The sequence below is a fragment of the Streptomyces sp. NPDC013317 genome, assembly GCF_055563155.1.
Genome location: NZ_JBVHDX010000018.1, coordinates 60,440 through 116,838 on the forward strand (window position 1 = coordinate 60,440; position 56,399 = coordinate 116,838).

The 56,399-nt window shown below is 72.5% G+C and carries 54 protein-coding genes (2 of these 54 running past the window's edge); 40 read left to right on the plus strand and 14 right to left on the minus strand.

Going from position 1 to position 56,399, the window contains the following annotated elements; genetic code table 11:
* From pafA to ACZ3IJ_RS32695, 13 genes are all read left to right on the plus strand, one after another.
* A protein-coding gene (gene pafA / locus ACZ3IJ_RS32635) for a Pup--protein ligase (protein ID WP_137990376.1) crosses the window boundary here: on the plus strand, positions 1-859 show its 3' portion. 503 nt of this gene lie to the left of the window's left edge; only the last 859 of its 1,362 coding nucleotides appear in the window; the start codon falls outside the window, past its left edge; it ends in the stop codon at positions 857-859.
* 118 nt (positions 860-977) lie between these two features.
* Complete coding sequence (locus ACZ3IJ_RS32640; protein WP_391799626.1) at positions 978-1,916, plus strand: FKBP-type peptidyl-prolyl cis-trans isomerase; 939 nt, start codon at positions 978-980, stop codon at positions 1,914-1,916.
* Positions 1,917-1,976: 60 nt separating this feature from the next.
* Positions 1,977-2,357, plus strand: a complete 381-nt coding sequence (locus ACZ3IJ_RS32645) for an FKBP-type peptidyl-prolyl cis-trans isomerase (RefSeq protein ID WP_467474191.1) — start codon at positions 1,977-1,979, stop codon at positions 2,355-2,357.
* A gap of 126 nt (positions 2,358-2,483) precedes the next feature.
* A complete protein-coding gene (locus ACZ3IJ_RS32650; protein ID WP_383224741.1) occupies positions 2,484-3,440 on the plus strand; it encodes a helix-turn-helix transcriptional regulator in 957 nt (318 codons plus the stop codon).
* 17 nt (positions 3,441-3,457) lie between these two features.
* Positions 3,458-4,414 carry a helix-turn-helix transcriptional regulator gene (locus ACZ3IJ_RS32655; protein ID WP_467474194.1) on the plus strand — a complete coding sequence of 319 codons (957 nt, stop codon included), beginning with the start codon at positions 3,458-3,460 and terminating at the stop codon, positions 4,412-4,414.
* Positions 4,415-4,568: 154 nt separating this feature from the next.
* Positions 4,569-4,808 (plus strand): hypothetical protein, encoded by a 240-nt coding sequence (locus ACZ3IJ_RS32660; RefSeq protein WP_391799629.1) that lies wholly within the window; start codon positions 4,569-4,571, stop codon positions 4,806-4,808.
* Positions 4,809-4,878: 70 nt separating this feature from the next.
* Complete coding sequence (locus ACZ3IJ_RS32665; RefSeq protein WP_467474196.1) at positions 4,879-5,076, plus strand: hypothetical protein; 198 nt, start codon at positions 4,879-4,881, stop codon at positions 5,074-5,076.
* Between the two features lie 255 nt (positions 5,077-5,331).
* Positions 5,332-5,613 (plus strand): Sec-independent protein translocase subunit TatA, encoded by a 282-nt coding sequence (gene tatA / locus ACZ3IJ_RS32670; RefSeq protein ID WP_391799631.1) that lies wholly within the window; start codon positions 5,332-5,334, stop codon positions 5,611-5,613.
* Between the two features lie 107 nt (positions 5,614-5,720).
* Entirely contained in the window at positions 5,721-6,632 is a 912-nt protein-coding gene (gene tatC / locus ACZ3IJ_RS32675) for a twin-arginine translocase subunit TatC (RefSeq protein WP_467474339.1), read from the plus strand.
* Positions 6,633-6,674: 42 nt separating this feature from the next.
* Entirely contained in the window at positions 6,675-7,589 is a 915-nt protein-coding gene (locus ACZ3IJ_RS32680; RefSeq protein WP_467474199.1) for a diacylglycerol kinase, read from the plus strand.
* A 44-nt stretch (positions 7,590-7,633) separates the two neighbouring features.
* Entirely contained in the window at positions 7,634-10,462 is a 2,829-nt protein-coding gene (locus tag ACZ3IJ_RS32685) for a DEAD/DEAH box helicase (protein ID WP_467474201.1), read from the plus strand.
* Positions 10,463-10,635: 173 nt separating this feature from the next.
* Positions 10,636-12,021: a cytochrome P450 gene (locus ACZ3IJ_RS32690; RefSeq protein WP_467474203.1), complete on the plus strand. Its 1,386-nt coding sequence runs from the start codon at positions 10,636-10,638 to the stop codon at positions 12,019-12,021.
* A gap of 19 nt (positions 12,022-12,040) precedes the next feature.
* The gene (locus tag ACZ3IJ_RS32695; RefSeq protein ID WP_467474205.1) at positions 12,041-13,183 is read left to right on the plus strand and encodes a winged helix DNA-binding domain-containing protein; all 1,143 of its coding nucleotides are present in this window, start codon (positions 12,041-12,043) and stop codon (positions 13,181-13,183) included.
* 17 nt (positions 13,184-13,200) lie between these two features.
* Here the strand turns inward: ACZ3IJ_RS32695 and ACZ3IJ_RS32700 are convergent, their stop codons facing one another.
* Complete coding sequence (locus tag ACZ3IJ_RS32700) at positions 13,201-13,650, minus strand: ABA4-like family protein (protein ID WP_467474207.1); 450 nt, start codon at positions 13,648-13,650, stop codon at positions 13,201-13,203.
* Positions 13,647-14,549, minus strand: coding sequence for a hypothetical protein (locus ACZ3IJ_RS32705; protein ID WP_467474341.1), 903 nt, complete (start codon positions 14,547-14,549; stop codon positions 13,647-13,649). The genes ACZ3IJ_RS32700 and ACZ3IJ_RS32705 overlap by 4 nt, the downstream gene beginning before the upstream one ends.
* Positions 14,550-14,727: 178 nt before the next feature.
* On the opposite strand from ACZ3IJ_RS32705, the gene ACZ3IJ_RS32710 reads away from it, so the two are divergent.
* Positions 14,728-15,360, plus strand: a complete 633-nt coding sequence (locus ACZ3IJ_RS32710) for a MerR family transcriptional regulator (protein WP_467474209.1) — start codon at positions 14,728-14,730, stop codon at positions 15,358-15,360.
* A gap of 90 nt (positions 15,361-15,450) precedes the next feature.
* Here the strand turns inward: ACZ3IJ_RS32710 and ACZ3IJ_RS32715 are convergent, their stop codons facing one another.
* The gene (locus tag ACZ3IJ_RS32715; RefSeq protein ID WP_467474211.1) at positions 15,451-16,287 is read right to left on the minus strand and encodes a siderophore-interacting protein; all 837 of its coding nucleotides are present in this window, start codon (positions 16,285-16,287) and stop codon (positions 15,451-15,453) included.
* Positions 16,288-16,359: 72 nt separating this feature from the next.
* Positions 16,360-17,313, minus strand: coding sequence for a 5'-3' exonuclease (locus ACZ3IJ_RS32720; protein WP_467474213.1), 954 nt, complete (start codon positions 17,311-17,313; stop codon positions 16,360-16,362).
* Positions 17,314-17,572: 259 nt separating this feature from the next.
* Here ACZ3IJ_RS32720 and ACZ3IJ_RS32725 point away from each other — a divergent pair, with 259 nt between their 5' ends.
* From ACZ3IJ_RS32725 to ACZ3IJ_RS32740, 4 genes are all read left to right on the plus strand, one after another.
* Positions 17,573-18,661, plus strand: a complete 1,089-nt coding sequence (locus ACZ3IJ_RS32725; RefSeq protein ID WP_467474216.1) for a quaternary amine ABC transporter ATP-binding protein — start codon at positions 17,573-17,575, stop codon at positions 18,659-18,661.
* Positions 18,654-20,459 (plus strand): ABC transporter permease/substrate binding protein, encoded by a 1,806-nt coding sequence (locus ACZ3IJ_RS32730; RefSeq protein ID WP_467474218.1) that lies wholly within the window; start codon positions 18,654-18,656, stop codon positions 20,457-20,459. Before ACZ3IJ_RS32725 ends, ACZ3IJ_RS32730 begins: the two co-directional genes overlap by 8 nt.
* Before the next feature lie 168 nt (positions 20,460-20,627).
* Positions 20,628-21,179: a helix-turn-helix domain-containing protein gene (locus ACZ3IJ_RS32735; RefSeq protein WP_467474221.1), complete on the plus strand. Its 552-nt coding sequence runs from the start codon at positions 20,628-20,630 to the stop codon at positions 21,177-21,179.
* Complete coding sequence (locus ACZ3IJ_RS32740; RefSeq protein ID WP_467474224.1) at positions 21,176-21,907, plus strand: helical backbone metal receptor; 732 nt, start codon at positions 21,176-21,178, stop codon at positions 21,905-21,907. Before ACZ3IJ_RS32735 ends, ACZ3IJ_RS32740 begins: the two co-directional genes overlap by 4 nt.
* Here the strand turns inward: ACZ3IJ_RS32740 and ACZ3IJ_RS32745 are convergent.
* A complete protein-coding gene (locus tag ACZ3IJ_RS32745; protein WP_467474226.1) occupies positions 21,834-22,991 on the minus strand; it encodes a TDT family transporter in 1,158 nt (385 codons plus the stop codon). The genes ACZ3IJ_RS32740 and ACZ3IJ_RS32745 overlap by 74 nt on opposite strands.
* Positions 22,992-23,061: 70 nt before the next feature.
* Here ACZ3IJ_RS32745 and ACZ3IJ_RS32750 point away from each other — a divergent pair, with 70 nt between their 5' ends.
* Positions 23,062-24,003 (plus strand): LysR family transcriptional regulator, encoded by a 942-nt coding sequence (locus ACZ3IJ_RS32750; protein ID WP_467474230.1) that lies wholly within the window; start codon positions 23,062-23,064, stop codon positions 24,001-24,003.
* 35 nt (positions 24,004-24,038) lie between these two features.
* Here ACZ3IJ_RS32750 and ACZ3IJ_RS32755 read toward each other — a convergent pair whose 3' ends face one another.
* From ACZ3IJ_RS32755 to ACZ3IJ_RS32765, 3 genes are all read right to left on the minus strand, one after another.
* Positions 24,039-24,716 carry a gamma-glutamyl-gamma-aminobutyrate hydrolase family protein gene (locus ACZ3IJ_RS32755; RefSeq protein WP_467474232.1) on the minus strand — a complete coding sequence of 226 codons (678 nt, stop codon included), beginning with the start codon at positions 24,714-24,716 and terminating at the stop codon, positions 24,039-24,041.
* A gap of 29 nt (positions 24,717-24,745) precedes the next feature.
* Complete coding sequence (gene eat, locus ACZ3IJ_RS32760; RefSeq protein WP_467474234.1) at positions 24,746-26,188, minus strand: ethanolamine permease; 1,443 nt, start codon at positions 26,186-26,188, stop codon at positions 24,746-24,748.
* 203 nt (positions 26,189-26,391) lie between these two features.
* On the minus strand, positions 26,392-27,132 hold the full coding sequence (locus ACZ3IJ_RS32765) for a FadR/GntR family transcriptional regulator (protein WP_467474236.1): 741 nt from the start codon (positions 27,130-27,132) through the stop codon (positions 26,392-26,394).
* A gap of 79 nt (positions 27,133-27,211) precedes the next feature.
* Here ACZ3IJ_RS32765 and ACZ3IJ_RS32770 point away from each other — a divergent pair, with 79 nt between their 5' ends.
* From ACZ3IJ_RS32770 to ACZ3IJ_RS32785, 4 genes are read left to right on the plus strand one after another with little or no spacing between them, the layout of a single operon-like run.
* Positions 27,212-28,576, plus strand: a complete 1,365-nt coding sequence (locus ACZ3IJ_RS32770) for a glutamine synthetase family protein (RefSeq protein ID WP_467474239.1) — start codon at positions 27,212-27,214, stop codon at positions 28,574-28,576.
* An 8-nt stretch (positions 28,577-28,584) separates the two neighbouring features.
* Positions 28,585-29,958, plus strand: a complete 1,374-nt coding sequence (locus ACZ3IJ_RS32775) for an aldehyde dehydrogenase family protein (protein WP_467474241.1) — start codon at positions 28,585-28,587, stop codon at positions 29,956-29,958.
* A complete protein-coding gene (locus ACZ3IJ_RS32780) occupies positions 29,955-30,746 on the plus strand; it encodes a 3-oxoacyl-ACP reductase (RefSeq protein ID WP_467474244.1) in 792 nt (263 codons plus the stop codon). The genes ACZ3IJ_RS32775 and ACZ3IJ_RS32780 overlap by 4 nt, the downstream gene beginning before the upstream one ends.
* Before the next feature lie 30 nt (positions 30,747-30,776).
* Positions 30,777-31,694: a DUF2510 domain-containing protein gene (locus ACZ3IJ_RS32785; RefSeq protein ID WP_467474246.1), complete on the plus strand. Its 918-nt coding sequence runs from the start codon at positions 30,777-30,779 to the stop codon at positions 31,692-31,694.
* A gap of 100 nt (positions 31,695-31,794) precedes the next feature.
* Here the strand turns inward: ACZ3IJ_RS32785 and ACZ3IJ_RS32790 are convergent, their stop codons facing one another.
* Positions 31,795-32,997 carry an amino acid deaminase/aldolase gene (locus ACZ3IJ_RS32790; protein ID WP_467474248.1) on the minus strand — a complete coding sequence of 401 codons (1,203 nt, stop codon included), beginning with the start codon at positions 32,995-32,997 and terminating at the stop codon, positions 31,795-31,797.
* A gap of 655 nt (positions 32,998-33,652) precedes the next feature.
* Here ACZ3IJ_RS32790 and ACZ3IJ_RS32795 point away from each other — a divergent pair.
* Together ACZ3IJ_RS32795 and mycP are read left to right on the plus strand one after the other, a co-directional pair.
* On the plus strand, positions 33,653-34,549 hold the full coding sequence (locus ACZ3IJ_RS32795) for a hypothetical protein (protein ID WP_467474250.1): 897 nt from the start codon (positions 33,653-33,655) through the stop codon (positions 34,547-34,549).
* Positions 34,546-35,727, plus strand: coding sequence for a type VII secretion-associated serine protease mycosin (gene mycP, locus ACZ3IJ_RS32800; protein ID WP_467474252.1), 1,182 nt, complete (start codon positions 34,546-34,548; stop codon positions 35,725-35,727). The genes ACZ3IJ_RS32795 and mycP overlap by 4 nt, the downstream gene beginning before the upstream one ends.
* Here the strand turns inward: mycP and ACZ3IJ_RS32805 are convergent.
* Positions 35,702-36,430 (minus strand): serine hydrolase, encoded by a 729-nt coding sequence (locus ACZ3IJ_RS32805; RefSeq protein ID WP_467474254.1) that lies wholly within the window; start codon positions 36,428-36,430, stop codon positions 35,702-35,704. The genes mycP and ACZ3IJ_RS32805 overlap by 26 nt on opposite strands.
* 165 nt (positions 36,431-36,595) lie before the next feature.
* On the opposite strand from ACZ3IJ_RS32805, the gene ACZ3IJ_RS32810 reads away from it, so the two are divergent.
* A complete protein-coding gene (locus ACZ3IJ_RS32810; RefSeq protein WP_467474258.1) occupies positions 36,596-37,339 on the plus strand; it encodes an SseB family protein in 744 nt (247 codons plus the stop codon).
* A gap of 146 nt (positions 37,340-37,485) precedes the next feature.
* Here the strand turns inward: ACZ3IJ_RS32810 and ACZ3IJ_RS32815 are convergent, their stop codons facing one another.
* On the minus strand, positions 37,486-37,845 hold the full coding sequence (locus ACZ3IJ_RS32815) for a DUF1844 domain-containing protein (protein ID WP_352186456.1): 360 nt from the start codon (positions 37,843-37,845) through the stop codon (positions 37,486-37,488).
* Positions 37,846-38,224: 379 nt separating this feature from the next.
* Here ACZ3IJ_RS32815 and infC point away from each other — a divergent pair, with 379 nt between their 5' ends.
* The 13 genes from infC (at position 38,225) to ACZ3IJ_RS32880 (ending at position 52,822) form a co-directional block, all read left to right on the plus strand.
* Positions 38,225-38,881 carry a translation initiation factor IF-3 gene (gene infC / locus ACZ3IJ_RS32820; protein WP_352186621.1) on the plus strand — a complete coding sequence of 219 codons (657 nt, stop codon included), beginning with the start codon at positions 38,225-38,227 and terminating at the stop codon, positions 38,879-38,881.
* 122 nt (positions 38,882-39,003) lie between these two features.
* Positions 39,004-39,198, plus strand: a complete 195-nt coding sequence (rpmI, locus tag ACZ3IJ_RS32825; protein ID WP_019884943.1) for a 50S ribosomal protein L35 — start codon at positions 39,004-39,006, stop codon at positions 39,196-39,198.
* A 107-nt stretch (positions 39,199-39,305) separates the two neighbouring features.
* Positions 39,306-39,692: a 50S ribosomal protein L20 gene (rplT, locus tag ACZ3IJ_RS32830; RefSeq protein WP_030493496.1), complete on the plus strand. Its 387-nt coding sequence runs from the start codon at positions 39,306-39,308 to the stop codon at positions 39,690-39,692.
* 121 nt (positions 39,693-39,813) lie between these two features.
* Complete coding sequence (locus tag ACZ3IJ_RS32835; RefSeq protein WP_467474261.1) at positions 39,814-40,653, plus strand: TrmH family RNA methyltransferase; 840 nt, start codon at positions 39,814-39,816, stop codon at positions 40,651-40,653.
* Positions 40,654-40,735: 82 nt separating this feature from the next.
* The gene (locus ACZ3IJ_RS32840; protein WP_467474265.1) at positions 40,736-41,884 is read left to right on the plus strand and encodes a sensor histidine kinase; all 1,149 of its coding nucleotides are present in this window, start codon (positions 40,736-40,738) and stop codon (positions 41,882-41,884) included.
* Between the two features lie 138 nt (positions 41,885-42,022).
* The gene (gene pheS, locus ACZ3IJ_RS32845) at positions 42,023-43,150 is read left to right on the plus strand and encodes a phenylalanine--tRNA ligase subunit alpha (protein ID WP_137990416.1); all 1,128 of its coding nucleotides are present in this window, start codon (positions 42,023-42,025) and stop codon (positions 43,148-43,150) included.
* Positions 43,150-45,678, plus strand: a complete 2,529-nt coding sequence (pheT, locus tag ACZ3IJ_RS32850; protein ID WP_467474268.1) for a phenylalanine--tRNA ligase subunit beta — start codon at positions 43,150-43,152, stop codon at positions 45,676-45,678. Before pheS ends, pheT begins: the two co-directional genes overlap by 1 nt.
* A 154-nt stretch (positions 45,679-45,832) precedes the next feature.
* Entirely contained in the window at positions 45,833-47,491 is a 1,659-nt protein-coding gene (locus tag ACZ3IJ_RS32855; RefSeq protein WP_467474271.1) for a LuxR C-terminal-related transcriptional regulator, read from the plus strand.
* Positions 47,492-47,590: 99 nt separating this feature from the next.
* Complete coding sequence (locus tag ACZ3IJ_RS32860; RefSeq protein WP_467474274.1) at positions 47,591-48,715, plus strand: flavin-containing monooxygenase; 1,125 nt, start codon at positions 47,591-47,593, stop codon at positions 48,713-48,715.
* 203 nt (positions 48,716-48,918) lie between these two features.
* Entirely contained in the window at positions 48,919-49,326 is a 408-nt protein-coding gene (locus tag ACZ3IJ_RS32865) for a tetratricopeptide repeat protein (RefSeq protein WP_467474275.1), read from the plus strand.
* 225 nt (positions 49,327-49,551) lie between these two features.
* Entirely contained in the window at positions 49,552-50,631 is a 1,080-nt protein-coding gene (locus ACZ3IJ_RS32870; protein ID WP_467474277.1) for a PP2C family protein-serine/threonine phosphatase, read from the plus strand.
* Between the two features lie 268 nt (positions 50,632-50,899).
* On the plus strand, positions 50,900-52,240 hold the full coding sequence (locus ACZ3IJ_RS32875) for a transcriptional regulator (protein WP_467474279.1): 1,341 nt from the start codon (positions 50,900-50,902) through the stop codon (positions 52,238-52,240).
* A 51-nt stretch (positions 52,241-52,291) separates the two neighbouring features.
* The gene (locus ACZ3IJ_RS32880; RefSeq protein WP_467474281.1) at positions 52,292-52,822 is read left to right on the plus strand and encodes an NUDIX domain-containing protein; all 531 of its coding nucleotides are present in this window, start codon (positions 52,292-52,294) and stop codon (positions 52,820-52,822) included.
* Positions 52,823-52,905: 83 nt separating this feature from the next.
* Here ACZ3IJ_RS32880 and ACZ3IJ_RS32885 read toward each other — a convergent pair whose 3' ends face one another.
* Positions 52,906-53,766 carry a 3-hydroxybutyryl-CoA dehydrogenase gene (locus ACZ3IJ_RS32885; protein ID WP_467474283.1) on the minus strand — a complete coding sequence of 287 codons (861 nt, stop codon included), beginning with the start codon at positions 53,764-53,766 and terminating at the stop codon, positions 52,906-52,908.
* 171 nt (positions 53,767-53,937) lie between these two features.
* On the opposite strand from ACZ3IJ_RS32885, the gene ACZ3IJ_RS32890 reads away from it, so the two are divergent.
* Complete coding sequence (locus ACZ3IJ_RS32890) at positions 53,938-55,212, plus strand: glycoside hydrolase family 10-like protein (RefSeq protein ID WP_467474285.1); 1,275 nt, start codon at positions 53,938-53,940, stop codon at positions 55,210-55,212.
* A 10-nt stretch (positions 55,213-55,222) separates the two neighbouring features.
* Here the strand turns inward: ACZ3IJ_RS32890 and ACZ3IJ_RS32895 are convergent, their stop codons facing one another.
* Positions 55,223-55,417 (minus strand): DUF1918 domain-containing protein, encoded by a 195-nt coding sequence (locus ACZ3IJ_RS32895; protein WP_352186468.1) that lies wholly within the window; start codon positions 55,415-55,417, stop codon positions 55,223-55,225.
* Between the two features lie 114 nt (positions 55,418-55,531).
* A protein-coding gene (locus ACZ3IJ_RS32900) for a DMT family transporter (RefSeq protein WP_467474287.1) crosses the window boundary here: on the minus strand, positions 55,532-56,399 show its 3' portion. It continues 56 nt past the right edge of the window; the window shows 868 of its 924 coding nt (coding positions 57-924); the start codon falls outside the window, past its right edge; its stop codon occupies positions 55,532-55,534.

Consider the following 56,399-nt stretch of genomic DNA (forward strand, 5'->3'; position numbering starts at 1 on the left):
CTCCCAGCGGGCCGAGCACATCTGGGAGGGCGTCAGCTCCGCGACGACCCGCTCCCGTCCCATCATCAACACCCGTGACGAGCCGCACGCGGACGCCGAGCGCTACCGCCGGCTGCACGTCATCGTCGGCGACTCGAACATGTCCGAGACGACCATGCTGCTCAAGGTCGGCGCCACCGACCTCGTGCTGCGCATGATCGAGGCGGGCACCGTCATGCGCGACCTCACTCTGGAGAACCCGATCCGGGCCATCCGCGAGGTCAGCCACGACATCACCGGCCAGCGCAAGGTCCGTCTCGCCAGCGGTCGCGAGGCCTCCGCCCTGGAGGTCCAGCGCGAGTACTACGAGAAGGCCGCGGACTTCGTCGACCGCAGGGGCATCCGTACGGGCACGGTCGCCCAGGTCCTGGAGCTGTGGGGCCGTACGCTCGACGCGATCGAGGCCGAGGACCTGGACCGGATCGGCACCGAGATCGACTGGGTCATGAAGTACAAGCTCATCGAGCGGTACCGGGCGAAGAACAACATGACCATGTCGCACCCCCGGGTCGCGCAGATAGACCTCGCGTACCACGACATCCACCGCCGCCGCGGGCTCTACTACCTGCTGGAGCGCAAGGGGCAGGCGGCACGGATCTGCAACGACCTGAAGATCTTCGAGGGCAAGTCCGTGCCCCCGCAGACCACCAGGGCGCGCCTGCGCGGCGACTTCATCCGGCGCGCGCAGGAGCAGCGACGGGACTTCACCGTCGACTGGGTCCACCTCAAGCTCAACGACCAGGCGCAGCGCACCGTGTTGTGCAAGGACCCCTTCCGGTCCGTCGACGACCGGGTGGAAAAGCTGATCGCCGGAATGTAGGACATCGGCGTACGAAGTGCCGGGGCCCCGCGCGATCCACGCGCGGGGCCCTTGGCCGGTCCGGACGGTCCCCTAGAGTGTCGAGCAACTAATGTGCCGTCTGAGATCTGAGGAACACGTGCGCCGACTTGCCGGCCTACTGGTCGTCCCACTGCTGCTGCTCTCGACCGCGGCCTGCGGCAGCGACGACGGAGGCTCCGATTCCGCCTCGATGAAGAACGGGCTGCCCGCCATCACCGCGGGTGAGAAGTTCGGGGAGAAGCCCACCCTGTCGAAGGGCGAGGGCGACCCGCCCAAGGAACTCAAGGTCAACGTGATCAGCGAGGGCGACGGCGCGGTCACGAAGAAGGGCGACGCGCTCCAGGTGAACTACCTGGGTCAGGCCTGGGACTCCACCACCCCCTTCGACAACAGCTTCGACCGGGGGACGCCGTTCGACCTGACCCTCGGCGCCGGCCAGGTCATCAAGGGCTGGGACCAGGGCCTGGAGGGCCAGAAGGTCGGCAGCCGCGTCGAGATCGGCATCCCGCCGGAGCTCGGCTACGGCGAGCAGGGTCAGGGCGACATCAAGCCCAACGCCACCCTCGTCTTCGTCGTGGACATCCTGAAGTCCACGACGATCCCGAAGTCCGCCGAGGGCACCGAGGTCGCCCAGGACAACAAGGACCTGCCCAAGGTCGGTACGAACACCGACGGCAAGGCCCCCTCGCTCACCGTGCCGAAGGTCGACCCGCCGACCAAGCTCGTCTCCAACTACATCCTGGAGTCCAAGGGCGAGGTCGTGCAGGGCACCGACACCGTCGTCGTGAACTACGTGGCGGCGCTGTGGAAGGACGGCAAGGTCTTCGACTCGACGTACGCGACGGGCAAGACCGCGAACTTCCCGCTGTCGCAGCTGACGTTGAAGGGCCTCAAGAACGGCATCACCGGCAAGAAGGTCGGCAGCCGCATCCTGATCGTCGCCCCGCCGGCCGAGGCCTTCGGCGACCAGGAGCAGCAGGGGATTCCGAAGAACTCCACGCTGGTGTTCGCCGTCGACATCCTGGCGAAGATGTAAGACTGTCCCGGTCGCGCACTTCACCGTTGCGCGGTTCATCAGTTTGAGGAGCACACTGCAGTGAGCATCGAGAAGCCCGAGGTCGACTTCCCGGGCGGCGAGCCGCCGGCCGACCTGGAGATCAAGGACATCTGGGAGGGCGACGGCGAGGTGGCCGGCGCCGGCGACTTCGTCAAGGTCCACTACGTGGGTGTGGCCTTCTCCACCGGCGAGGAGTTCGACGCCTCCTGGAACCGCGGCAGCGCGCTGGACTTCCAGCTCGGTGTCGGCCAGGTCATCGCGGGCTGGGACCAGGGCGTGCAGGGCATGAAGGTCGGCGGCCGCCGCCAGCTGGTCATCCCCGCGCATCTCGCCTACGGCGACCGGGGTGCGGGCAGCGCGATCGCCCCCGGCGAGACGCTGATCTTCGTCTGCGACCTGGTCGCGGTCAAGAAGCGCTGACCGGAACCGCTCGAACGAGGGCCCGTGCCTGTCCAGGCACGGGCCCTCGCTTTTGCCCGGACACCCCGGGGCGGTACGGTCGGATGTCCCCAGAAGTCAATCCGGCAGAAGAGGTGCAGGGCGTCGATGGCGATTGCCAAGGCCGAGCGGCTGATGAATCTGGCCCTCTGCCTGCTCGGGACCCGCAGGCCGCTCAGCAAGCGCGAGTTGCGCGGCTCCATCGAGGCCTACATGGAAGCCGGAACCGACGATTCCTTCAACCGGATGTTCGAGCGCGACAAGGACGATCTGCGCGAGCTCGGCCTGGTCATCGAGACCGTCGAGAACCTGGAGGGTGAGACCGGCTACCTGGCCCGCCGCGACTCCAACCGCCTCCCCCCGATCACCCTCGACGCCGAAGAGGCCGCGGCGCTCGGCCTGGCCGCCAGGGTCTGGCAGCAGGCCCGTCTCGCCGGAGCCGCCAGCGGCGCCCTGCAGAAGCTCCGCGCGGCCGGTATGCCCGAGGCCGAGGACTCGTACGACGCCCAGCACAGCGCCCTCGAACCGCGCATCCCGGTCCACGAGGCCGCGTTCGAGCCGCTGATGCTGGCCTGCCGCGACCGGCGCCCGGTCGTCTTCGACTACCGCAAGGCGACGGCGGCCCGCCCGGAGACCCGCCAGGTCGAGCCGTGGACCCTGGAGTGCTGGCGCGGCCACTGGTACCTGGCCGGCTGGGACCGTGACCGTGGTGCCGAGCGCGTCTTCCGCCTCTCCCGCATCACCGGCAAGGTCCGCTCCCGGGCCGGCGCCTTCACCGCGCCCGTGCCCGACGTGGTCACCGTCCGCGAGACCGTGGAGAGCTGGGCCGGCGAGACCGCCACCCGCTCCGCCCGCATCCGTCTGCGCGCCGGCTGCGGCTACCCGCTGCGGGCGCGCGCCCAGTCCGTGCACGAGGGCGCGGACGGCTGGGACGAGCTGGAGATTCCGTACGGGCACGGCCTGGACGCCTGGCTCGTGGAGTTCGGTCCCGATGTCGTCGTACTCGAGCCCGCGGATCTGCGGGCCGACGTGGTGGACCGGCTGCGCGCCGTGGCCAAGGGCTGAAGGGGGAGACGTACAGCATGGCTGCGAACGCGATCGACCAGACGAGGCGGATGCTCTCCCTCGTCACGTACCTGCGGGAACGCCCCGGCGCGCATGTCGCCGACGTGGCCCGCGCCTTCGGGATCACCGAGGACGAGCTGATCTCGGACCTCGACGTGCTGCCGATGTGCGGCACGAGCTTCCGCGGCGGCGACCTGCTCGACATCGACACCGACGGCGACCGGATCTGGTGGCACAACCCGGACGACGTGGCCGAGCCCCTGCGCCTCGCCGCGGACGAGGCGACGGCGCTGCTGGTCGCCGCGCGGGCCGTGGCGACGCTGCCCGGGCTGCGGGAGAGCGACCGGGAGGCCCTGCTGCGGGCCACCGCCAAGCTGGAGACGGCGGCCGGTGAGGCCGCCGGGGCGAGCGCGCGGCTCTCGGTCACCTTCGAGTCCGAGGGCGGTGTCTTCGCCGAGGTGGACCGGGCGATCTCGGAGCGCCGGCGGCTGTGGGTGCGGTACTACTCGCCCGCCCGTGACGAGCTGACCGAGCGCGAGGTCGACCCGATCCGGCTCTTCGCCGTCGGGCACACGTACATGGAGGCGTGGTGCCGGCTCTCCGAGGCGCGCCGCACCTTCCGTCTCGACCGGGTGGCCGAGATCCGGATCCTGGACGAGCACGCCGCGCCGCCGGAGATCGAGCTCCGCGATCTGTCGGAAGGGCTCGTCCAGCCGTCCGCGGAGGACCCGGAGGTCGTCGTCGAGGTGGGACCCGGTGGCCGCTGGGTCGCGGAGTACTACCCGCACGACCGGGCCGAGGAGCTGTCCGACGGGGGGCTGCGCATCACGCTGCGTACGCCGACGCCCGCCTCGCTGCGGCGGCTGGCGCTGCGGCTCGGCAGCGACGGGCGGATCGTCTCCCCGCAGGACCTCGCCGACAGCGCTCGGGAGGCGGCGTCCGCTGCGCTCGCCGCGTACGAGGGCCAGGCGTAGGACACGGGGAACGGGGAATGTGACATTCCCCGCCGAGCCGACACAGTCGCCCTGGAGGGCGCCGACGTGCGGTGGCGGGGGACGCGGTACCGAGTACAGGGCAAGCGAGAGCGCGGGAACGAGAGGTACGAGGGAAATGTCCGTGATGCACGGAATGACGGCTTCGATCGCACCGGTCTTCTTCAAGGCCGCCTGCCCGGACTGCCGCGCCGGCTTCGAACTCTCCGCGGGCGCCCTGCGCCTCGCCATCGGCGCCAGCCGCCGTACGACCTTCTACTCGTTCACCTGCCCCGAGTGCGGCAGCTCCGTCCGCAAGCCCGCGGGCGAGCGGATCGTCGAACTCCTCACCGGCGGCGGCGTCCGCACCCTGCGCCTGCACTCCTCCACCGTCTGACGTCCCATCCGTCGGCCGTCCCGTGCCTCGCCGGACGAGCCGGCCTCCGGACAGCGTCTAGGCTCGGCACATGTTCTGGCCCATGCTCGCCATCGCTCTCGGCTTCCTCGGCATCGCCGTCCTCGGCGTCCTCGCCATCCGGGTCTTCCTCGAGGTCCAGCGGCTCGGCCGCGAGGTGGCCCGTACCGCCGAGCGCATCAACCGCGCCGCCGAAGACCTCGAACGTGCCGCCACCGACCTCGGCCGGACCGGCGGGGCCCTGCGCTAGCACACCGAATCCGCGGCCCCGCGGCGGCGCTCCGCGGGCGCGGGCGGTGGTCTCCTCGCCTGCGGCAGCGCGGGGTACGCTGCTGATCGCGGCCCAGATTCCGGAGGTGCGGGTCGCAAACGGGTGTACGCACGGGGATTGCCCTGCGTTTACTCGTGCGCGTTACGATCGCTGACGGTCGGGTTCGGACACAGGTCCGGGCGGCGACCGCCAGACCAGCACCACGCCGCCTCGATGAGAAGGTAGACCACGCTTATGTTCCGTCAGATCGGTCCCCTCGAGATCAGCCTGATCCTCCTTGTCATCGTTCTGCTCTTCGGAGCCAAGAAGCTGCCCGAGATGGCCCGTTCCCTCGGCAAGTCGGCGCGCATCCTGAAGAGCGAGGCCAAGGCGATGAAGTCGGAGGGCCAGCAGCCCGCCCCCGCCGACCCGCCGGCCGAGCAGCCCCCGGCCGCGCAGCGCACCATCAAGGCCGCCCCCGGCGACGTCTCCTCCGCCCGGCCCGTCACCGAGCCGTCCGACACCACCCAGCGCTGACCCCGCTCGACCCCCAGGGCCGCTGCACGACGGCCTGCCGCACGAGATGAGGACGTGGGTTGCTCAAGCCTGCCCGCACGAAGAAGGAGAAGGACCCCGAGGGGCGGATGCCGCTCGTGGAGCACCTGCGCGAGCTGCGCAACCGCGTCGCCAAGGCGATGCTCGCGGTCGTCGTGACCTCGCTGGTGGCCGCGTTCTTCAGCCAGCAGCTGATGGACTTCCTCTCCTCGCCCGTCCCGAAGTGCCCGCCCGGCACCTCGATCGCCGACAACACCGGCGGGCGCTGCGTCGTCATCGCGTACCAGACCGTGCTGTCGCCGTTCACCTCGACGGTGAAGGTGGTCATGCTGGCGGGTGTCATCGCCGCCTCCCCGGTCTGGCTGTACCAGCTGTGGGCGTTCGTCGCTCCCGGCCTGCACAAGAGTGAGAAGCGGTACGCGTACTACTTCGCGGCCGTCGCCGTGCCCCTCTTCGCCACCGGTGCCTACGTCGCGTACCTGATCATGCCGGTCAGCGTGAAGGTCCTGATCAGCATCACGCCCGACGTCGCCTCGAACTTCGTCTCCCTCGACGACATCCTGGACTTCACCACGCGCATGGTGCTCGTCTTCGGACTCGCCTTCGAACTGCCCCTGCTGCTGATCATGCTCAACTTCGCCGGCGTCGTGACCGGCAAGCGCATGGCCGGCTGGTGGCGCGGCGTGATCATGGGCGTCTTCGTCTTCGGTGCGATCGCCACCCCGTCGACCGACCCCTTCGGCATGATCGCCCTCTCCGGGCCGATCATCGTCCTGTACTTCATCGCCGTCGGCATCGCGATGCTCAACGACCGGCGCCGCGCCCGGAAGAACCCGGACGCCGAGCTCGACGACGACGAGGCCTCCGTCCTCGACCTCACCCCCGAGCCCGTCGGAGCCATCGGAACGGTGAGCGCCGCTCGCGCCCTGCCCGAGCAGTCCGCCGGTGAGGCCGACGGCGGAAGGTCGCTCCGTCCCGGCGGTTACGACGACATCACCTGATCTTGTAGGGTCCTGCCCCCAGCTCCGTCCGGGGGGACGCCCATGACCCGCGAGATCACCCTCTTCGTCAACCCCACCGCGGGACGCGGCCGGGGCGCGCACGCCGCGCGACCGGCCGCTCGCGCCTTCGAGGACGCCGGATTCACCGTCCGTAGCGTCGTCGGCGCCGACGCCGACGACGCCCTGCGGCGCGCCCGTGAGGCCGTCGAGGGCGGAACCGGCGCGCTCGTCGCCGTCGGCGGCGACGGCATGGTCTCCCTGGCCCTGCAGGCCGTGGCCGGCACCCGCACCCCGCTCGGCGTGGTCGCCGTCGGCACCGGGAACGACTTCGCCCGCGCCCTCGGCCTGCCCCTGCGCGAACCGGCGGCCGCGGGCCGTCTCGCCGCCGGGCTGCTCCAGGGCGGGGGCGGGCGCGACATCGACCTCGGCAGGGTCGGCGACCGGTGGTTCGGCACCGTCCTCGCGTCCGGCTTCGACTCCCGGGTGAACGACCGGGGCAACCGTATGCGGCTGCCCGTCGGTCGCTTCAGGTACGACCTCGCGATGATCGCCGAGCTCGCCGCCTTCCGGCCCGTCCCGTACCGCCTCACCTTCGGCGACGGCGCCGAGCGGCGGGTCGAGGCCACGCTCGTGGCCGTCGGCAACGGCACCTCGTACGGGGGCGGCATGCGGATCTGCGCCGGGGCGAGCATGGACGACGGCCTCTTCGACGTCACCGTCGTCGGCGACTGCAGCCGTACGACGCTGATCAAGGTATTCCCCCGGGTCTACCGGGGCACCCACCTCGACCACCCGGTGGTCACCGTCCACCGCGTCCGCTCCCTCACCCTCGACGCGCCTGGGGTCACCGGCTACGCCGACGGCGAGCCGCTCGGACCGCTTCCGCTGACCGCCGAGTGCGTGCCCGGGGCACTGCGGGTCCTGGCGCCTCCGGCCGGGTCCGCGGACCCTCATTAAAGATCGCGTCACTGTCAGAGGTGGCGGGTAGGCTCGACAACAAGATGACAGAGGACCTCACACCAGCCGAAGCGTACGCAGCTGCCCGGGCCCGCAACGCCGAGCAGGCCACGGCGCTGGCCCCCTTCCGCGAGATGTACGAGTTCGGTCTGGACCCCTTCCAGATCGAGGCCTGCCAGGCCCTCGAAGCGGGCAAAGGCGTGCTCGTCGCCGCGCCCACGGGCTCCGGCAAGACCATCGTCGGCGAGTTCGCCGTCCACCTCGCCCTGCTCCAAGGGCGCAAGTGCTTCTACACGACACCGATCAAGGCGCTGTCGAACCAGAAGTACGCCGACCTCGTGAAGCGGTACGGCCCGGGCAAGGTCGGCCTCCTCACCGGCGACAACAGTGTCAACGGGGACGCCCCGATCATCGTCATGACCACCGAGGTCCTCCGCAACATGCTGTATGCGGGGTCCCAGGCGCTCAGCGGCCTCGGCTACGTGGTGATGGACGAGGTGCACTACCTCTCGGACCGCTTCCGCGGCGCCGTCTGGGAGGAAGTGATCATCCACCTCCCCGAGTCGGTGACGCTGGTGTCGCTCTCCGCGACCGTCTCGAACGCCGAGGAGTTCGGCGACTGGCTCGACACCGTCCGGGGCGACACCGAGGTCATCGTCTCCGAGAGCCGCCCCGTGCCGCTCTGGCAGCACGTCCTGGCCGGCCGCCGGATGTACGACCTCTTCGAGGAGGAGACCGACCACGGCGGCCGCGGCGCGGCACGCCGCGAGGTCAACCCCGACCTGCTGCGCCTGGCCCGCACCGAGAACTCCCGTACGTACAACCCGCGTGAGCGGCGCCGCGGCAAGATGGTCCGCGAGGCCGACCGCGAGCGCGAGCGCCGTCAGCGCTCCCGCATCTGGACGCCCGGACGGCCCGAGGTCATCGACCGCCTCGACGCCGAGGGGCTGTTGCCCGCGATCACCTTCATCTTCAGCCGGGCCGGCTGCGAGGCAGCCGTCCAGCAGTGCCTCTACGCGGGTCTGCGCCTCAACAACGACGAGGCGCGGCAGCGGGTCCGCGAGATCGTCGAGGAGCGCACGGCCGCCATCCCGTCCGAGGACCTCCACGTCCTCGGGTACTACGAGTGGCTGGAAGGCCTGGAGCGCGGCATCGCCGCCCACCACGCCGGCATGCTGCCCACGTTCAAGGAGGTCGTGGAGGAGCTGTTCGTCCGCGGTCTCGTCAAGGCGGTCTTCGCGACCGAGACCCTCGCGCTGGGCATCAACATGCCCGCCCGGTCCGTGGTCCTGGAGAAGCTCGTCAAGTGGAACGGCGAGCAGCACGCCGACATCACCCCCGGCGAGTACACCCAGCTCACCGGACGCGCCGGACGGCGCGGCATCGACGTCGAGGGTCACGCCGTCGTCCTCTGGCAGCGCGGTCTCGACCCGGGCCACCTCGCCGGACTCGCCGGGACGCGTACGTACCCACTGCGCTCCAGCTTCAAGCCGTCGTACAACATGGCCGTCAACCTGGTCGACCAGTTCGGCGCCCACCGCTCGCGCGAGCTCCTGGAGACCTCGTTCGCACAGTTCCAGGCGGACCGGTCGGTCGTCGGCATCTCCCGCCAGGTCCAGAAGAACGAAGAGGGCCTGGAGGGCTACCGGGAGGGCATGACCTGCCACCTCGGCGACTTCGAGGAGTACGCGCGCCTGCGCCGCGACCTCAAGGACCGCGAGACCGAACTGGCCAAGCAGGGCGTCGCGCAGCGGCGTGCGGCGGCAGCGGCCTCCCTGGAGAAGCTGAAGCCGGGCGACGTCATCCACGTGCCCACGGGCAAGTTCGCCGGACTCGCCCTCGTCCTCGACCCGGGGATCCCGGCGGGGCGGACCAACGGCCACCGCGGCTTCGAGTCGCACGACGGGCCCCGCCCGCTCGTGCTCACGGCCGAACGGCAGGTCAAGCGGCTCGCGTCGATCGACTTCCCGGTGCCGGTCGAGGCCATGGAGCGCATGAGGATCCCCAAGTCCTTCAACCCGCGCTCCCCGCAGTCCCGCCGTGATCTCGCCTCCGCCCTGCGTACCAAGGCGGGCCACCTGAACCCCGAGCGGCACCACAGGCAGCGTGCCGCCGCTGCCGACGACCGCGAGATCAGCCGGCTCCGCACCGAACTGCGCGCGCACCCCTGCCACGGCTGCGACGAGCGGGAGGACCACGCCCGTTGGGCCGAGCGCTATCACCGGCTGCAGCGGGACACCCGTCAGCTGGAACGGCGCATCGAAGGCCGGACGAACACGATCGCCCGCACCTTCGACCGGATCGTCGCGCTCCTCACCGAGCTCGACTACCTGCGCGGCGACGAGGTCACCGGCAACGGCAAGCGGCTCGCCCGGCTCTACGGCGAGCTCGACCTGCTGGCGAGCGAGTGCCTGCGCGACGGAGTGTGGGAGGGGCTGACCCCGCCCGAACTGGCCGCGTGCGTCTCGGCGTTGGTGTACGAGGCGCGTCAGTCCGACGACGCCGTGGCGCCGAAGGTCCCCGCCGGGAAGGCCAAGGCCGCGCTCGGCGAGATGGTACGGATCTGGGGCCGTCTCGACGCCCTGGAGGAAGAGTTCAAGATCAACCAGGCGGAAGGGGTGGGGCAGCGCGAGCCCGACCTCGGCTTCGCCTGGGCCGCGTATCAGTGGGCGTCCGACAAGGGGCTCGACGAGGTCCTGCGGGAGGCGGAGATGCCCGCCGGTGACTTCGTGCGCTGGTGCAAGCAGGTCATCGACGTCCTGGGGCAGATCGCGGCCGCGGCGCCGAAGGAGAACAGCACCGTGTCCAAGAACGCGCGCAAGGCGGTGGAATCGCTGCTGAGGGGAGTCGTCGCGTACAGCTCGGTGGGCTGACGCCTCGCTTCCGAACTCGTCTGCGGGGGCCCGTGGTTGATGCCACGGGCCCCTTGGTGCGCCGGTTCTGGGAGTGTTGTCCACAGGGGGTTTTCCACAGGGGTGGCGGAGTGTCAGGCCTCTCCGATTCCATGGAGTCACACACCGGGCAACACCGCTGGGAGGGGACGCACGTGACCACGCAAGCCGGTTCGGCCGCCGTCGAGGAGACGGCCGGGGGACACACGATCGTGCCGGGGCCACGAGGTGTACCGCTGCTCGGAAACCTTCCGGAGTTCGGCAAGGACCCGCTCGCCTTCTTCGAGCGGCTGCGCGAGCGCGGTGACGTCGTCAGCTGGCGCTTCGGCCGAGGGCCGGCGCTCTTCATCGCGCACCCCGACACGATCGGAGAGCTCCTCACCCAGGTCGAGAGCACCTTCGACCAGCCCGACCTCGGCATAGCCTTCCGCACGCTGCTGGGGAACGGAGTCGTGGTCGCCAAGGGTGCCGACTGGCGCCGCAAGCGCTCCCTCGTCCAGCCCTCCGTCCGGCCCAAGCAGGTCCGCTCCTACGCCGCCACGATGGCCGAATGCGCCGTCGACCTGGCCGACCGGTGGAGCGACGGACAGCACATCGACATCAAGAAGGAGATGGCCGCCCTCACCCAGCTGATCGCCGTCCGGACCATCTTCGGCGTGGACACCGCCGCCGACGCGGAGTCCATCGGTCGTGCCATGGATGTCGCCCAGAAGGAGATCGGTGCCGAATTCAGCGGCATCGGAGCCCTGTTGCCCGACTGGGTGCCCACGCCCGGACGGGCGCGCATCAAGCGAGCGACCGCGGTCATCGACGCCGAGGTCGGCCGGGTCGTCGCCCGCCACCGTGACGGCGAGGGAGAGCGGCCCGACCTGCTCAGCCGGCTCCTGGCCGCCCAGGACGAGACCGGCGCGCACCTCTCCGACCAGGAGATCCGCGACGAGACCGTCACGCTCTACATCGGCGGACACGAGACCACCAGCTCCACCCTCGTCTGGGCCTGGCACCTGCTCTCCCGCAACCCCCGCGTGCGGGACGCGCTGGGCGAGGAGCTGGACCGGGTCCTCGGTGACCGGGAGCCGGGCTTCGACGACTACGCGCGACTGACGTACGCGCAGGCTGTCGTGAAGGAGACGCTCCGGCTCTACCCGACGATCTGGCTCCTGACCGGTGTGGCCAGGGAAGGCGCGAAGCTCGGGGGGATGCCGATACCGCCCGGGACGCGGGTATGGAGCAGCCAGTGGGCCACGCACCGGGACGGGCGCTGGTTCCGTGATCCGGAGGAGTTCCGCCCGGAGCGCTGGGGGACGGCGGAGGGCGAGGCCGGCGAGGACATACCGGAGTACGCCTGGTTCCCGTTCGGAGGTGGACCCCGGGCCTGCCTCGGGACGCGGTTCGCGATGGTCGAGGCCGTCCTGATCCTCGCCGTCCTCGCCCGTCGGTTCCGGCTCGACCTCGACCCCGGCGAGATCCGCCCCGTGCCGAGCCTGACCCTCCAGCCCGACCGCGAGGTCCTCGCCACGGTCCGCACGCGCCGCCCGTGAGGTGCGGGATGATCTCCGTATGAAGATCAGTGCCAGGGGGCTCAACCGGTCCACTCTCGCCCGGCAGTTGCTGCTCCGTCGAGAGGACATCGGTGCCGCCGACGCGGTACGGCGGGTGGTCGCGCTGCAGGCCCAGCAGCCGGCCTCGCCGTACCTGGCCCTGTGGAACAGGATCGCCGGGTTCGACCCCTCCGGACTCGACGACGCCTTCACCCGCGGGTCGGTGGTCAAGACGACCCTCATGCGGATCACCCTGCACGCCGTCCACACCGACGACTACCGGGCCTTCCGTACGGCCCTGCACCCCGTGCTGAGGGCCGCGAGGCTCGGTGACCGCTTCACGGTGTCAGGTCTGACCCCGGCCGACGCCGACATGCTCGTCCCCGAGCTGCTGGCCTTCGCGGACCGGCCCCGGACGAACGCGGAGTACGAGGCCTGGCTGGAGCAGCGGGTGGGGACCGCGCCGAAGTCCGGGGCCTGGTGGGGGCTGCGGCAGTACACACCGCTGCTGCACGCACCCACCACGCCACCGTGGTCGTTCGGGGAGCGCCCCTCGTACGTCGCACCCCCGGACCCGCCGACCCCTCCGACGCCGGAGGAGTCGGACGCCGCGCTGGGGACGCTGCTCCTGCGCTATCTCGAAGGGTTCGGGCCCGCGTCCCCGGCGGACATGGCGCAGTTCGCCATGGTCCAACGGGCCAGGGTCAGAAGGGCACTGGCGGTGCTGGGCGCCGAGCTGGTACGGAAGGAGGGACCGGACGGCGAAGAACTGTTCGACGTGCCGGACGCGCTCTGCCCGGACGAGGACACGCCCGCCCCGGCACGACTGATGGCCATGTGGGACAGCACGCTGCTGGCCTACGCCGACCGCAGCCGGATCATCCCACCCGACTACCGGCCGGTGGTCATCCGCAGGAACGGAGACGTGCTGCCGACCCTGCTGGTCGACGGCCATGTCGCCGGGGTGTGGCGCCCGGCGGAGGGGGGCATCGAGGCGACCGCGTTCCACGCCCTCCCGGACGACGCGTGGGAGGCCCTCGCCGCCGAGGCCCGCTCCTTGACGGCGTTCCTCGCCCCGCGCGAACCACGGGTCTACAGCCGCTACACCCACTGGTGGAGCAGACTCCCGGCGGGCGAGAGACGCCTCCTGCCGGGCACGTGAGGCACGGACCCGCGGGGTCAGGCGGGGTGGGGGGCCGGCACCGGCGGAGTGGGCTTCCTCCTGGTTGCTCGCAGGGCCAGGAACACGAGCACTCCGAAGGGGGAGAGCAGGATCGTCAGGACCAGCAGAGGGCCCATCAGGAGAGGCGAGATGCCGCGCAGGCGGGCCTCTCGGTACATCCACTGGCCGACCAGCAGATCCCAGGCGATCACCTGGGCCCAGACCGCCGCGGCCCCGTTCGCCAGGGCGGTGAGTTCCCGGAAGCGGTCGAGGTCCGGGCTGCTGACCGCCGCCCACAGCTCGGGGAGGACCGGGAGCGCCAGGGCGAGATACACCGCGAGGATCGGTACGACGGTCAGCGGCGAGGCCGCGATCCGCTCGGTCCAGTGCCAGCGTGGGGCGAAGATCATGAGCAGCCAGACGGGGGCGGCGAGGTAGAAGCTGAGCTCGAAGAGGAAGCCGGTCATGAGGCGAACTCCTTGGCGGTCGGGGCGTTCACGGTGTGGTCGGTGGTGCGCAGGGCGGCCCACGTGGCTCCCGCGCCGAGGAGGGCGATCGCGCCGGCCGCCGCGAGGGTGGCGCCGTCCGGGTCGAGCAGCGCCTGACCGCGCAACGCCTGCCAGGTGACGAGGGCGAAGAGTGCCGCGTACGTCCCCGAGGCCACGAACGTCAGCCGCAGACGTACCCGTTCGTCGCGCAGCCGCGCGAACCGCGGGGCGAGCGTGACGAGCAGGAGCAGCACGAGCGGGATCGCCTGAAGGGCGTGCATCCCGAAGAAGTGGGCGATGCGCAGATCACCGCCCGTGGTGGACCAGCCGGTCAGGGCCATGGAGGGGCCGCCGTCCGGCACGCCGACGCTGTGCGCGCCCACGATGCCCGCGTCGTCCCCGACCGCGAGCTGTTCGGGCGTGGGCCGCGTCATGACGAACCCGATCGCGGCTCCCGTCAGGGCGATCAGGGAGGCGAGCCGTACCGCCCAGGCGGTGGCGCGGTCCAGGATCCGGGCGCGCAGCAGCAGGATCGCGATGACCAGCGCGGCGAGCCACAGGAGGGCGACGGTGGCGCCCATGACCTGGAAGACGGCGGAGTCGAAGGACGTCTCGTGGTTGAAGTGGCTCTGCCGCCCGCGGATCACCTGCGTCGTGATCAGCACCATCTCGACGAGACTCGTCACGGCCACCGCCGTGCCCGCCCACCAGCCGACCCGGCGGCCCCGGGGGAGCAGGGTGAGCATCCAGGCGAGTGTCGTGCAGTAGGCGACGAACGACACCGCGAACTTGAACGGCTTCGTCCAGATCGGCACGCCGACCAGGACCCGGTCGTCGAAGAGCACGCCGCCGAAGGCGACCAGGGCGAGTAACGCCATCGACGCGGAGAACCAGACCAGAGGCCGGTGGAGCTCGCGCACACGCGGAAAGGATGAGGACATGGGTACCCCCGTTGCGATACGGATAGCGTAACTCACTGCTATCTGATAGCGACACTATCTAGGATGGAGGGGTCGCTCGGCAAGTCCGGAGCGAGACGGGAAAGGTGAACGCAGAGTGCGCATCGGAGAATTGAGTCGCCGCACCGGGGTGTCGGTACCGACGATCAAGTACTACCTACGGGAAGGGCTGCTGCCGGCCGGGGAGCTGACGAGCCCCAACCAGGCCTCGTACGACGAGACGCACGAGCGGCGCCTTCGCCTGATCCGAGCGCTTCTGGATGTCGGCGGACTGTCGATCGCCGGGATCCGTGAGGTGCTCGCGGCGATCGAGGACCGGGAACGGCCCGTGCACAAGATGCTGGGCGCGGCGGCCGACCGCGTCGTGCCGCGCTACACGGAGGAGCCGGGCGAAGGCGTCGTCCTGGCCCGGAAGGCCGTCGCCGACCTGATCGCCCGGCGCGGCTGGAGCACGTCCCCGGAGAGCCCGGCGGCGGAGGCGCTCGCCGTCGCCCTGGCGGCGCTGACGGAGGTCGGCCACGGAGGCTTCGCCCAGGTGCTCGACGCGTACGCGGAGGCCGCGGAGCAGGTGGCCCGCGCGGACCTCGAGTACGTCGCGGGCAACGTGGAGCGGGAGGAGCTCGTGGAGAGCGTCGTGGTGGGGACGGTGCTGGGGGACGCGATGTTCGCGGCGCTGCGGAGGCTGGCGCACGTGGACGCGTCGGGAAAGGTCTTCGGCACGGGTGGGTGACCGCGCACCGTGAGGGTGCCGGGCGCTTCGGCGCCTGGCACCTCGCCCCGGCGGGCCGGCCAGGCGGACGTCCGCCCGGCCGGCTCGCGGTCAGTTCTCCTGCTCGCGTTCCACCTGGTCGTTCCACTCGCGCTTGATCGCGCGCCAGGCCTCGTCCGTCTTGCCCAGGCGCCAGTAGCCCGAGATGGACAGGCGCTCACGCGCGACCTGGCGGTCCAGGCGCAGATGGCGGCGGAGCTCCTTCACGAAGCCCGCCTCGCCGTGGACGAAGGCGTGGACGTCGCCCGCCGGGAACTCCAGCGCGCGGACCGCCTCCAGCAGGGCCTCGCCCGCCGGGCGGTCGCCCCGGTGCAGCCAGGTCACCTCGACGCCGCCCGCCGTCGCGAACTTCTGCTCCTCCGACGCGTCCGCGACCTCCAGGAACGCGTGGACCGTAGAGCCCTCCGGCAGCCGCTCCAGGGCCACAGCGATCGCCGGCAGCGCACTCTCGTCGCCGACCAGGAGGTGCCAGTCCGCCTCCATGTCCGGCGCGTAGCCGCCGCCCGGGCCGAGGAAGCGGATCGTCTCGCCCGGGACGGCCCGCGCGGCCCACGGTCCGGCCAGCCCCTCGTCGCCGTGGACCACGAAGTCGACGGTCAGCTCGCGGTGGACGGGATCCCAGCTCCGTACCGTGTACGTCCGGGTGGTGGGCCACTGCTCGCGCGGGAACTCCGCGCGGATCCGCTCCATGTCGAACGGCTCGGGGTAGCTCACGCCCTCCGCCGCGAAGAGCAGCTTCACGTAGTGGTCGGTGTACTCGCCCACGGAGAAGGCCTCCAGGCCCTCTCCGCCCAGCACGACCCGCACCATGTGCGGAGTGATCCGCTCCGTGCGCACCACCCGCGCCTCGTGGGCCTGCGGTGCCTTGCGCGCGGGCTGCTCTGCCACGACGGTCTCCCTGACTCGGCGAACTTAGGTATACCTAAGCTAGCATCCCGGGTCGTCGTCGGCCCACCGCGGCTAGCGCGCCAGTACGGGAAGCAGCCGCGAGACCGCCCCGCCCAGGCCCCACCGCGTCACCAGCTCCGCCACCGCCTCGGGGTCGCGCGGCGACGGCGGGAGGACCGGGTCGAACTCCGGCAGCGGAACGTCCCCGGCCACCCGGACCACCGTCGGGGCCACGTCCAGATAGGCCGCCGCCTCCAGGATCCCGCGCCGCTTGGCCGGGGTCAGTTTCGACGTACGGTCCGCGGCCGCCGTGCGCACGCCCGCCAGATCGCCGTACTCCGTGATCAGCTGCGCGGCCGTCTTCTCGCCGATGCCCTTCACCCCGGGCAGCCCGTCGCTCGCGTCGCCGCGCAGCGCCGCGAAGTCGGCGTACTGGTCAGCCCGGACCCCGTACTTCGTACGGATCATCTCGCCGTCGACCAGATCGCAGTCGCCGACGCCCTTGCGCGGGTACAGCACGCGCACGCCCCGCTCGTCGTCCACCAGCTGGAACAGGTCCCGGTCGCCCGTGACGATGTCCACCGGCCCCTTCGCCTGCCCGGCCAGCGTCCCGATGACGTCGTCCGCCTCGTACCCCGCGACCCCGACGCGGGCGATGCCGAGGGCGTCGAGGACGGCCTCGATCACCGGCACCTGCGGGGCCAGGGTGTCCGGGACCTCCTCCTCGTCCGGCCCGGTCTCCGTCACCACGGCGACCCGGTGCGCCTTGTACGAGGGGATCAGGTCCACCCTCCACTGCGGGCGCCAGTCGGCGTCCATGCAGGCGACCAGGTCGTCGGGGTGGTGGTCCTGGACGAGCCGGGTGATGAAGTCGAGGAGGCCGCGCACGGCGTTGACGGGCGTGCCGTCCGGAGCCCGGACCGAGTCCGGCACACCGAAGTACGCGCGGAAGTACAGAGAGGCGGTGTCGAGGAGCATCAGGCGTCGGGTCACACCCCGATCATGCCGCACCCCACCGACGGCCATGCCGCACCCCACCGACAGCGGCCCCACGCGACCAGCGGCCTCCCCCGGACCCGTCCCCAGTGACTCCCGTCACCTTCGCGTTTGCGCTGTGGGGCCCCGGGCAGGCGCGGGCCCGGAGCGGACCCGGTCCGGCGGTTCGCACGCGCATCGCCGGACGTCACGGGAGTCGCGGGCCGATACCGCCCCGCTCCACGGCCCGGGTGCGGGGGCAGTGGGTCCCCGAGGACGACGTCCGAGGGGACGGGCCGTTTTCGTTTCGATGCGCGAGGTGTATGTGTCCAGGCTCCAGGCCGATCACCTGTACAAGGTGTTCGGCAGACGACCCGACGAAGCCGTGAGGAAGCTCGCCGACGGCGCGGACCGCGACGAGCTCCGCGCCGACGGCACGACCGCGGCGGTGATCGACGCGTCCTTCGCCGTCGACCCCGGTCAGATCTTCGTGGTGATGGGTCTGTCCGGATCCGGCAAGTCCACTCTCCTGCGCATGCTCAACGGCCTGCTGGAGCCCACCGCGGGCCGCGTGCTGTTCGACGGCAAGGACCTCACCGCGCTCAGCCCCCGCGATCTGCGCACCGTGCGGTCCACGAAGATCAGCATGGTCTTCCAGCACTTCGCCCTCTTCCCGCACCGCAGCGTCCTCGAGAACGCCGCCTACGGCCTGGAGGTCCAGGGCGTCCCGCGCGCCGAGCGCGAGACCCGGGCCGCCGAGGCCCTGGAGATGTGCGGACTCGCCGGCTGGGAGAAGTCCTGGCCCGACGAGCTCTCCGGCGGCATGCAGCAGCGCGTGGGCCTCGCCCGCGCGCTCGCCACAGACGCCGACCTGCTCCTCATGGACGAGTCGTTCAGCGCCCTCGACCCGCTGATCCGCCGCGACATGCAGGACCAGCTCCTCGAACTGCAGAAGCGGCTGAAGAAGACCATCGTCTTCATCACCCACGACCTCAACGAGGCCATGCGCCTCGGCGACCGCATCGCGGTGATGCGCGACGGCCGGATCGTCCAGCTCGGCAGCGCCGAGGACATCCTGATCCGTCCCGCCAACGACTACGTCGCCTCCTTCATCCAGGACGTCGACCGCTCGCGCGTCCTCACGGCCGCCGCCGTGATGACCGAGCCCGAGCACCCGCGGCCCGACGGCTGCGACTGCGAGACCGTCGGCCCGGACACCCCCGTCGCCGAGCTGTGCGCCGTCAGCGCCCGCGTCCCGCACGCGGTGGCCGTCAAGGACGCCGACGGCACCGTCCTCGGTGTCGTACCGCAGTCCCGTCTGATCGGCTTCATCGGGGACGAGCAGCGCCCGCCCGTTGCCTGCATCACCGGCGAGAAGGAGGTGGCCACCCATGCCTAGGCTCCCTCTCGGCCAGTGGGTCGACAGCTCCGTCGACTGGCTCCAGGTCCAGCTCTCCTGGCTCTTCGACGCCATCACCACCGTCGTCACCGGTCTCTACGACGGAATCGACGCGGTCCTCTCCGCGCCCGAGCCCCTGCTGTTCGCCGGCATGCTCGCCGTCGTCGCCTGGTGGCTGCGCGGGCTCACCGCCGGTGCGCTCGCCTTCGCGGGCTTCGCGCTCGTCGACTCCGTCGAGCTGTGGGACGACGCCATGTCGACCCTCTCGCTGGTGCTCGTCGCCACCCTCGTGACCCTCGTGATCGCCGTACCGCTCGGCATCTGGGCGGCCCGCTCCACGACCGTCAGCGCCGTCCTGCGCCCGGTCCTGGACTTCATGCAGACCATGCCCGCCATGGTCTACCTGATCCCCGGCATCATCTTCTTCGGCGTCGGCGTGGTCCCCGGCATCATCGCCACCATCGTCTTCGCCCTGCCGCCCGGCGTCCGGATGACCGAACTCGGCATCCGCCAGGTCGACGGCGAACTCGTCGAGGCGGCCGAGGCGTTCGGCACGACCCCGCGCAACACGCTGCTCCGCGTGCAGCTGCCGCTCGCCCTGCCCACGATCATGGCCGGCATCAACCAGGTCATCATGCTCGGCCTGTCCATGGTCGTCATCGCCGGCATGGTCGGCGGCGGCGGGCTCGGCGGCGCGGTCTACCGCGCCATCGGCAACGTCGACATCGGCCTCGGCTTCGAGGCCGGCATCTCCATCGTCATCCTCGCCATGTACCTCGACCGGATGACCGGCGCGCTGGGCCGCCAGGTCTCGCCGCTCGGCCGCCGGGCGCTCGCCAAGGCGCGGGCCGTGAGCGCCGCGCGCGCCGGCGCGAAGCTCTGGGGCCACCGCCCGCAGCCCGTCACCGCGCTCGTGGGCGTGGTCGTCCTCGCGCTCGTCGCGGGCGGCATGGGCTTCCTCGGCGGCGGCGCCGCGTCGACCACGGCCGGCGGCAAGGACATCGGCCACGGCAAGAAGATCACCATGGGCTACATCCCGTGGGACGAGGGCATCGCCTCCACCTTCCTCTGGAAGGAACTGCTCGAACGGCGCGGCTACGAGGTCGACGCCAAGCAGCTGGAGGCCGGCGCGCTCTACACCGGCATGGCGGGCGGTCAGATCGACTTCGAGACCGACTCCTGGCTCCCGGTCACGCACGCCCAGTACTGGGAGAAGTACCAGAACAAGCTGGAGGACCTCGGCTCCTGGTACGGCCCGACCTCGCTGGAGCTGTCCGTGCCGTCCTACATGAAGGGCATCGACTCGCTCGACGACCTCAAGGGCAGGAGCGGCCAGTTCAAGGGCCGGATCGTCGGCATCGAGCCGAGCGCCGGAATGATGGGCATCCTCAAGGACAAGGTCCTCGACGCCTACGGCCTCAAGGGCGAGTACAAGGTCGTCGACGGTTCCACGCCCGGCATGCTCGCCGAGCTGAAGCGCGCGTACGACAAGAAGGAACCGGTCGTCGTGACGCTCTGGTCGCCGCACTGGGCCTACTCGTCGTACGACCTGAAGAAGCTCAAGGACCCGCAGGGGACCTGGGGCAAGGGCGACGGCGTCCACACCCTCGCCCGTAAGGGTTTCACCGCCGACAACCCCGAGGTCGGTGCCTGGCTGAAGAACTTCAAGATGACCGAGAAGCAGCTCACGGATCTCGAAGCCGCCATCCAGGAGACCGGCAAGGGCAAGGAGCAGGAGGCCGTCCGCGGCTGGCTGGACAAGAACCCCGGCCTCGCCGAGAAGCTGGCTCCGCAGTAGAGCCGGAGGGGCCGTAGCGGGAATTCCGGCTCCCGAACGCACAGGGGTGGTCGCCGAACGTGTTCGGCGGCCACCCCTTTTCGCCACGACGCGAAACCCCGCGCCAAAGCTGCGTAAGGTTCAGGTAACCGACCAGTACGCGGCACCGAGGCACGGGAGGGAGCGGACGTGGACGAGAAGGACTCACCACGCGTGGGCGCGGCCGTCAAGAAGCGCCGCAGGGCCCTCCAGCTGACCCTGGCCGTCGTGGCCAAGCGCAGCGGACTGTCCGTGCCCTTCCTCAGCCAGATCGAGAACGAGCGGGCTCGCCCCAGCGACCGCTCCCTCGCCCTCGTCGCCGTCGCCCTGGAGACCACGGCCGCCGACCTCCTCGCCGCCGCCGAGGCGGCCCGCACCGTCGACGTCGTCCGGGCCGACGAGCACCCCCACGCCATGCCCCCCGGCGTACGGTCCCTGGTCCGCGGCCGGCACCAGCTGCACGCGCTGGAGTTCACCGGCGAGCGGGACGCGGGCCGTGAATTCCAGCACCGCAACGACGAGTTGCTGTTCGTCGCCGACGGCTCCGCCGAGGTCGAGGCCGAAGGCCGGGCGTACCGGCTCGAGCGCGGCGACACGCTCTACCTCTCCGGAGGCGTACGGCACCGCTGGCGCGCCACCGAGCCCGGCACCCGCCTCGTCGTCGTCGCCGTCGCCGAGCACATCGAGGCCGAGGACACATGAGCCCGGCGGCCCGTGTCGTCTCCCTCGTCCCCTCGCTGACCGAAGCCGTCGCCGTCACCGCGCCCGGCCTGCTCGTCGGCGCCACCGACTGGTGCAGCCACCCGCCGGACCTCGACGTCGTACGGATCGGTGGCACCAAGAACCCCGACGTCGCGGCCGTCGCCGCGCTCCGCCCCGACCTGGTGATCGCCAACGAGGAGGAGAACCGCGCCCCCGACCTGGCCGCCCTGCGCGCCGCCGGGATCGAGGTCCTGGTCACCGAGGTCCGTACGCTGGACCAGGCGTTCGCCGAGCTGGACCGCGTGCTGCGGGCCTGTGGCGTCCCCGGCCGGCCGCGCTGGCTGGACGAGGCGGAGGAGGCGTGGGCGGCCGTCGAGGTGTCCGGCCCGCCGCTGACAGCCGTCGTGCCGATCTGGCGCCGGCCCTGGATGGTCCTCGGCCGGGACACCTTCGCCGGCGACCTGCTCGCCCGTCTCGGCGTACGGCAGGTGTACGCGGCCCATTCCGAGCGCTACCCGCGCGTCCCGCTCGACGAGATCCGGTCGGCGGGCGCCGAGCTGGTGGTCCTGCCGGACGAGCCGTACCGCTTCACACGCGACGACGGCCCCGAGGCGTTCCCCGAGACCGCCGCCGCACTCGTCAGCGGACGTCATCTCACCTGGTACGGGCCGTCACTGGCCGAGGCGCCACGGGTCCTCGCCCGGGAGCTGCGAGCAGCGCACCGCTGAACAGCCCGCGCAGGGTGTGGAATCCGGCCACCAGCCAGGCCGCGACGAGGAAGACGTACAGCGCGATCGCGAGCCAGCCGTAGACGGCGAGGCCCGTGTGCCGGGCGAGCCCCTCCGCGCCCGTCACGCAGGTGCCGACCGGGAAGGTGAAGGCCCACCAGGTCATCGCGAACCCCATGCCCCGGCGGCGGGCCCGCAGCACCATCGCGCCGGCCAGCGCCAGCCACAGCAGGGCGAAGCCCATGACGGGGACCCCGTAGAGGACGGCGAAGGCGGCGAAGCCGTGCGCGTACGGAGCGGGCAGCACGCCCGGCGCGACGTCGGCGAAGTTGTCAGCGGCGGTGGTCGACTGGCCCAGCGGTCCGAGGACCAGGAAGAGCGTCGGGGTGAGCGCGAGGGGCGGCGGGCCGCCGGTGACCAGGCGGCCGAAGAGCAGCGGCAGCATGACGAGCGTCGCCAGCAGGCTGATGCCGAACATGGCGTAGCAGGCGATCAGGAACGTCTGCTGGGGCTGCCCTGCGGGCAGGTGCGGCAGGAGCAGCGGGCCGACCGCCGCGGAGACCATGGGCGCGACGACGGGCAGCAGCCACACGGGGGAGGCGCCCTCGGTCCTGTGGTGCACCACCATCAGGTACGGGATCGCCACGGCGGTGGCCAGGCCGACCGCCGTGCCGGCGGTGAACAGGACCGTGTCGAGGGCGACCGCCGCGGGGAGGCCGATCCAGTCCCGGCCGACGATCGGCCCACCGGCGCCGACCGCGAGCAGCGCCATCGCCAGACAGCCGTAGAACGGGGCCACGGCCGGGTCCATCAGGTGCTCCCTGGCCCGGTCGCGGTGGTGGATCCAGTGCGCGGCACGGGCCGTGAGCAGGGTGAGCAGCATCGCGGCGGACAGGACCCACACGGCCGTGCAGGCGGTCCGCAGACCGGGGACGTGCACGGGGAGCGTCGCTCCCGCGTTGGCGACGATGGCGGTGCCCATCACCGAGGCGTACCAGTTGGGGCCGAGGTGACGGACCGTGGCCGCCCGTACGCCGGGGGTGGTGGCGAGGGGGGCCGGAAGCGAAGGTGCGAGTGTTGCCATGGCCCCAGATTCGCGCGGCGGTGCGGGCCCGACCAGGGATCTTGGCGCTATGACGTCATAAGCTGCCTTTATGAGCAGTGAGACGAGCCGGCCCGCACCCCTGGCCCACCGGGTCCCCGACCTCGGCGCGCTCGAACTGCTCCTGGCCGTCGCCCGCCACGGCAGTCTGGGGCGGGCCGCCCGCGAGGTGGGCATCACCCAGCCCGCGGCGAGCAGCCGGATCCGCTCGATGGAACGGCAGCTCGGGGTCGCCCTGGTGGACCGTTCGCCGCGCGGGTCACGGCTGACGGACGCGGGGGCGCTGGTCACGGACTGGGCGCGGCGGATCGTCGAGGCGGCGGAGGCCTTCGACGCGGGGGCGCAGGCGCTTCGGGGTCGGCGGGACTCGCGGCTGCGGGTGGCCGCGTCGATGACGATCGCCGAGTACCTGTTGCCCGGCTGGCTGATCGCGCTGCGCGGGGACCGGCCGGACACGGCGGTGTCGCTGATGGCGGGGAACTCGGCGGCGGTCGCGGAGCGGCTGCTCGCGGACGAGGCGGACCTGGGGTTCGTGGAGGGGCTCGCCGTGCCCGAGGGCCTGGACGGGGCGGTCGTCGCCCGCGACCGGCTCGTCGTGGTCGCCGCGCCCTCCCACGTGTGGGCCCGCCGCCGCAGGCCGCTCGACCCGGGGGAGCTGGCCGCGACCCCGCTGATCCTGCGCGAACGGGGGTCGGGGACCCGCCAGGTGCTCGACTCCGCGCTCTCCGCGCACGGCGGCCTCGCACAGCCGCTGCTCGAACTCGCCTCCACCACGGCCGTGAAGGCGGCGGCGGTCAGCGGCGCCGGACCGGCCGTGCTGAGCGAACTGGCCATCGCGGAGGAGCTGGCTTCCCGCCGTCTGGTCGAGGTCCCGGTGGAGGGCGTCCTGCTCCGCCGCGACCTCCGCGCGGTCTGGCCCACGGGCCACCGCCCCACGGGCCCGGCCCGCGACCTCCTGTCCCTGACGAGGGCGACGCCGACGCCGACGGCGTGAGGACGAGGGCCCGGGGTCGCGAGGGCCCGGGGGTCTCAGCCCGCCGCCGTGATCAGGCCCCGCATGACGCGGAGGTCCTCGCCCATCTCCGGGTGCCACTGGACGCCCAGGGCCCAGGTCGGGTCCGGGAGCTCGATCGCCTCGACCGTGCCGTCCTCCGCGTACGCCGAGGGGGACAGGCCCTCGCCGAGGCGGTCCACCGCCTGGTGGTGGTAGGTCGGCACCGAGGCCGTCTCCGGGACCAGGGAGGCGTACCGCGTCAGCGGGACCGGCTTCACCGTGTGCCGGCCGATCACGCCGACCCCCTCCGTATGGCCGTCCAGGTGCTGGACGAGCGTGCCGCCGAGCGCCACGTTCAGCAGCTGCATGCCCCGGCAGATGCCCAGCACCGGCGTGCCGGCGGCGAGCGCCGCCTCGATCAGGGCCAGCTCCCACGCGTCCCTGGCCCGGGCCGGTGGGCCGGTACGGGGGTCGGGCTCGGCCCCGTACCGTACCGGCTCGACATCCGCCCCGCCCGCGACCACCAGACCGTCGATCCGCGCCACCACCGACGCGGCGGCGGACGGGTCGTCCGGCGGGAGCATCGTCGCGAGGCCGCCGCTCGCCTGCACCAGGCGCGGGTAGCGCGCCGGCAGCAGCGCCGCGGGCATCTCCCACACGCCCCAACGGGCCTGGTCCAGATAGGTCGTCACGCCGATGAGCGGCTTGGACACGGATTCTCCTCCTGAAGGAACGACGGTGGTCAGTCGCGTTCGAGCTCGGCCTCGGCCGCCGCGAGCGCCGCGAACTCCTCCTCCGGCGCCTTGGCCACCAGGTGCTTCCGACTGTAGAACGCGAAGTAGGCGAGGGCGATCGCGTACACCCCGAGCGCCATGAACGCGGCGTCCTTGTCGACGAGGAACGTGGCCACCAGCGCCGACAGGGCCAGGACGAACGCAACGGACGAGGTCACGACGCCGCCGGGGGTCCGGTACGGCCGCGGCAGCTGCGGCTCGCGGCGCCGCAGCACGATGTGCGAGAGCGCCATGAGGGCGTACGAGATGGTCGCGCCGAACACCGCGATGTTCAGCATCCGCGCGCCGTTCCCCGTCCCCGCCGCCAGCGCGAAGCCGATCGCGCCGGGGATGAGCAGCCCCAGGTAGGGCGACTTGCGGCGGCTGGTCAGCGAGAGGAAGCGCGGGAGGTAGCCCGCCCGGGAGAGTGCGAAGAGCTGGCGCGAGCCCGCGTAGATCAGCGAGAAGAACGAGGCGACGAGTCCGGCGAGGCCCGCGTAGTTCACGAACCGGCTGAGCGCCGTCGGGTCCCCGTCGCCCTGCAGCGCCACGACCAGCGGGTTCCCCGCCTCCTGGATCGCGGCCGAGCCCCGCGCCCCGGTCGAGGCGACGAACGTCATCACGGCGAGCAGCACCAGGATGCCCATCGAGATCGCGAGCGCCCTGGGCATGGAGCGGACCGGGTCCTTGGCCTCCTCGGCGGCGAGCGGCACGCCCTCGACGCCGAGGAAGAACCACATGCCGAAGGGGAACGCGGCCCAGATCCCGAGGAGTCCGTACGGCAGCCAGGAGCTGGAACCGAGGGCCCCGGTGTCGGCGGGGATGTCGTTCAGCCCGTCGACATGGAAGTCGCTGAGCGCGCCCAGCGCGAAGATGACCAGGGCCGCGACCGCGATCGCCGTCACGATCAGGCTGAACCGGAGCGCTTCGCCCACGCCCCAGAGGTGGATGCCGATGAAGATCACGAAGCAGGCGAGATAGACCGGCCAGCCGGACTCCAGGCCGAAGAGGCCGAGCGATTCGACGTAGTCGCCGATGAAGATGGAGATCGCGGCGGGGGCGAGGATGTACTCGATGAGGATCGCGGTGCCGGTGAGGAAGCCGCCCCAGGTGCCGAGCGCCCGGCGCGCGAAGCCGTAACCGCCGCCCGCAGTGGGCAGGATGGCGGAGAGCTCGGCGAGCGCGAAGACGAGACAGGCGTACATCGCGCCCATCAGGACGGTCGCGATCGCCAGTCCGCCGAAGCCGCCCTTGGAGAGGCCGATGTTCCAGCCGGAGAAGTCGCCGGAGACGACGTAGGCGACGCCGAGGCCCGTGAGCAGCAGCCAGCCGGCGCTGCCGCGGCGCAGCGTCCGGCGTTCGAGGTAGTCGTCCGGTGCTGTCGTGTTCCCGGTGGTGTCTTCGAGCGTCATGGCAGCGTCAGCTCCCGCGTCGGGCCCAATGGATTGGTGCCATACCTTTGCGCCGCCCCGGCGGGAACGCAACCCCCGTGCGTTACTTTCGGGTTACGCGGGCTTCTCTCTCCGGGCTCGGCTCACCTCCGGGCGCCCGCGGGCGCCCTTAGGCTCGCTCGCCGTGCCGGCGTGCGTGCCCTCATGTGCCGGCGTGCGTGCCCTCACGTCAGGAAGCCGCGCAGCAGGGCCGCCGTGCCCCCGCAGTGTTCGCGCATCACCTCGCGGGCCCCGTCCGCGTCCCCGTCCAGGACCGCCTCCACCAGGGCCGTGTGCTGGTGCTGGGAGTGCTCCAGGTTCCGTACGAGCAGCGGGATGCAGTCCAGGAGGTCGTTCACCGTCGCCCGCACGGCGGCGTACTGCGCCGTGAGCGTCGGGGAGCCGGAGAGCTCGGCCAGCGTGAGGTGGAGCAGTGTGTCCTGGCGCCGGTAGTCGTCCAGCGTGGCGTCGTGCGTGGCCGCGAGCGCCGTACGGAGCCGGTCCGCGCCCTCGTCGTCCAGGCCGTGCGCCGCGCACAGCCCGGCCGCGCCGACCTCCAGGACCTCCCGGAACCGCAGGGTGTCCTCCACGTCGACGGAGGCGATCCGGCGCCGCAGCTCGCCCTCGTCGGCCGTCTGCGGCCGGTGCAGCACGAACGTCCCGCCGTACCGCCCGCGCCGGCTCTCCACGAGCCCCTGCTCCTGGAGGACCTTCAGCACCTCGCGCAGGGTGACCCGGCTGATCCCCATGCGGTCGGCAAGCTCCCGCTCGGCGGGCAGCCGGCCGCCGCCGGGGACGAGGCCGAGCCGTACCACCTGGAGGATCTGCTCCAGCGCCTCCTCGAAGCCGTTGCCCGCCCGGACCGGCCGCAGCACGGGCGTGAGGCGGTCAACCTGCGGGGCGGGCGATTCACTCGTACTGGACACGTTCCCGTTTCCCCTTCCCAAGCAATGGTCTTCGGCAATACCTTATGGCTTCCGGCTGACCCAAGGAGGAGTACATCCCGTGGCAGACCGCAAAGCCCCGCTCTCCGTCGAGGAGCTGCGCTCCCTCGTCGCCAGCGGTGAGATCGACACGGTCGTCCTCGCCTTTCCCGACATGCAGGGACGGCTCCAGGGCAAGCGGTTCGCCGCACCGTTCTTCCTCGACGACGTCCTCGAACACGGCACCGAGGGCTGCAACTATCTTCTGGCCGTCGACGCCGACATGAACACGGTCGACGGTTACGCGATGTCCTCCTGGGACCGCGGCTACGGCGACTTCGCCATGCGCCCCGACCTCTCCACCCTGCGGCGCGTGCCGTGGAACGAGGGTACGGCCATGCTCGTCGCCGACCTCGCCTGGAGCGACGGCTCGCCCGTCGTCGCCGCGCCCCGCCAGATCCTCCGCCGCCAGCTGGAACGGCTCGCCGAACACGGCTACACCGCCCACGTCGGCACGGAGCTCGAGTTCATCGTCTTCAAGGACACCTACGAGCAGGCCTGGGACGCGAACTACCGCGGCCTGACCCCGGTCAACCAGTACAACGTCGACTACTCGGTCCTCGGCACCGGTCGCGTCGAGCCCCTCCTGCGGCGAATCCGCAACGAGATGGCCGGTGCGGGCCTGACCGTCGAGTCCGCCAAGGGCGAGTGCAACCCGGGCCAGCACGAGATCGCCTTCAAGTACGACGAGGCGCTCGTCACCTGCGACCAGCACGCCGTCTACAAGACGGGCGCCAAGGAGATCGCCGCCCAGGAGGGCGTCTCGCTCACCTTCATGGCGAAGTACAACGAGCGCGAGGGCAACTCCTGCCACATCCACCTCTCCCTCCAGGACGCCGACGGGCGCAACGTCATGGCCGGCGACGGACCCGCCGGCATGTCGGAGATCATGCGCCACTTCCTGGCCGGCCAGCTCGCCGCCCTGCGTGACTTCTCCCTCCTCTACGCCCCCAACATCAACTCCTACAAGCGCTTCCAGCCCGGCTCCTTCGCCCCCACCGCGGTCGCCTGGGGCGTCGACAACCGCACCTGTTCCCTGCGCGTCGTCGGCCACGGCCGCTCGATGCGCTTCGAGAACCGCCTCCCCGGCGGGGACGTCAACCCCCACCTCGCCGTCGCGGGCCTGGTCGCCGCCGGTCTGTACGGCATCGAGCAGGGGCTCGAACTGCCCGCCGCCTGCGACGGGAACGCCTACACCGCCGACCACGCCCACGTCCCCACCACCCTGCGCGAGGCCGCCGAGCTCTGGGAGACCAGTCCCATCGCCAAGGCCGCCTTCGGCGACGAGGTCGTCGCGCACTACCGCAACATGGCCCGCGTCGAACTGGACGCGTACGACGCCGCGGTGACCGACTGGGAGCTGCGCCGCTCCTTCGAACGCATGTGAGGAACGAGTTGCCGCACGAACTGCTAGTCCTGAACCCGGCGACCGAGGAGGTCGTCGCCACCGTCCCCGCCGCCACGCCGGAGGACGTCGACGCCGCCGTCGTACGGGCGACGGAGGCCCAGCGCGGCTGGGCAGCCGCCGCCCCCGCCGACCGCGCCCGGCTGCTGCGCCGGTTCGCCGCCGTCGTCGACGCCCACACCGAGGAACTGGCCCTCCTCGAAGTCCGCCAGGCCGGCCACACCCTCGGCAACGCCCGCTGGGAGGCGGGCAACGTCCGCGACCTGCTCGACTACGCGGCCGGCGGAGTGGAGCGGCTGAGCGGCCGGCAGATCCCCGTCGCCGGCGGACTCGACGTCACCATCCTCGAACCCCTCGGCGTCGTCGGCGTGATCGCGCCCTGGAACTTCCCCATGCCGATCGCCGCCTGGGCCACCGCCCCGGCCCTCGCCGCCGGCAACGCGGTGATCCTCAAGCCCGCCGAGACCACCCCGCTCACCGCGCTCCGGCTCGCCGAACTCGCCCTGGAGGCCGGAATCCCCGAGGGCCTCTTCCAGGTCCTCCCCGGCGAGGGTGCCGTCGCCGGCAACGCGCTCGTCGAACACCCCGGCATCGCCAAGATCGTCTTCACCGGCTCGACACGGGTCGGCAGGAGCATCATGGCGAAGTGCGCCGACCAGGTGAAGCGGGTGACGCTCGAACTCGGCGGCAAGAGCCCCAACATCGTCTTCGCCGACGCGGACATCGAGGCCGCCGCCGCGGCCGCTCCGATGTCCTTCCTCGACAACAGCGGCCAGGACTGCTGCGCCCGGACCCGCATCCTCGTCCAGCGCGGCGTGTACGACCGCTTCCTGGAGCTCCTCACCCCCGCCGTCGAGGAGATCGTCGTCGGCGACCCGGCCGACGAGAGGACCCAGATGGGCCCGCTGATCTCCAGGGCCCAGCTGGAGCGCGTACGGGCGTACGTCCCCGACACCCTCCCCGGCATCCGCGGCAAGGCGCCCGAGGGCCCCGGCTTCTGGTTCCCGCCGACCGTCCTCACCGACGTCGCCGAGGACGCCCCCTGCGCCGTCGAGGAGGTCTTCGGGCCGGTCGCCGTCGTCCTGCCCTTCGAGGACGAGGCGGACGCCGTACGGCTCGCCAACGCCACCGACTACGGCCTCTCCGGCTCGATCTGGACCCGTGACGTCGGCCGCGCCCTGCGCGTCTCGCGTGCCGTCCGGGCCGGCAACCTCTCCGTCAACTCCCACTCCAGCGTCCGCTACTGGACCCCCTTCGGCGGCTACGGGCAGTCCGGCCTCGGCCGGGAGCTCGGCCCCGACGCACTGACCGCCTTCACCGAAACCAAGAACGTCTTCATCAGCACGGAGGGCCCCGCACTGTGAGCAACGAGAGCAACGACATCATCTGCCGCCGCCTCGTCGGCCGTACCGCCGTCATCACCGGCGCCGGCAGCGGCATCGGCCTGGCCACCGCCCGCCGTCTCGCATCCGAGGGCGCCCACGTCGTCTGCGGCGACATCGACGAGACCGCAGGCAAGGCCGCTGCGGAGGAGGTCGGCGGCACCTTCGTGCGGGTCGACGTCACCGACCCCGAGGAGGTCGAGGCGCTCTTCAGGACCGCGTTCGACACCTACGGCTCCGTCGACATCGCCTTCAACAACGCGGGCATCTCGCCCCCCGACGACGACTCCATCCTCACCACCGGTCTCGAGGCCTGGAAGCGCGTCCAGGACGTCAACCTCACCTCCGTGTACCTGTGCTGCAAGGCCGCCCTGCCCTACATGCAGCGACAGGGCCGCGGCTCCATCATCAACACCGCGTCCTTCGTGGCCGTCATGGGCGCGGCCACCAGCCAGATCTCGTACACCGCCTCCAAGGGCGGGGTGCTCGCCATGTCCCGCGAACTGGGCGTGCAGTTCGCCCGCGAGGGCATCCGGGTCAACGCGCTCTGCCCGGGACCGGTCAACACCCCGCTCCTGCGGGAGCTGTTCGCCAAGGACCCGGAGCGCGCCGCGCGCCGGCTGGTGCACATCCCCGTGGGCCGGTTCGCCGAAGCGGAGGAGATCGCCGCCGCCGTGGCCTTCCTCGCGAGCGACGACTCCTCCTTCGTCAACGCCACCGACTTCCTCGTCGACGGAGGCATCTCGGGCGCGTACGTGACCCCGCTGTAGGGCCGGTCCGGCGGGCCCTAGGCTTGCGGGATGAGCATGACGACGCCTCCCGGCTGGTACCCGGACCCGGCCGTGCCCACCGTCGAACGATGGTGGGACGGAACCACCTGGACGGCACACACCCGGCAGGCCCCTGCCACGTCCCCGGTCGTCCCACCGGCTCCGCCCGCACACGGGGGCGGGCGGAGCCGGGCCGCCGTCCTCGGCGCGGTCGCGGTGACCGTGGTGGCGGCGGTCGTCGCGGGCGTGGTCGTGTTCGGCGGCGACGACCCGGAGGACCCGCCCACGGCGGGCCCGACGGCGGCCACGAGCACCCCCACCGCGACGGCGTCCTCCTCCACCACCGGCGGCGAGTCCGCCGAGGAGGAGGACGAGAACCCCACCCAGGTCGTGGACCAGCTCAACGGCATCACGCTCCCGGTCCTCAAGGGCTGGGAGAAGCCGGAGTACTACTCCGGCCCGGCACCGACGATCACGACCGTCGGCACCTACGCGTGCCACGGGGCCGGTACCAAGCAGTGCCGCCACGGCACCGTCTCCTCGCACACGGTCTCGGGCACCGACGCCTCGACCCCCGAGGCGATCGCCAAGGAGGACATCGGCCTGGCGGCCAAGGAGACCTACGAGGAGGACGTCCTCGGCAGCCTGCCCTACGGGAGGATGGTCTCCCACAAGGTCGTCGCCGCCCGGCCCGCCGCCGTCGCCGGCCGCACGGGCTACCTGGTCCGCTGGCAGGTCACGACCGACAAGGGCCCCGGCGGCTACGTCCAGTCGCTCGCCTTCGCCTCCCCGGCGGGCAGCGAGTCCCCGGTCGTGGTGCGCTTCGTCTTCGACGCGGGCACGGACGGACCGTCGCTCGCCCTCATGGACGAGATCACGCGCGGCATCCGCCCCATCGGCAGCGACACCAACGGGGGAGTGGGCAGCTCGATCACCCCCGGGACGTGACCGGGGGCGGCCCCGACCTCCAGGAGGGACGCCGTCCGGCCGTACCGTTCGGCACCCGGCGCCCGCTGCCGTACGGGACGTCGCCGGGTGCCGTCCAGGCCTAAAGGAACGTGCGGCCCTCGCCCCGGTACGTCGGTACCGTCGCCGTGATCCGGCCGCCCTCGATCAGCTGCAGGCTGTCGAACCGCTCGCACAGCTCACCGGCCTTCGCGTGCCGGAACCACACCTTGTCCCCGATGAGGAGGTCGTCGGCCGCCGAACCGAGCAGCGGCGTCTGGACCTCGCCCGGGCCCTCCTGCGGGTCGTAGCGCAGCCCTTCCGGCAGGTACGGGACGGGCAGCCGGTCCACGCCCGCCGCGCCGGACGCGGGGTAGCCGCCGCCGAGCACGGTCACCACGCCGACGCCGGGGCGGCGCACGACGGGCTGGGCGAAGAGGGCGGCCGGACGGCCGGTGAAGGACGTGTAGTTGTCGAAGAGGCGCGGCACGTAGAGCCCGGAACCGGCGGCGATCTCGGTCACCGCCTCCTCGGCCGCCGTGTGCTGCACACTGCCCGTACCGCCGCCGTTGACGAACTCCAGGTCCGGCGCCACGGCCCGGACCGCGCGCACCACGGCCGCGCGCCGGGACTCCAGCTCCCTGCGGGCGGCCGACTGCATCAGCCGGATCGCCCGGGACCGCAGCGGCCGTCCGGCGACCGCGTCCCCGACCCCGGCCACATGCCCTTCGTACGCCATGATCCCGACCAGCCGGAAGCCGGGCCTGCGGGCGATCGAGCGGGCCAGCTCGGCGAGCTGCGCGGGCTCGCGCAGCGGCGAGCGGAGCGCTCCTATCCGCACCCGGCCGCCCAGCAGCCGGAGCGAGGTGTCCAGCTCGAGGCAGACCCTGATCTCCTCGCCGCCGCCCGCGCGTGCCGCGTCGATCAGGTCCAGCTGCGCCGGGTCGTCGACCATCACCGTCACGGCGCCGGCGAGCTTCGGATCGTTCGCCAGCTCGCCGAACGCGGTCCGGTCGGCGGACGGGTAGGCGAGCAGGACGTCCTCGAACCCGGCGCGCGCCAGCCACAGCGACTCGTCGAGGGTGAACGACATGATCCCCGCGAAGCCCTCGCGCGCCAGGACCCGCTCCAGCAGCGCCCGGCACCGAACGGACTTGCTCGCCACCCGGATCGGCTTGCCGCCGGCCCGCCGTACGAGATCGTCGGCATTGGCGTCGAAGGCCTCCAGGTCGACGATGGCGACGGGCGCGTCGAGGTGGGCGGTGGCCCGGTCGTACCGGGCCCGGTCGGCGGCGCGGGGAGTCATGGCCCGAGCTTGCCAGACGGGTTTACGGGTGGGTAGCCCCTGAGTTCCCGTGCGGAGGGGAACAGCCCGTAGAGTGGCGGGCATTGCGAGGCAGGCACCACGACGGAACGACCAGGGGGCGGGGATGAGCACCGACGCGCACCGGCCCGCCACCCGCACCGGCGAGGCCCTGTTCCCGCCCCCGAAGCCGGCGCCCGGCACGGTGCCGCCGGGGGTCCCCGGCCCCGCCTCGCCGAACCGCGCCCCGGCGGCCGCCGCGCCGGCCTCCACCACGGTCCCCGGCCCGCCCGCGGTCCCCCCGCGCCCGACGGAACCCCCTGCCACGAGGCCCCCCGCGCCGGAACCCCCCAGGCGCCCCGCGGCCGGTGGAACGACCGGCTCCGCCGGGCCCGTGCCGCCCGCGCGCCCCGCCTCCGCGCCCGCGCGCCCCGCAGCACCGCCCGTGCGTCCGGCGCCGTCCGCGGCCGGTGGAACCACCGGCCCGGCCCGTCCCGCGCCGCCCGTGGCCCCGGCTCCCGCGCGCCCCGCGACACCCGCCTCCGCTCCCGCCCGCCCCGCGGCCCCCGCTCGCTCTGCCGACGTACCCGCCGTCGAGACCACCGCGCGGCTGCGGCCGATCCGGGACACGCAGAGCCGGTCGATACCGCCGCGCCCGGTGAGCCCGCCCCCCGCGCGGCCCGCCGCCGCGCCCGCAGCGCGGATGCCGGCGCAGACGTACGGAACGTACGGCGCCTACCGGCCCTCCACCGCGCCGCCCGAGGCCGTCGTCGAGACCACCACCCGCCTCCGGCCCGTCCGAGAGCGCCGCGTCGGCCGGGCCGTCGCGGCCGGGGCCTGCCTCGTCCTCGGTGTCGGCCTCGTCGGCGGCGCCGTCGCCGGAGCCGTCCTCGCCGCCACCGACGCCGGTGCCGCCGAGGAGCCCGAGGGCTACGCCGAGGCCAGGACCCTGTGGCACAGCGTCCCCGTCGACACCCTCTTCCCCCGCACCCTTCCGGGCCCCAAGGAGGGCCCCGGAGCCGCCGACCGCACCTGGACGCGGGTCGTCGTCGCGCCCGACGCCCCCTGCACCTCGGCCGCCCTGCCCAGGAGCGTGCTCACCACCCTGCAGCCCGTCGGCTGCGAACGCGTCCTGCGCGCCACGTACACCGACGCCACCGCCTCCAGCGTCATCACCGTCGGTCTGGTCTTCACCCGGGCCGACCCCACCGCCACCCGCTCGCTCGCCACCGAGTCCGCCGCACGCCTCGGCGCCGACGTGCCCCCGGCACTCTCCGCCCCCGGAACCGTGGCCGCCCGCTTCGGCGCCCCGCAGCGTGCCGGCTGGTGGACCCGGGCACTCACCGACCTCCCGGTCGTCGTCACCGCCGTCTCCGGCTTCGCCGACGGGCGTCCCGTCGCCTCCCCCCAGCCCGCCGACCGCGCCATGGCCGACGGACAGACCAGCCCCGTCGCCCAGTCCGGCCTCGGCCACGAGGCAAAGGGCGTCGCCGACCGGATCGAGAGCACCCTGCGCGCCACGCTCACCACCGCGGCGAAGGACGACGACCGGTGACTCGACCCCGTGCCCTGGCGGCCCTGCTCGCGGCCGCCTTCGCGGTGCTCCCCGCCACCACCACCCCGGCGTACGCCGACACCATCCGCGCCCGCCAGTGGGGCCTCGAAGCCCTGCACACGACCAAGGCCTGGCGCACCACCAAGGGCGAGGGCATCACCGTCGCCGTCCTCGACACCGGGGTCGACGCGGACCATCCCGACCTCGTCGGCTCCGTCCGCGAGGGCAAGGACCTCGTCGGCTTCGGCGCCGTGCGCGGCGACCGGGCGTGGGCCCGGCACGGCACCGCCATGGCCGGCATCATCGCCGGGCACGGCCACGGCCCCGGCCGTCAGGACGGCGTCCTCGGCATCGCGCCGAAGGTCGAGATCCTGCCCGTCCGGGTCATCCTCGAAGGGACGGACAAGGCCCGCGACAAGGCCCGCAAGACCCGCGGCACCGCCCTCGCCGAAGGCATCCGCTGGGCCACCGACAACGGCGCCGACGTCATCAACCTCTCCCTCGGCGACGACTCCAAGTCCGCCCACCCCGACGCGGGGGAGGACGCCGCCGTCCAGTACGCCCTCGCCAAGGGCGTCTCCGTCGTCGCCTCGGCCGGCAACGGCGGCGAGAAGGGCGACCACATCTCGTACCCCGCGGCCTACCCCGGCGTCGTCGCCGTGGCCGCCGTCGACCGGTACGGCACGCACGCCTCGTTCTCCACCAGCCGCTGGTACGCCACCGTCAGCGCCCCCGGCGTCGACATCGTCATCGCCGACCCGGACCGCCGCTACTACGAGGGCTGGGGCACCAGCGCCGCCGCCGCGTTCGTCTCCGGCGCCGTCGCGCTCGTCCGCTCCGCACACCCCGACCTGACGCCCGCCCAGATCAAGCGGCTCCTCATCGACACCGCCCGCAACCGGCCCAAGGACGGCCGCAGCGACGACAAGGGGTACGGCACCGTCGACCCGGCCGCCGCCATCGAGGCCGGCGACCGGCTCAAGGGCGCCGACCCCAAGACCGCCTCCGCCGGCTACCGCGGCCGCTACTTCGGAGCCGGACCGCAGGCCGCCCCCGACGAGGACAGACCGGTCGGCCTGCTCGCCCCCGCCGCCGGCGGTGTCGGGGCGCTCCTGCTCGCCGCCGCGGTCGTCCTGTGGCGCGGCAGCCGCACTACAGGACCGCGCCCACCGCGCTGACCGCGGCCCGCGCCGCCCTCTCCACGCACCGCACGCCCGCGTCCTTCGTGGCGTGACCGTCGGAGACCACCGCCACGAGACAGACCCGCCCGCAGGCCCTCACCCGGCCCACGCTGTTGACGACCCAGAGGCCGGTGGCATCACGGGGGAGCCACCCGTTCTTCACCGCCCCGTCGGTGCCCGCCGCCGGGACACCCCAGGCCTGGTCGGCGGCCACGCCCTCCATCAGCGCGGTGATGTACGTACGGGAGTCCTCGGCCAGCGGCGAGTCCGTGCCGAACACCGCGCGGAGGAGTACCAACCGGTCCGCTGCCGTCGTCTGCGTCAGCCCCCACGCCGTCGCTCCGGTCGTCCGTGTCAGCCCGAACCGCGCGTTGGCGACGTCCAGGCCCTCCGCGCCGCCGATCGCCCGCCACAGCGTGGTCGCCGACGCGTTGTCGCTACGCCGGATCATCGCGGCGGCGGCCGTGCGCTCCGCCGAGGTCGGCTCCCGCCCCTCGTCCTGTGCGCGGAGCAGCAGGGCCGCGAGGATGTCGAGCTTGACGACACTCCCGGTGTCGTACGTCCGGCCCTCGCCGCCGTACGAGGCAGAGCGCCCGGTCTCCAGGTCGAGCACCCCGACCGAGAGGGACGCCCCGCTCGCGGTGAGCACGGGGGCGGCGGCCTCGGCGAGCGCGGCGTCGAGATCCGCTTCCACGGTCACGGTGGTGGTCTCCTCGTGGGTCGGTCGCGCGGCGGGACGGGGCAAGTCTGGGGCGTGGGACGGGCGCGACGCCAGGAGCGGCGGCGGGAACCGCGCCGGGAACTGCCCTGACGCGCCGGGCACCCGCGGGGAAAGCGGCCCGCCGAGGGCGGTTAGGCTCGGTGCGTGGCCCTCAAGAACATCCCTGACCCCGGATTCTCCGACGACGACGGAACCGCCGACCCGCGGCTCACCGAGGCCCTCGCGGCCTGGGCGGCGGACAGGACCGCGCACGGGCCGGTCCTGGAGGCGCTGAAGGACGCGCGGCTGCTGGTCCCCGTGGTCGCCGTCCTCGGCGAGGTGGAAGAGGACCCGGAGACGGGCCTGCGCCGCGAGAAGACCAGCGACATGGCCGTGCCCACGCTCACCGCCGGCGACCGGCGGGCGCTGCCGGCCTTCACCTCCATCGCCTCGCTCGCGCTCTGGGACCCGGAGGCCCGGCCGGTGGCCGTCCCCCTGCACCAGGCACTCCAGGCCGCGGCGCACGAGAAGGCGGACACCCTCGTCCTCGACCTCGCGGGTCCGGTCCCGTACCAGCTGACCGGTCCGGCGCTGCTCGCCCTCGCGGAGGGCCGCACCAGCGCGGACCCGCTGGAGGACCCGGCGGTACGGGAGGCGGTGCGGAACGCGGTCGCAGCCGAGCCCGCGGTCCTGCGCGCCCACCTCGGTCCCGGCAGCGCCGACGGCACCCTGGCCCTCGTGCTGTCGGAGGACGCGGCCCCCGCGGAGGCCGCCCAGCGCGTGGCCCGTGGCCTGGCCGCCGACGAAACACTGAGGGCCCGCCTGGTGCGCGGCCTCGACCTGGCACTCCTGCCGGCCTCGGCCACGCCTCCCGGCGAGCCCTTCTACGTACGCGACGGCGCGTTCTAGCCGTCACAGTCCCGTGGCGGGACCCCCGTACCCCCGCGGGCCGATCGGGTCCTAGCCGTACACCGGACCGGTGGCTGCGGTCTTCCGGGGGGGCGACCCCCGGACCCCCGCGGGCCGGTCGGCTCGGCGTCCCCGGGCGCGGGGTCCTAGCCGTACACGGGACCCGTGTACTTCTCGCCCGGACCCTGGCCCGGCTCGTCCGGGATGACGGAGGCCTCGCGGAAGGCCAGCTGCAGGGACTTCAGGCCGTCCCGCAGCGGCGCCGCGTGGAAGGAGCTGATCTCCGTCGCACCGGCGTCGAGGAGGCCGGCCAGTGCGTGGACCAGCTTGCGCGCCTCGTCGAGGTCCTTGTGCTGCTCGCCGTCCTCGGTGAGCCCGAGCTTCACCGCGGCGGCGCTCATCAGGTTCACCGCGACGGTCACGATGACCTCGACGGCCGGGACCTCCGCGATGTCACGGGTCATGTCGTCGAAGTCGGGGGACTCGGTGTGGGGCGTCTCGCTCATGCCCACACGATATGCCGGGCGGGCCGTCCCTCCTTCCCGCGGTCCTCGGTTAGCGAACCGGGACGGTCGGTGCTAACCTTGTGTAACGACCGGCCGGACACGTGTGTGCCCGGCCCACAAGTGGAGGCTCCGATCTCCCACCTGGCCGCCCTCGCGGGCGGCGGGTCACCGGTCAGGTGGCGCCCATCGTTCCGTACGGACGATGGAGCCGCCCGATGTGCGCCCCGCGGTTCACTGCGGCGGTGCTCCGGTATTTTCGTGGAGCCCCGCCTGTGTCCCGTCCGGGGCATTTTTCATATCCCGGCGCGGTTGGTCTCAACAGATATAGACATACGCGTCCGTCCGCCAGGCGGTCGCGTGGTGCTACCGAGGAGGATCCATCAGCGCCGAGCCCCGCATCAACGACCGGATTCGCGTTCCCGAGGTGCGACTTGTCGGTCCCAGCGGCGAGCAGGTCGGGATTGTTCCGCTTGCCAAGGCCCTGGAGCTCGCACAGGAGTACGACCTCGACCTGGTCGAGGTCGCGGCGAACGCCCGTCCGCCCGTGTGCAAGCTCATGGACTACGGGAAGTTCAAGTACGAGTCGGCCATGAAGGCCCGTGAGGCGCGCAAGAACCAGGCGCACACGGTCATCAAGGAGATGAAGCTCCGGCCGAAGATCGACCCGCACGACTACGACACCAAGAAGGGTCACGTCGTCCGGTTCCTCAAGCAGGGCGACAAGGTCAAGATCACGATCATGTTCCGTGGTCGTGAGCAGTCCCGCCCCGAGCTTGGCTTCCGGCTGCTGCAGCGGCTGGCGTCGGACGTCGAGGAGCTTGGCTTCATCGAGTCCAACCCGAAGCAGGACGGCCGGAACATGATCATGGTTCTCGGCCCGCACAAGAAGAAGACCGAGGCCATGGCCGAGGCGCGTGAGGCCCAGGCCGCGCGCAAGGCGGAGCGTCAGGGCGGTTCGTCCGACGAGACCGCCGAGGCTCCGGCCGCGGAGGCTTCGGCCGAGGCTCCTGCCGAGGCCGAGAACCCCGAGGCGTGACCCTGGGGGCTGCCACCCAGGCAGCCCCGGGCCTCGCCCGGAACCACCACACGAGAACTGACGCTCCTGGATGTCCGGTGCCCGCACCGGAGGAGCGCCACTGACGAGGAGATAACGGCGCGATGCCGAAGAACAAGACGCACTCCGGTGCCAAGAAGCGCTTCAAGATCACCGGCTCCGGCAAGGTGCTGCGCGAGCGCGCCGGCAAGCGCCACCTGCTCGAGCACAAGTCGTCCAAGCTGACGCGTCGCCTCACCGGCAACGCCGAGATGGCCCCGGGCGACGCGGCCAAGATCAAGAAGATGCTGGGCATCTGAGCTTGATCTCCCGCCCTCGGCGACGAGGGCATCCGGCCAAGACCGGGACCCATCCGTTTTCCGGGTCGTGTGAGTACCACCGCGACCCCGCTACAAGGAGTTAAGAAGTGGCACGCGTCAAGCGGGCAGTCAACGCCCACAAGAAGCGCCGGGCGATCCTCGAGCAGGCCAGCGGCTACCGCGGTCAGCGTTCGCGCCTGTACCGCAAGGCCAAGGAGCAGGTCACCCACTCCCTGGTCTACAACTACAACGACCGCAAGAAGCGCAAGGGCGACTTCCGTCAGCTGTGGATCCAGCGCATCAACGCCGCTGCCCGCCAGAACGGCATGACGTACAACCGCCTCATCCAGGGTCTGAAGGCCGCCAACATCGAGGTGGACCGCAAGATCCTCGCCGAGCTGGCCGTCAACGACATCAACGCGTTCGCCGCGCTGGTCGAGGTCGCGCAGAAGGCCCTCCCGGCCGACGTCAACGCGCCGAAGGCCGCTGCCTGATCCTCAGGTCGCCGATCTTCCGCACCGGACCCGCAGGCCTTCGGGCCTGCGGGTCCGGTCGTGTTCGGACACCCTCCAGCCCCCGCACCCGCCCGGACCCCCGAAAAGAGCCACCGACCCCATGGGTACCCCCGAGCTGATCTCCCCGCGTTCGCCCCGTGTCGTCGCCGCGAGGCGGCTCGCCAAGCGCAACTTCCGGGGCAAGGACCGTCTCTTCATCGCCGAGGGCCCGCAGGCCGTCCGCGAGGCCGTCGAGCACCGCAGCGGCTCCGGCGAGCCCACCCTCGTCGAGCTCTTCACCACCGTCGAGGCCGCCGAGCGGTACGCCGGGATCGTCGAGGCCGCCCGCGAGGCCGGGGCCCGGGTCCACCTCGCCCCCGACACCGTCCTCGCCGAGGTCTCCCAGACCGTCACCCCGCAGGGCCTCGTCGGGGTCTGCCGCTTCCTCGACTCGCCGTTCGAGGAGGTCCTCGCGGCCCGGCCCAAGCTCGTCGCCGTCCTCGCCCATGTACGCGACCCCGGGAACGCCGGCACCGTGCTGCGCTGCGCCGACGCGGCCGGCGCCGACGCCGTCGTCCTCACCGACGCCTCCGTCGACCTGTACAACCCCAAGTCCGTGCGCGCCTCCGTCGGCTCCCTCTTCCACCTCCCGGTCGTCGTCGGCGTCCCGGTCGAGCAGGCGGTCGCCGGTCTGAAGAGCGCGGGCGTACGGATCCTCGCCGCCGACGGCGCGGGCCAGGACGACCTCGACGACGAGCTCGACGCCGGCACCATGGGCGGGCCCACCGCCTGGGTCTTCGGCAACGAGGCCTGGGGGCTCCCCGAGGAGACCCGCGCCCTCGCCGACGCGGTCGTCCGCGTCCCGATCCACGGCAAGGCCGAGAGTCTCAACCTCGCGACGGCCGCCGCCGTGTGCCTCTACGCCTCGGCGCGGGCCCAGCGCCCCCGAACCTCCCGCTGAGGGGCTCCAAAGCGTCACCCGCACCTAGTAGGGTGACCAACTCGGGGGCCCACTGCGCTACACGGAGGGGTGGGGAACGGGGATGACGGTCGGAACGGACAGTCCCGCACAGGCACGGAGCACCGCGCCCGATGCCCCGGAGGGCCCGGACGGGTCCTCCCGAACCGCGCCGGACATCCCCGGCGTCGACCCCGACGAGCTGCCCGACGGCCTCGTCGTCGCCGACGCCACCGGACGCGTCGTCTGCTTCAACGCCGCCGCCGCCCGCATCACCTCCGTACCCCCGGAACAGGCCCTCGGCCTCCCGCTCGAGCAGGCGCTGCCCCTGGAGGACCTCAAGGGGCGCCGCTGGTGGACCCTCACCGACCCGTACGGCGGGCTCGCCACCCGGCGCGGCCAGCCGGAGCGCAATCTGCTCCTGCCCGGCGGCCGCGAGGTCCTCGTCTCCGCGCGGTACGTCCGTGAGCACCCCACCGGGCCCGTCCGCCGCGTCGTCGTCTCGCTGCGCGGCACCGAGGCCCGGCGCCGTACCGAACGCAGCCACGCCGAGCTCATCGCCACCGTCGCCCACGAACTGCGCTCCCCGCTGACCTCCGTCAAGGGCTTCACGGCGACCCTCCTCGCCAAGTGGGAGCGGTTCACCGACGACCAGAAGCGGCTCATGCTGGAGACCGTCGACGCCGACGCCAACCGCATCACCCGGCTGATCGCCGAGCTCCTCGACATCTCCCGGATCGACTCCGGCCGCCTGGAGGTGCGCCGCCAGCCCGTCGACATCGCCGCCGCCGTCAACCGGCACATCCAGGCCCACACCACCGGCGGACAGTCCCCGGACCGCTTCTTCGTCCGCGTCCGGCCCCAGCTGCCCGATCTCTGGGCCGACCCCGACAAGGTCGACCAGGTCCTCGGCAACCTGCTGGAAAATGCGGTGCGCCACGGCGAGGGAACCGTCACCATCGAGGTGGCACCCACCTGCGACACCCCCGACGGAGAGAAGGGAACGGCGGTCACCGTGAGCGACGAAGGCCCCGGCATCCCCGAAGAGTCGATGGGACGTGTCTTCACCCGTTTCTGGCGGGGGAGCAAGCGCGGTGGCACCGGACTCGGGCTGTACATCGTCAAGGGCATCGTCGAGGCCCACGGCGGCACGATCACCGTCGGACGCGGCCCCCGGGGCGGCGCCGAGTTCCGATTTATCCTGCCCGTCGGCGCCCCGGCCTATCTCGCCTGACGAGATCACGAGCCGCCCGGGCCGCCCACGGGCTCATTCGCGTCCCCGCGCCCCGTTAGACTCGACCTTTGGCACGTTTGCGCCCTTGACGTCGAGCGGGGCCGCGCCCAAGCCAGCCAAACGGAAGCACGGGAAGAGATGTCCGCACCCAATAAGTCGTACGACCCGGTTGAGGTCGAGGCCTTGAAACCGGAAGAGATCGAGCGCATGCGGGACGAGGCGCTCGCCGCCTTCGCCGCCGCGGGTGACCTCGACGCGCTCGCGCACGCGAAGGTCGCGCACACGGGTGGCACGTCGCCGCTCGCGCTGGCCAACCGCGAGATCGGCGCGCTGCCGCCGCAGGCCAAGGCCGCGGCCGGCAAGCTCGTGGGCCAGGCCCGCGGCGCGGTCTCCAAGGCCCTCGCGGCCCGCCAGACCGAGCTCGAGGCCGAGCGCGACGCCCGCGTCCTGGTCGAGGAGGCGGTGGACGTCACCCTGCCGTACGACCGGGTACCGGCCGGCGCCCGCCACCCGCTGACCACGCTCATGGAGCGGGTCGCCGACGTCTTCGTCTCCATGGGGTACGAGGTCGCCGAGGGCCCCGAGGTCGAGGCGGAGTGGTTCAACTTCGACGCCCTCAACTTCGTACCGGACCACCCGGCGCGCCAGATGCAGGACACCTTCTTCGTCCAGGGCCCGGAGGGGACGACCGGCGACGAGTCCGGTGTCGTGCTGCGGACGCACACCTCCCCGGTGCAGGCCCGCACGCTCATCGACCGGGAGCCCCCGGTCTACGTCGTCTGCCCCGGCCGCGTCTACCGCACCGACGAGCTCGACGCCACGCACACCCCGGTCTTCCACCAGATCGAGCTGCTCGCCGTCGACGAGGGCCTGACCATGGCGGACCTCAAGGGCACCCTGGACCACATGGTCCAGGCACTCTTCGGGCCCGACATGAAGACCCGGCTCCGTCCGAACTTCTTCCCGTTCACGGAGCCGTCCGCCGAGATGGACATGCTCTGCTACGTCTGCCGCGGCGAGTCCGTCGGCAACCCGGACCGCCCCTGCCGCACCTGCGGCAGCGAGGGCTGGATCGAGCTGGGCGGCTGCGGCATGGTCAACCCCAAGGTGCTCGTCGCCTGCGGTGTCGACCCTGAGAAGTACAGCGGATTCGCCTTCGGGTTCGGCATCGAGCGGATGCTGATGTTCCGCCACAACGTCGAAGACATGCGAGACATGGTCGAGGGTGACGTCCGGTTCACCCGGCCGTTCGGGATGGAGATCTGATGCGGGTCCCGCTTTCTTGGCTGCGGGAGTACGTCGACCTGCCGGCGACGGAGACCGGACGTGACGTCCAGGCCAAGCTCATTCCGGCAGGACTCGAGGTCGAGACCGTCGAGCAGCTCGGCTCCGGCCTGACCGGTCCGCTGGTGGTCGGCAAGGTCCTCACCATCGAGGAGCTGACGGAGTTCAAGAAGCCCATCCGCTTCTGCACCGTCGACGTCGGCCAGGCCAACGGCACCGGCGAGCCCCAGGAGATCATCTGCGGCGCCCGGAACTTCGCCGAGGGCGACAAGGTCGTCGTGGCGCTGCCCGGCGCCGTGCTCCCCGGTGACTTCCGGATCGCCGAGCGCAAGACGTACGGCCGGGTCTCCCGCGGCATGATCTGCTCCGGTGACGAGCTGGGCATGGGCGACGACGGTTCGCACGGCATCATCGTGCTGCCGCCGGAGCTCGAGATCGGCATCGACGCGACCAAGCTCCTGGAGCTGTACGACGAGGTCCTCGACATCGCCGTCACGCCCGACCGCGGCTACTGCCTGTCGATGCGCGGCATCGCCCGTGAGACCGCCACCGCGTACGGCCTTCCGCTACGCGACCCGGCGCTCCTCGACGTGCCCGCGCCGAACTCGTACGGCTACCCGATCCAGGTCGCCGACCCGGTCGGCTGCGACCGCTTCACCGCCCGTACGGTCGTCGGGGTCACCCCCGAGGCGCGGACCCCGATCTGGATGCAGCGCAGGCTCCAGAAGGCCGGCATGCGGACCGTCTCGCTCGCCGTCGACATCACCAACTACGTGATGCTGGAGCTCGGTCAGCCGCTGCACGCCTACGACCGCACCCGCCTCGACGGTCCCATCGGCGTCCGCCGTGCCGCCGCCGGAGAGACGATCACGACGCTCGACGGAGTGAAGCGAATCCTCGACTCCGGGGACCTGCTGATCACCGACAACAGCGGCCCCATCGGCCTGGCCGGTGTGATGGGCGGCGCCCACACGGAGATCGCCGACCCGGTGACCGACCCCGAGACGGGCGTCGTCACGGGGACCACCGAGATCGTCATCGAGGCCGCGCACTTCGACGCGATCTCGATCGCCCGCACGGCCCGCCGCCACAAGCTGGCCTCCGAGGCGTCCAGGCGCTTCGAGCGCGGGGTCGACCCGCAGGCCGCGGCCGCCGCCGCGCAGCGCTGCGTCGACCTGCTCGTGCTGCTCGCGGGCGGCACGGCCGAGGCAGGCGTCACCGAGATCGTCGCCCCGTCCGCGCCCCGCACGGTCACCATGCCGGCGAACCACCCGGACAAGGTCGCGGGCGTCGCCTACGGCCGCGAGACCGTCGTCCGCCGCCTCCAGGAGATCGGCTGCGACGTCTACGGCCAGGACGAGCTCGTCGTCACCGTCCCGTCGTGGCGCCCGGACCTCTACGTGCCGAACGACCTGGCCGAAGAGGTCATCCGCCTGGAGGGCTACGAGAACCTGCCCTCCACGCTGCCCAAGCCGCCCGCCGGGCGTGGCCTCACCGAGCGCCAGCGCACCCACCGCCGGGTCGGCCGCGCGCTGGCCGGCGCCGGATACGTCGAGGCGCTGAACTACCCGTTCATCGGCGCGCAGGTCTTCGACCAGCTCGGCCTGGACGCGGACGACGCCCGCCGCCGGGTCGTCACGCTCGTCAACCCGCTCTCCGACGAGGAGCCCGCGCTCCGTACGACGCTGCTGCCGGGCCTGCTCGGCGCGCTGCGCCGCAACGACGGGCGCGGGAGCCACGACCTGGCGCTCTTCGAGACCGGTCTGGTCTTCCGGCCGGGTGAGCAGCCGGGCGTCGCCGTGCGGCTTCCCGTCGACCGCCGTCCCACCGACGAGGAGATCGCCACGGTCAACGCCGCGCTGCCCGCGCAGCCGCGCCGCGCCGCCGTCGTCCTCGCCGGCGCGCGCGAGCAGGCCGGCTGGTGGGGCAAGGGCCGTCCGACCGACTGGGCCGACGCGATCCAGGCGGCGCGCACCGTGGCCGCCGAGGCCGGTGTCGAGCTGATCGTCAGCGCCGACCAGCACGCCCCGTGGCACCCCGGCCGCTGCGCCGCGTTCCACGTGGTCGTGGACGGCGAGAAGGTCCTCGTCGGCCACGGCGGCGAGCTGCACCCGCGCGTCGTGAAGGCGCTCGGCCTTCCGGACCGCACCTGCGCGATGGAGCTGGACCTGGACCTGGTGGAGAAGGCGAACGAGGGACCGCTGAAGGCCCCGAGCATCTCCTCCTTCCCGGTCGCCACGCAGGACGTCGCCCTGGTCGTCGACACGGCCGTCCCGACCGCCACGGTCGAGGCCGCGCTGCGCGACGGCGCCGGCGAACTCCTGGAGGCCATCCGGCTGTTCGACGTGTACACGGGCGACCAGCTGGGCGAGGGCAAGAAGTCCCTGGCGTACGCGCTGAAGTTCCGCGCCACGGACCGCACCCTCACGGTCGACGAGGCCAGCGCCGCGCGAGACGCGGCCGTCGCCCTCGCGTCCGACCGCACGGGCGCCGTACTGCGCGGCGCCTGAGCACACCACCCCGGAGGGGGCCGGCCCGGTGACCACCGGACCGGCCCCCTCCGGCGTTTCCCACTGCCCCCTCGCACCCCTCCGCCGCATGCCCCGACGCCGCTCGGCCTGACAGGCCCCGTGATCGCGAGGTGCAATGGGGGGAGGAGGCGCCATGGACGTCGCTGCGGAAGTCGAACGGGGGCGCGAGGCCTTCGGTCGCCGGGCGTGGCGGGAGGCTTACACCCGGTTGTCGGATGCCGACCGGGAGGATCCGCTCGGGCCCGACGATCTCGTCCGGCTGGCCACCGCCGCCTTCCTGGTCGGACACGAGACCGAGAGCGGCGCGGCGACGGAGCGGGCGCATCACGCGTATCTGCGGCTGGGGCTGCCCGCGCGCGCGGTGCGGTGCGCCTTCTGGCTGGCGGTCCCGCTCATCCTGAGGGGCGAGACGGCCCGCGGGGGCGGCTGGCTCGCCCGGGCGCAGCGACTGATCGACGACGGGCGGCTCGACTGCGTGGAACAGGGGTACGTGCTGTTCCCCTCCGGGGTGCGGCTCGTCTACGAGGGCGATGTCGACGCCGCGTACGCCCTGTTCACCAGGGTCGTCGAGATCGGCGAGCGGTTCGCGGACCCGGAGCTGGTGGCCCTCGCGCGGCACGGGCAGGGCCGGGCGCTGATCGCCGGGGGAGAGACGGCCGCGGGTGCGACGCTGCTCGACGAGAGCATGGTCGCGGTCACGTCCGGCGAGCTGTCGCCGCTCGTGACCGGGCTCGTCTACTGCAGCGTCATCGAGGCCTGCCACGAGATGTTCGACCTGCGTCGCGCGCAGGAGTGGACGGCGGCGCTGTCCGACTGGTGTGCCTCGCAGCCGGATCTCGTGCCGTACCGCGGCCAGTGCCTGGTCCACCGCTCCCAGGTGCTCCAGACCCGCGGCGCGTGGCCCGACGCGCTGGACGAGGCACGGCGCGCGTGCGAGCGCCTCGCGGAGCCGCCGGAACAGCCGGCGCTCGGCATGGCCCTGTACCAGCAGGCCGAACTGCACCGGGTGCGCGGTGCGTTCGCGGAGGCCGAGGAGGACTACGCGCGGGCCGCCCGGTGCGGACACCCACCCCAGCCGGGTCTCGCCCAGCTCTGGCTCGCCGAGGGCCGTACCGACGCCGCCGTCGCGGCGATCCGGGCCGCGGCCGACGAGACGCCGGAGCCGCTCGGCCGGGCCAAGGTCCTGGCCGCCTTCGTGGAGATCATGCTGGCCGGCGGCGAGGCGCCCCTGGCCCGGGGCGCGGTGGACGAGCTGTCGCGGATCGCCGCCGACATCGGAGCCCCGCTGCTGTCCGCCGTCGCGGCCCATGCCCGCGGGGCCGTACTCCTGGCCGAGGACGACGCCCCGGCCGCGCTGGAGGCGCTGCTCGACGCGAGCAGGATCTGGGGCGAGCTCGACGCCCCCTTCGAGAGGGCCCGTTCCCGCGTCCTGGTCGGCCGGGCACGGCAGCGTACCGGCGACGTCGAAACGGCCCGGCTGGAGTTCGACGCGGCGCGTCAGGCGTTCCGGCGGCTCGGCGCGGCTCACGACCTGGCCCGCCTCGACGCGCTCGCCCACGACCGGCCCCACGGCGCCGCGGGACTCAGCCCCCGCGAGGTCGAGGTCCTGCGCCTCGTCGCCACCGGCCGGACCAACCACGCGATCGCCGCCGAACTGGTCCTCAGCGAGAAGACGGTGGCCCGGCACCTGAGCAACATCTTCGGCAAGCTCGGGCTCTCCTCCCGCGCGGCGGCCACGGCGTACGCGTACGAGCACGACCTGGCCGGAGGGCCGGCGCAGTGGGCAGAATGACCCATCTCCCTCAGACGGCACGGTTGGGGCGTTCGCCCGAAGCCGCCGCCCGAACCCGCTCCTAGTGTCGGTCACGGGGAACGGACGAGGAGGCCCGCCATGAAGCTCACGGACAGGGCGGAACACATCGAGACGGTCGTCATCGGCGCCGGACAGGCGGGCCTCGCGACCGGGTACCACCTCTCGCGGCGCGGCCTGCCGTTCGTCGTCCTGGACGGCAACGACCGGGTCGGCGACAACTGGCGGTGCCACTGGGACTCGCTGCGCCTCTTCAGCCCGGCACGCGTCGCCTCCCTTCCCGGGATGCGCTTCCCCGCGCCGCCGATGTCGTTCCCCACCAAGGACGAGATGGCCGACTTCCTGGAGACGTACGCCGCGACCTTCGCGCTCCCCGTACGCGGTGGCCGGCGCGTACGGCGCCTGTCCCGCGAGGAGGGGAGGTACGTGGTGGCGACGGACACGGAAGCCTACGCGTGCGACAACGTCGTCGTCGCCTCCGGGACGTTCGGCCGGAACCCGTACGTCCCCGCCTTCGCCGACGCGCTCGACCCGCGCATCACGCAGCTGCACTCCAGCGCGTACAAGAACCCGGCACAGCTGCGGCCCGGCGGGGTCCTGGTGGTCGGAGCCTCGCACTCCGGCGGGGACATCGCGCACGAGGTGGGGTCCGCGGGTCATCCCACCGTGCTGAGCGGCCCGATCCACGGTGAGATCCCGTTCGACATCGAGGGCGGGCCGGCCCATGTCGTCTTCCCGGTCCTCTGGTTCCTGGCGCAGCACCTGCTGACGCTCCGGACGCCGATCGGCCGCAGGATGCGTCCCGAGGTCCGGGCGCACGGCGGACCTCTGATCCGGGTCAAGCGCGCCGACCTCTCCCGCGCGGGCGTCGAGCTGGTGCCGGAACGTACGACGGGCGTGCGGGACGGCCTTCCCGTCCTCGACGGGGGCCGTGTGCTCGACGTCGCCAACGTCGTCTGGTGCACCGGATTCCGGCAGGACTTCTCCTGGATCGACCTCCCCGTCACGGGCGAGGACGGCTGGCCGCTCGAGGAGCGCGGTGTGGTGCCCTCGTCGCCGGGTCTGTACTTCGTCGGGCTGTCGTTCCAGTACGCCTTCGCGTCGATGCTGGTCGGAGGCGCCGGCCGGGACGCCGAGCACGTCGTGCGGCACCTCGCGGGGGCCGGGCGGCTGGCCGGGCCGGCCAGGGCGAAGGCCCTCGCCTAGGGCGTGTTGCGAAAGTAGCGCCGTCCGCCCGAAGGGCGGGCCCCGCGGCGTCTGGTGCGTGCGATCGCAAGGCGGAGGGTCGTCCTCGTACCGGGTGTGCTCGGACGATCCCGACAACGCAGCGAGCGTGCGTGCCAGGCGTCGCGGGGCAGGCGGGACTTTCGCAACACGCCCCAGCACCGGACGGACCGCAGGGACACGTCGTGGACACACGGACGTCCCGGACGCGGGTGCGCGAGCACCTGGCACGGGCGCGCCGGTACCGGGCCGACGGCCGCTACGCGGAGGCCGAGGGCGCGCTGCGCGAGGCCCTCCGGCTGGCGCGGGGCGCGGCCTGTCCCGCCTCGGCCGACACGGCCGAGGCGGCGTCGGCCCTGGGCATCCTGCTCGAAGGGCTGGGCCGGCCCACCGAGGCGGAGCAGCCCCTGCGCCTCGCGGTCCGCCTCTACGAGCGCGCCTACGGTCCCGACGACATCCGCCTCGCTCCGTCGCTGAACGCCCTGGGGGCCGTCCTCCACCTGCACGGCGAGCTGACCGAGGCGGAACGGCTCTCCCGCAGGGTCGTCGACATCCTGCTGCCCGCCGAGCCCCGACGCCCCCGAGGCGGGTGACCCCCACGGGGCGTGACGCGCGCACCAGTGCGGGGTTCCCGTGTCCGTGCGGGTGGCGCGCGGGTGGCGCACCACGGCGCGCCGGGGGTTCTCACTCCTTCGGGTGAGATGTCCGGGCCGTGTTCCCCCGGGCCCGGTGCGGTCGGGAGAATCGACGCGGCCACAGGGGCGGGCCTGTGCGCCGCAGGGCCTTCGGGCGCTGCAGGGCCTCAGGAAGGGCCGTGCATGATCCGTACCAGGACGTTGCTCTCCTACGACTCCCGGCTGCGCCGGCTGGGACCACTCGCCCTTCCCACCCTCTGGGGAGCCGTGGCCGTGACGTGGAAACTCGGCTGTCCTCTGGCGCAACAGCCCGGTCTTCCCATGCGCATCGCCACCAGCGTGCTCTTCTTCACCGTCGGCACGGGCCTCATCCTCGGCATCCGCCGCGGGCTCTCGCGCGAGCTGGAGCGGATGAGGGCCATCGCGGACGCCACCCAGCGCGTGCTGCTGCGCCCGCCCCCGCCCCGGCTCGACGGCCTCTCCGTCGCCGCCGGGCAGCTCTCCGCCTCCCGGGGCGCGTCCGTCGGCGGGGATCTGTACGAGGCGGTGGCCACGCCGTACGGCGTGCGGCTCGTCATCGGCGACGTCCGGGGACACGGCCTCGCGGCCCTCGGCGCGGTGGTCGCCGTGCTCGGCAGCTTCCGCGAGGCCGCCCACGACGAGCCCGAACTCGGCGGTGTGCTGCGCCGGCTCGACCGTGCGCTCGCCCGCCACCTGCGGGAGCGCGCCCGAGACGAGCACCCGGCGGTCTGCGCCGGTCGGGAGCCCCAGCACCCCGCGGCCGAGGAGTTCGTCACCGTGCTGCTCCTGGAGATCCGCCCGGACGGGGAGGTGTACGCCCTCAACTGCGGGCACCCCGGCCCGTACCGCATCTCCCACCGGGTGGAGCCCGTCCTCGTCGGCGACCCGCTGCCGCCGCTCGGTGCCTTCCCGCTCCCCGCCGAACTGGCCGCGTACCCCTGCACCCGGCTCATGACGGGCGAGGCGCTGCTCCTGCACACCGACGGCGCGGAGGACGCCCGCGACCCGGCGGGGCGCTTCTTCGCTCTCGAACGGGTCCTGGCCGAGGCCGCCCGTGACGCGCCCGTCTGCCCGGCCGCGCTGGTCCGCCGTGTGCACGGCGCTTTGTTGCGGCACACCCGCGGCCGGCTCGCCGACGACGTGGCCCTGCTGGTCGTCCGCAACGACCGGGTGCGGGTTCCGGCGCAGCCCGCCGAACCCGGGCTGCGCCGTACCCGACCTGCACCCTCCCCTCACTGTTGAGCGACGGGACATGAGGCCGGCGCCGCCCGTTCCGCCGCGGAGTGTCGGGCAGGTCGGCGGGCGGGCGGCGCGGGGCGGGCCGCCGCACTGTACGAGGGGGGAGCCCGGCGGCCCGGGTCGCCTTGCGGCGAGGCGCCTAGTCAACCGGCAGCGGGGCGGTGGCGGCAGAGCGCTCGGAGCGGAAGAACGGGCACTTCATTCACACCCCGTGCGAATCCGCCCTCCACTACGGTGGTCGGGCGCGGACCGAGTCACATCGGAGGGGCCCATGATGCCCAACACCCTGCTCGACGCCCTGCTGGACGAGGCGGGGATCTCGCGGGCCGGCCTCGCCGCGCACGTGAACCGCGCCGGCCGCGGCCGGGGCCTCGCGCTGCGGTACGAACACACCGCCGTGGCGCGGTGGTTGAAGGGACAGCGGCCCCGTGGCCAGGTGCCCGACCTGATCTGCGAGGTGCTCGGGGCACGGCTGCGCCGGGCGGTCACCCTCGACGACATCGGGCTCGGCGTCGGCGGCGTCGACACCGTCGCGTCCACTTCCCCGCTCTCCGGCTTCGTCGAGCGGGCCACCGCCCTGTGGCGCTCCGACGAGCAGCAGCGTCCGCACATACTCGGCGCGCAGGCCGTCACCGGCACGCCCGCCGTGATGCCGGTCTGGGAGTGGGAGAACCCGCCGGAGGACGCCGACGTCTCCCGCGACGGGCGGACCCGGGTCTCGATGGCCGACATCACCATGCTGGGCGCCGCGCGGGCGCACTACGAGCAGATGTACCGCAAGGCGGGCGGTGTGGCGACGCGGGTACGGATCGTCGGCTTCCTCAACGCCGAGACCGCGCCGCTGCTGCGGGGCTCGTACAGCGACAGCCTCGGCCGGCAGTTGCACCGCGCCACGGGCGGTCTGGTGGCGGTGGCCGGCATCTGCGCGTACGACTCCGACGCGCTCGGTCTCGCGCAGCGCTACTTCCACCAGGCGCTGCGCCTCGCGAAGGCGAGCGGGGACCGTGGCCTGGGCGCCTACGTGGTCGCCCTCCTCGTCAACCAGTCGCTGTTCATGGGGGAGTACCGGCAGGGGGTGGCCTTCGCGGAGGCGGCGCTGCGGTCGGCCGGGCGGGAGATCACCCCGGCGCTCGCTGCCGATCTCTCCGCGATGCAGGCCAAGGCGTACGCCCACCTCGGCGACGGGGCCTCGGCGCTGGCCTGCATCCGGCGCGCGGAGGCCGAGGCGGAGCGGATCCGGCCGGGCCACGAGCCGGCCGAGACCGGCTATGTCCAGCCGGGGCTGGTCAACGTGCAGGTCGCCGAGGCGCTGCTCAGTCTGGGTGACCTCCCCGCGGCCAGGGAGCACGCGCGGGAGGCCGTGGCGACTCCGGCGCACGACCGGGGCCGGGTGCACCGGCTCGCCATGCTCTGCCAGATCGAGCTGCGGCAGGGCGAGGCCGACGCGGCGGCGCGGACGGCGGTGGAGATGACCGAGCGGGCGCGCGGGATGGAGTCGCGGCGGCTGCGTGACCGGCTGAGGCTGGTGCGGGAGTACCTGCTGGCGACCGACTGTGCGGACGCGCGGCAGGCGGCCGAACTCATCGACGGGGCGCTACGCGTTCCCCTGTGAGCCCCGGACTGCTGCCATATTGCCACCGAACAATCGGAAGGTGGCAGAAACGTGCAGTGGACGAAACTGAGCGAACAACCTGTCTATGAGAACCGCTGGTTCCGGGTGAACCTCGCGGACGTCGAACTCCCGGACGGCCGTCACCTCGACCACTATCTGATCCGGCTCCGCCCGGTCGCCGTCGCGACCGCCGTCAACGAGTCCAACGAGGTCCTCATGCTCTGGCGGCACCGCTTCATCACGGACAGCTGGGGCTGGGAGCTGGCCGCCGGCATCGTCGAGGACGGCGAGGACCTCGCGGCCGCCGCCGCCCGCGAGATGGAGGAGGAGACGGGGTGGCGCCCCGGACCCCTGCGCCATCTCCTCACCGTCGAGCCCTCCAACGGCCTCACCGACGCCAGGCACCACCTCTACTGGACCGAGGAGGCCACGTACACGGGCCCGCCCGAGGACGACTTCGAGTCCTCACGCCGTGAGTGGATACCGCTCAAGCTGATCCCGGACATGATCGCCCGGGGTGAGATCCCGGCCGCCAACATGGCCGCCGGGCTGCTCCTGCTCCACCATCTGCGACTCGGCTGACGGGCCGGCGCGCACCCACGGGGCGGGGAACGCCGAACGGCCCGTACCTGTGCGGGTGTACGGGCCGAACGGTGACGGTGGGGCTAGGAGTACGGGTAGAAGCCCGACCCCGTCTTGCGGCCGAGCCGGCCCGCGTCCACCATCCGCTGGAGCAGCGGGGGAGCGGCGTACAGCGGCTCCTTGTACTCGGTGTACATGGAGTCGGCGATCGAGGCGATCGTGTCCAGGCCGATCAGGTCGGCGAGCTTCAGCGGGCCCATCGGGTGGGCGCAGCCGAACTCCATGCCGTTGTCGATGTCCTCGCGGCTCGCGATGCCGGACTCGAACATCCGGATCGCGGAGAGCAGGTACGGGACCAGCAGGGCGTTCACGACGAAACCGGACCGGTCCTGCGCGCGGATCGCGTGCTTGCCGAGGAACTTCTCGGCGAAGAGCTGGGCACGGCTGGTGGTGCCCTCGGAGGTGGTGAGGGCCGGGATCAGCTCCACCAGCTTCTGCACCGGCGCCGGGTTGAAGAAGTGGATGCCGATGACCTGGTCCGGGCGGGAGGTCGCCACGGCCAGCTTCACCAGCGGGATGGAGGAGGTGTTCGATGCCAGGATGGCGTCGGGCCGGGTCACCACCTGGTCGAGCACCTGGAAGATCTCGGTCTTGATCTGCTCGTTCTCCACCACGGCCTCGATGACGAGGTCGCGGTCGGCGAACTCGCCCAGGTCGGTGGTGAAGCTGAGGCGCGCCAGCGTCGCGTCGCGCTCCTCCTCGCTGATCTTGCCGCGCTCGGCGGCCTTCGCGAGCGAGTTGTAGAGCCGCGTGCGGCCGATCTCCAGCGCCTCGCCGGTGGTCTCGGCGACCTTCACCTCGAGACCGCTGCGGGCACACACCTCCGCGATGCCCGCGCCCATCTGGCCGCAGCCCACCACTCCGACGCGCTCAATGTCGGCCATGGAGTCCGTCACCTCGTGCCTTTCGCTCATCACTGGCAGCGGGCCCCGTGTGATTCCGGTGCGTCCGCCTCGACCCCCACGACGTTACCGCTCATTAACCGATGATCGATCGCCCGGGTCGGGCATGCTCTGCCAGGGGGTGTGACGTATCCGACATGAGAGGACAGGCGGATGGGACGTATCGGGAGAAGAGGGTTCGTGGCGGGTGCGGCACTGGCGGCGCTCGGTGTGACCGGTTCCCACGGCGCGGGAGCGGACTCCGGCACCATCGGCGCGATCTCGGGTACCGCCGGAGCGGTACGGAAGAAGCGCAGGGCGGCCGGCGAGTTCCGCGGTATGTGGCTCGCGACGGTCTTCAACGTCGACTGGCCCTCCAGCCCGGGCCTCACGCCCGGGCGGCAGCGGGCCGAGCTCCTCGCCCATCTGGACAAGGCCGTCGAGCGCAGGCTGAACGCGGTGATCCTCCAGGTGCGGCCGAGCGCCGACGCCCTGTGGCCCTCACCGTACGAGCCGTGGGCGGAGTGCCTCACCGGCGTGCAGGGCCGCGATCCCGGCTGGGACCCGCTGGGGACGGCCGTCGAGGAGGCCCACAGCCGGGGGCTCGAACTGCACGCCTGGTTCAACCCGTACCGTGTGGCGAACCACACGGATCCCACCCGCCTGACCGCCACCCACCCGGCCCGCCGCAACCCGGGGTGGACGGTCCCGTACGGCGGCAGGCTCTACTACAACCCCGGACTGCCCGAGGTCCGCCGCTTCGTCCAGGACGCGATGCTCGACGCCGTCCGGCGCTACGACGTCGACGCGGTGCACTGGGACGACTACTTCTACCCGTACCCGGTCCAGGGCCAGGTGTTCGACGACGACGACGCGTACGCGCGGTACGGCGGGGACTACCCGAACCGGGCGTCCTGGCGGCGGCACAACATCGACCTGCTGGTCTCCGAGATGTCCGCCCGGATCAAGGAGGTCGACGGAGCGCCGCCCTTCGGGATCAGCCCCTTCGGGATCTGGCGCAACAGCGCCGCCGACCCCGAGGGCTCGGACACCCCGGACGGTCTGCAGGCCTACGACGACCTCTTCGCCGACACCAGGAAATGGATCAGGGAGGGCTGGATCGACTACGTGGTGCCGCAGCTCTACTGGCACATCGGCTTCGCCGAGGCGGACTACGCCACGCTCGTGCCCTGGTGGGAGGCGGCGGTACGGAACACCGACGTCCGCCTGTACATCGGCGAGGCCCTCTTCAAGTGCGGTGACCCCGACCAGCCGGACGCGTGGCAGGACCCGGACGAACTGTCCCGCCACCTGACGCTGGCCGGTCGGTACCCGGGGGTGGCCGGGCACTGCTTCTTCTCGGCGACGCAGGTGGCGGCGGACCCGATCGGGGCGATGGCCGCCGTCGTCGCCGACCACTACCTGACCACGGCTTTGCCGGCGCGCTAGCCGGCTCGCGTCACATCTTCTCGTGGTGGCGGACGACGGTGTCGGGGCCCGGAGCCATCAGGGCCTCGTGGCCGTCGTCGTCGAACTTGACCCGGTACGGGGGGTTGCCGTTCTCGCCCAGTACCTGAAGGACCTCGGCCGTACGGTCGTGCTGACCGACGGTCCGGCCGTGCACCAGCAGTTTGTCGCCCACGCTCGCTTGCATCGGGGTGACCTCCTCGCGGCCGCGCTCGTCCTGCTTGGGAGCCTATGTCCGCCATTGTGACCCGCATCACCCCTGGGCGCGCGCTCAGTCCCGGGCTTCGCCGCGCGCGCCCGGTCAGCTCTTCGCGCGCTGGGTCACGGCGATGCAGACCAGGACCGCGACGGCCGCGAGCGGCGCGGCGAGGGGCAGCGACTCGCCGATCAGCGAGACCGACCAGACCAGGGTGAGGAGCGGCTGGGCGAGCTGGAGCTGGCTCGCCCTGGGGATGCCGATCGCCGCCATGCCCCCGTACCAGACGTACATGCCGAAGAAGGTGGAGCCGGCCGCGACCCAGACCAGCCCGATGATGCCGTGCGCGCCCAGGTGCACGGGCTCTAGGGCGAGCGCTACGGCCGATCCGACGACCATCGGCGGCAGGCAGAGGATGAGCGCCCAGCCGATGACCTGCCAGCCCGGCATGAGCCGGGCAAGCCTGCCGCCCTCGGTGTATCCGGCGGCGCAGACCAGGAGCGCGCCGAAGAGGTACAGATCGCCCGTGGAGAGGGCGCCGCCGCTCTGCTGGACGGTGAAGGCGATGACGACCGCCGCACCGGCGAGCGCCGCGCACCAGAACGTACGGGACGGGCGCCGGCCCGTACGGACCGCGGCGAAGGCCGCCGTGGTGAGCGGCAGCAGGCCCACGACCACGGCGGCGTGCGAGGTGGTGGAGGTCTGCAGGGCGAGGGTCGTCAGCAGCGGGAAACCCACGACCACGCCGCCGGCGACGACGGCGAGCCCCGCCCAGTGGCTCCGCTCGGGAAGCGGGACCCTCGTCGCGAGCAGGAAGGCGCCCGCGACGAGCGCGGCGAGCGTCGAGCGCAGGGCGACGAGCGACCACGGCCCGAAGCTCTCCAGACCCCAGGCGGTGGAGGGGAACGTGAGCGAGAACGAGAGCACGCCGAGACCGGCGAGGAGCGTGCCGCGGGCCCGTGGGGAGGCTGTC

What these genes read in the sequence shown, in the direction of transcription:
- ACZ3IJ_RS32885 (WP_467474283.1), bottom strand. Translation starts at nt 53,766, where the DNA reads ATGGCCGACATTGAGCGCGTCGGAGTGGTGGGCTGCGGCCAGATGGGC.
- eat (WP_467474234.1), bottom strand. Translation starts at nt 26,188, where the DNA reads ATGACGCTCGAAGACACCACCGGGAACACGACAGCACCGGACGACTAC.
- ACZ3IJ_RS32890 (WP_467474285.1), top strand. Translation starts at nt 53,938, where the DNA reads ATGGGACGTATCGGGAGAAGAGGGTTCGTGGCGGGTGCGGCACTGGCG.
- ACZ3IJ_RS32660 (WP_391799629.1), top strand. Translation starts at nt 4,569, where the DNA reads ATGACGGCTTCGATCGCACCGGTCTTCTTCAAGGCCGCCTGCCCGGAC.
- ACZ3IJ_RS32720 (WP_467474213.1), bottom strand. Translation starts at nt 17,313, where the DNA reads ATGGCCGTCGGTGGGGTGCGGCATGATCGGGGTGTGACCCGACGCCTG.
- ACZ3IJ_RS32740 (WP_467474224.1), top strand. Translation starts at nt 21,176, where the DNA reads ATGAGCCCGGCGGCCCGTGTCGTCTCCCTCGTCCCCTCGCTGACCGAA.
- ACZ3IJ_RS32750 (WP_467474230.1), top strand. Translation starts at nt 23,062, where the DNA reads ATGAGCAGTGAGACGAGCCGGCCCGCACCCCTGGCCCACCGGGTCCCC.
- pheS (WP_137990416.1), top strand. Translation starts at nt 42,023, where the DNA reads ATGTCCGCACCCAATAAGTCGTACGACCCGGTTGAGGTCGAGGCCTTG.
- ACZ3IJ_RS32895 (WP_352186468.1), bottom strand. Translation starts at nt 55,417, where the DNA reads ATGCAAGCGAGCGTGGGCGACAAACTGCTGGTGCACGGCCGGACCGTC.
- tatC (WP_467474339.1), top strand. Translation starts at nt 5,721, where the DNA reads ATGCCGCTCGTGGAGCACCTGCGCGAGCTGCGCAACCGCGTCGCCAAG.
- ACZ3IJ_RS32665 (WP_467474196.1), top strand. Translation starts at nt 4,879, where the DNA reads ATGTTCTGGCCCATGCTCGCCATCGCTCTCGGCTTCCTCGGCATCGCC.
- ACZ3IJ_RS32745 (WP_467474226.1), bottom strand. Translation starts at nt 22,991, where the DNA reads ATGGCAACACTCGCACCTTCGCTTCCGGCCCCCCTCGCCACCACCCCC.
- ACZ3IJ_RS32790 (WP_467474248.1), bottom strand. Translation starts at nt 32,997, where the DNA reads ATGACTCCCCGCGCCGCCGACCGGGCCCGGTACGACCGGGCCACCGCC.
- ACZ3IJ_RS32840 (WP_467474265.1), top strand. Translation starts at nt 40,736, where the DNA reads ATGACGGTCGGAACGGACAGTCCCGCACAGGCACGGAGCACCGCGCCC.
- ACZ3IJ_RS32785 (WP_467474246.1), top strand. Translation starts at nt 30,777, where the DNA reads ATGAGCATGACGACGCCTCCCGGCTGGTACCCGGACCCGGCCGTGCCC.
- ACZ3IJ_RS32835 (WP_467474261.1), top strand. Translation starts at nt 39,814, where the DNA reads ATGGGTACCCCCGAGCTGATCTCCCCGCGTTCGCCCCGTGTCGTCGCC.
- pheT (WP_467474268.1), top strand. Translation starts at nt 43,150, where the DNA reads ATGCGGGTCCCGCTTTCTTGGCTGCGGGAGTACGTCGACCTGCCGGCG.
- ACZ3IJ_RS32680 (WP_467474199.1), top strand. Translation starts at nt 6,675, where the DNA reads ATGACCCGCGAGATCACCCTCTTCGTCAACCCCACCGCGGGACGCGGC.
- ACZ3IJ_RS32705 (WP_467474341.1), bottom strand. Translation starts at nt 14,549, where the DNA reads ATGGCGTTACTCGCCCTGGTCGCCTTCGGCGGCGTGCTCTTCGACGAC.
- ACZ3IJ_RS32860 (WP_467474274.1), top strand. Translation starts at nt 47,591, where the DNA reads ATGAAGCTCACGGACAGGGCGGAACACATCGAGACGGTCGTCATCGGC.
- tatA (WP_391799631.1), top strand. Translation starts at nt 5,332, where the DNA reads ATGTTCCGTCAGATCGGTCCCCTCGAGATCAGCCTGATCCTCCTTGTC.
- ACZ3IJ_RS32655 (WP_467474194.1), top strand. Translation starts at nt 3,458, where the DNA reads ATGGCTGCGAACGCGATCGACCAGACGAGGCGGATGCTCTCCCTCGTC.
- ACZ3IJ_RS32650 (WP_383224741.1), top strand. Translation starts at nt 2,484, where the DNA reads ATGGCGATTGCCAAGGCCGAGCGGCTGATGAATCTGGCCCTCTGCCTG.
- ACZ3IJ_RS32695 (WP_467474205.1), top strand. Translation starts at nt 12,041, where the DNA reads ATGAAGATCAGTGCCAGGGGGCTCAACCGGTCCACTCTCGCCCGGCAG.
- ACZ3IJ_RS32700 (WP_467474207.1), bottom strand. Translation starts at nt 13,650, where the DNA reads ATGACCGGCTTCCTCTTCGAGCTCAGCTTCTACCTCGCCGCCCCCGTC.
- ACZ3IJ_RS32855 (WP_467474271.1), top strand. Translation starts at nt 45,833, where the DNA reads ATGGACGTCGCTGCGGAAGTCGAACGGGGGCGCGAGGCCTTCGGTCGC.
- ACZ3IJ_RS32685 (WP_467474201.1), top strand. Translation starts at nt 7,634, where the DNA reads ATGACAGAGGACCTCACACCAGCCGAAGCGTACGCAGCTGCCCGGGCC.
- ACZ3IJ_RS32730 (WP_467474218.1), top strand. Translation starts at nt 18,654, where the DNA reads ATGCCTAGGCTCCCTCTCGGCCAGTGGGTCGACAGCTCCGTCGACTGG.
- ACZ3IJ_RS32870 (WP_467474277.1), top strand. Translation starts at nt 49,552, where the DNA reads ATGATCCGTACCAGGACGTTGCTCTCCTACGACTCCCGGCTGCGCCGG.
- ACZ3IJ_RS32725 (WP_467474216.1), top strand. Translation starts at nt 17,573, where the DNA reads ATGCGCGAGGTGTATGTGTCCAGGCTCCAGGCCGATCACCTGTACAAG.
- rpmI (WP_019884943.1), top strand. Translation starts at nt 39,004, where the DNA reads ATGCCGAAGAACAAGACGCACTCCGGTGCCAAGAAGCGCTTCAAGATC.
- ACZ3IJ_RS32815 (WP_352186456.1), bottom strand. Translation starts at nt 37,845, where the DNA reads ATGAGCGAGACGCCCCACACCGAGTCCCCCGACTTCGACGACATGACC.
- ACZ3IJ_RS32875 (WP_467474279.1), top strand. Translation starts at nt 50,900, where the DNA reads ATGATGCCCAACACCCTGCTCGACGCCCTGCTGGACGAGGCGGGGATC.